General features: G+C 72.2%; 43 protein-coding genes. 16 read left to right on the forward strand and 27 right to left on the reverse strand.

Annotated elements, in window-relative coordinates; genetic code table 11:
- Positions 1 to 251: 251 nt before the first annotated feature.
- The 5 genes from sucD to ABCR83_RS24420 form a co-directional block, all read right to left on the reverse strand.
- Positions 252 to 1,169, reverse strand: a complete 918-nt coding sequence (sucD, locus tag ABCR83_RS24400) for a succinate--CoA ligase subunit alpha (protein WP_462697310.1) — start codon at positions 1,167 to 1,169, stop codon at positions 252 to 254.
- A gap of 20 nt (positions 1,170 to 1,189) precedes the next feature.
- Positions 1,190 to 2,365: an ADP-forming succinate--CoA ligase subunit beta gene (gene sucC, locus ABCR83_RS24405; protein WP_462697311.1), complete on the reverse strand. Its 1,176-nt coding sequence runs from the start codon at positions 2,363 to 2,365 to the stop codon at positions 1,190 to 1,192.
- Positions 2,366 to 2,601: 236 nt separating this feature from the next.
- Positions 2,602 to 3,783, reverse strand: a complete 1,182-nt coding sequence (locus tag ABCR83_RS24410; RefSeq protein ID WP_462697312.1) for a VWA domain-containing protein — start codon at positions 3,781 to 3,783, stop codon at positions 2,602 to 2,604.
- Positions 3,780 to 6,251: a DUF5682 family protein gene (locus ABCR83_RS24415; RefSeq protein ID WP_462697313.1), complete on the reverse strand. Its 2,472-nt coding sequence runs from the start codon at positions 6,249 to 6,251 to the stop codon at positions 3,780 to 3,782. The genes ABCR83_RS24410 and ABCR83_RS24415 overlap by 4 nt, the downstream gene beginning before the upstream one ends.
- Before the next feature lie 79 nt (positions 6,252 to 6,330).
- Entirely contained in the window at positions 6,331 to 7,434 is a 1,104-nt protein-coding gene (locus ABCR83_RS24420; protein WP_462697314.1) for an ATP-binding protein, read from the reverse strand.
- A gap of 126 nt (positions 7,435 to 7,560) precedes the next feature.
- Between ABCR83_RS24420 and ABCR83_RS24425 the strand changes: the two genes are divergently transcribed.
- Together ABCR83_RS24425 and ABCR83_RS24430 are read left to right on the forward strand one after the other, a co-directional pair.
- On the forward strand, positions 7,561 to 8,907 hold the full coding sequence (locus ABCR83_RS24425; RefSeq protein WP_462697315.1) for an SWIM zinc finger family protein: 1,347 nt from the start codon (positions 7,561 to 7,563) through the stop codon (positions 8,905 to 8,907).
- Between the two features lie 65 nt (positions 8,908 to 8,972).
- Complete coding sequence (locus ABCR83_RS24430; RefSeq protein WP_462697316.1) at positions 8,973 to 10,577, forward strand: DUF5691 domain-containing protein; 1,605 nt, start codon at positions 8,973 to 8,975, stop codon at positions 10,575 to 10,577.
- A gap of 35 nt (positions 10,578 to 10,612) precedes the next feature.
- Here ABCR83_RS24430 and ABCR83_RS24435 read toward each other — a convergent pair whose 3' ends face one another.
- Positions 10,613 to 11,026, reverse strand: coding sequence for a cobalamin B12-binding domain-containing protein (locus tag ABCR83_RS24435; RefSeq protein WP_462697352.1), 414 nt, complete (start codon positions 11,024 to 11,026; stop codon positions 10,613 to 10,615).
- Positions 11,027 to 11,425: 399 nt separating this feature from the next.
- On the opposite strand from ABCR83_RS24435, the gene ABCR83_RS24440 reads away from it, so the two are divergent.
- Positions 11,426 to 12,226, forward strand: coding sequence for an esterase/lipase family protein (locus ABCR83_RS24440; RefSeq protein ID WP_462697317.1), 801 nt, complete (start codon positions 11,426 to 11,428; stop codon positions 12,224 to 12,226).
- 232 nt (positions 12,227 to 12,458) lie between these two features.
- Positions 12,459 to 13,877, forward strand: a complete 1,419-nt coding sequence (locus ABCR83_RS24445) for a M23 family metallopeptidase (RefSeq protein ID WP_462697318.1) — start codon at positions 12,459 to 12,461, stop codon at positions 13,875 to 13,877.
- Positions 13,878 to 13,913: 36 nt separating this feature from the next.
- Here ABCR83_RS24445 and pcrA read toward each other — a convergent pair whose 3' ends face one another.
- Together pcrA and ABCR83_RS24455 are read right to left on the reverse strand one after the other, a co-directional pair.
- Positions 13,914 to 16,355, reverse strand: a complete 2,442-nt coding sequence (gene pcrA / locus ABCR83_RS24450; protein ID WP_462697319.1) for a DNA helicase PcrA — start codon at positions 16,353 to 16,355, stop codon at positions 13,914 to 13,916.
- A 58-nt stretch (positions 16,356 to 16,413) separates the two neighbouring features.
- Positions 16,414 to 16,767: a hypothetical protein gene (locus tag ABCR83_RS24455; RefSeq protein WP_462697320.1), complete on the reverse strand. Its 354-nt coding sequence runs from the start codon at positions 16,765 to 16,767 to the stop codon at positions 16,414 to 16,416.
- 280 nt (positions 16,768 to 17,047) lie between these two features.
- Here ABCR83_RS24455 and ABCR83_RS24460 point away from each other — a divergent pair, with 280 nt between their 5' ends.
- Positions 17,048 to 18,115, forward strand: coding sequence for a C40 family peptidase (locus ABCR83_RS24460; RefSeq protein WP_462697321.1), 1,068 nt, complete (start codon positions 17,048 to 17,050; stop codon positions 18,113 to 18,115).
- A gap of 25 nt (positions 18,116 to 18,140) precedes the next feature.
- Here the strand turns inward: ABCR83_RS24460 and ABCR83_RS24465 are convergent, their stop codons facing one another.
- The 4 genes from ABCR83_RS24465 to ABCR83_RS24480 all read right to left on the reverse strand — a co-directional run bounded on the left by ABCR83_RS24465 (position 18,141) and on the right by ABCR83_RS24480 (position 23,002).
- Positions 18,141 to 19,145, reverse strand: coding sequence for an alpha/beta hydrolase (locus tag ABCR83_RS24465; protein ID WP_462697322.1), 1,005 nt, complete (start codon positions 19,143 to 19,145; stop codon positions 18,141 to 18,143).
- A gap of 230 nt (positions 19,146 to 19,375) precedes the next feature.
- Positions 19,376 to 20,068, reverse strand: a complete 693-nt coding sequence (locus tag ABCR83_RS24470) for a LuxR C-terminal-related transcriptional regulator (RefSeq protein ID WP_462697323.1) — start codon at positions 20,066 to 20,068, stop codon at positions 19,376 to 19,378.
- The gene (locus ABCR83_RS24475; protein ID WP_462697324.1) at positions 20,065 to 21,375 is read right to left on the reverse strand and encodes a PspC domain-containing protein; all 1,311 of its coding nucleotides are present in this window, start codon (positions 21,373 to 21,375) and stop codon (positions 20,065 to 20,067) included. Before ABCR83_RS24475 ends, ABCR83_RS24470 begins: the two co-directional genes overlap by 4 nt.
- Before the next feature lie 79 nt (positions 21,376 to 21,454).
- On the reverse strand, positions 21,455 to 23,002 hold the full coding sequence (locus ABCR83_RS24480) for a serine/threonine-protein kinase (RefSeq protein ID WP_462697325.1): 1,548 nt from the start codon (positions 23,000 to 23,002) through the stop codon (positions 21,455 to 21,457).
- A 130-nt stretch (positions 23,003 to 23,132) separates the two neighbouring features.
- Here ABCR83_RS24480 and ABCR83_RS24485 point away from each other — a divergent pair, with 130 nt between their 5' ends.
- Both ABCR83_RS24485 and ABCR83_RS24490 read left to right on the forward strand, forming a co-directional pair.
- A complete protein-coding gene (locus ABCR83_RS24485; RefSeq protein WP_462697326.1) occupies positions 23,133 to 24,500 on the forward strand; it encodes a PspC domain-containing protein in 1,368 nt (455 codons plus the stop codon).
- Positions 24,487 to 24,780 carry a hypothetical protein gene (locus ABCR83_RS24490; RefSeq protein WP_462697327.1) on the forward strand — a complete coding sequence of 98 codons (294 nt, stop codon included), beginning with the start codon at positions 24,487 to 24,489 and terminating at the stop codon, positions 24,778 to 24,780. The genes ABCR83_RS24485 and ABCR83_RS24490 overlap by 14 nt, the downstream gene beginning before the upstream one ends.
- Before the next feature lie 30 nt (positions 24,781 to 24,810).
- Here the strand turns inward: ABCR83_RS24490 and ABCR83_RS24495 are convergent, their stop codons facing one another.
- The 5 genes from ABCR83_RS24495 to guaA all read right to left on the reverse strand — a co-directional run bounded on the left by ABCR83_RS24495 (position 24,811) and on the right by guaA (position 29,698).
- Positions 24,811 to 25,335, reverse strand: coding sequence for a DoxX family membrane protein (locus ABCR83_RS24495; RefSeq protein ID WP_462697328.1), 525 nt, complete (start codon positions 25,333 to 25,335; stop codon positions 24,811 to 24,813).
- Positions 25,336 to 25,535: 200 nt separating this feature from the next.
- Positions 25,536 to 26,345, reverse strand: a complete 810-nt coding sequence (locus ABCR83_RS24500; RefSeq protein ID WP_462697329.1) for a class II aldolase/adducin family protein — start codon at positions 26,343 to 26,345, stop codon at positions 25,536 to 25,538.
- An 80-nt stretch (positions 26,346 to 26,425) separates the two neighbouring features.
- Positions 26,426 to 27,037, reverse strand: coding sequence for a Uma2 family endonuclease (locus ABCR83_RS24505; RefSeq protein ID WP_462697330.1), 612 nt, complete (start codon positions 27,035 to 27,037; stop codon positions 26,426 to 26,428).
- A gap of 93 nt (positions 27,038 to 27,130) precedes the next feature.
- A complete protein-coding gene (locus ABCR83_RS24510) occupies positions 27,131 to 27,985 on the reverse strand; it encodes an alpha/beta fold hydrolase (RefSeq protein WP_462697331.1) in 855 nt (284 codons plus the stop codon).
- A 114-nt stretch (positions 27,986 to 28,099) separates the two neighbouring features.
- Entirely contained in the window at positions 28,100 to 29,698 is a 1,599-nt protein-coding gene (gene guaA, locus ABCR83_RS24515; RefSeq protein WP_462697332.1) for a glutamine-hydrolyzing GMP synthase, read from the reverse strand.
- Between the two features lie 283 nt (positions 29,699 to 29,981).
- On the opposite strand from guaA, the gene ABCR83_RS24520 reads away from it, so the two are divergent.
- Positions 29,982 to 30,269 carry a chorismate mutase gene (locus tag ABCR83_RS24520; RefSeq protein ID WP_462697333.1) on the forward strand — a complete coding sequence of 96 codons (288 nt, stop codon included), beginning with the start codon at positions 29,982 to 29,984 and terminating at the stop codon, positions 30,267 to 30,269.
- Positions 30,270 to 31,209: 940 nt separating this feature from the next.
- Positions 31,210 to 32,217, forward strand: coding sequence for an LAETG motif-containing sortase-dependent surface protein (locus ABCR83_RS24525; protein WP_462697334.1), 1,008 nt, complete (start codon positions 31,210 to 31,212; stop codon positions 32,215 to 32,217).
- A gap of 52 nt (positions 32,218 to 32,269) precedes the next feature.
- On the opposite strand, the gene ABCR83_RS24530 is transcribed toward ABCR83_RS24525, so the two are convergent.
- The 4 genes from ABCR83_RS24530 to ABCR83_RS24545 form a co-directional block, all read right to left on the reverse strand.
- The gene (locus ABCR83_RS24530) at positions 32,270 to 34,054 is read right to left on the reverse strand and encodes a GMC oxidoreductase (protein WP_462697335.1); all 1,785 of its coding nucleotides are present in this window, start codon (positions 34,052 to 34,054) and stop codon (positions 32,270 to 32,272) included.
- A 26-nt stretch (positions 34,055 to 34,080) separates the two neighbouring features.
- Positions 34,081 to 35,715 (reverse strand): succinic semialdehyde dehydrogenase, encoded by a 1,635-nt coding sequence (locus ABCR83_RS24535; protein ID WP_462697336.1) that lies wholly within the window; start codon positions 35,713 to 35,715, stop codon positions 34,081 to 34,083.
- Positions 35,716 to 35,844: 129 nt separating this feature from the next.
- Positions 35,845 to 37,470 (reverse strand): serine/threonine-protein kinase, encoded by a 1,626-nt coding sequence (locus ABCR83_RS24540; protein WP_462697337.1) that lies wholly within the window; start codon positions 37,468 to 37,470, stop codon positions 35,845 to 35,847.
- 57 nt (positions 37,471 to 37,527) lie between these two features.
- A complete protein-coding gene (locus ABCR83_RS24545; protein ID WP_462697338.1) occupies positions 37,528 to 37,851 on the reverse strand; it encodes a hypothetical protein in 324 nt (107 codons plus the stop codon).
- A gap of 71 nt (positions 37,852 to 37,922) precedes the next feature.
- Between ABCR83_RS24545 and ABCR83_RS24550 the strand changes: the two genes are divergently transcribed.
- Positions 37,923 to 38,816 carry a LysR family transcriptional regulator gene (locus tag ABCR83_RS24550; RefSeq protein ID WP_462697339.1) on the forward strand — a complete coding sequence of 298 codons (894 nt, stop codon included), beginning with the start codon at positions 37,923 to 37,925 and terminating at the stop codon, positions 38,814 to 38,816.
- Between the two features lie 36 nt (positions 38,817 to 38,852).
- Here ABCR83_RS24550 and ABCR83_RS24555 read toward each other — a convergent pair whose 3' ends face one another.
- Entirely contained in the window at positions 38,853 to 39,662 is an 810-nt protein-coding gene (locus ABCR83_RS24555) for a serine hydrolase domain-containing protein (RefSeq protein WP_462697340.1), read from the reverse strand.
- A gap of 186 nt (positions 39,663 to 39,848) precedes the next feature.
- On the opposite strand from ABCR83_RS24555, the gene ABCR83_RS24560 reads away from it, so the two are divergent.
- Positions 39,849 to 41,039, forward strand: coding sequence for a winged helix DNA-binding domain-containing protein (locus ABCR83_RS24560; RefSeq protein WP_462697341.1), 1,191 nt, complete (start codon positions 39,849 to 39,851; stop codon positions 41,037 to 41,039).
- A gap of 102 nt (positions 41,040 to 41,141) precedes the next feature.
- Positions 41,142 to 42,335, forward strand: a complete 1,194-nt coding sequence (locus ABCR83_RS24565) for a tetratricopeptide repeat protein (protein ID WP_462697342.1) — start codon at positions 41,142 to 41,144, stop codon at positions 42,333 to 42,335.
- Positions 42,336 to 42,349: 14 nt separating this feature from the next.
- Here the strand turns inward: ABCR83_RS24565 and ABCR83_RS24570 are convergent, their stop codons facing one another.
- Positions 42,350 to 43,180, reverse strand: coding sequence for a DUF4344 domain-containing metallopeptidase (locus ABCR83_RS24570; protein WP_462697343.1), 831 nt, complete (start codon positions 43,178 to 43,180; stop codon positions 42,350 to 42,352).
- 205 nt (positions 43,181 to 43,385) lie between these two features.
- Here ABCR83_RS24570 and ABCR83_RS24575 point away from each other — a divergent pair, with 205 nt between their 5' ends.
- The gene (locus tag ABCR83_RS24575; protein WP_462697344.1) at positions 43,386 to 44,072 is read left to right on the forward strand and encodes a response regulator; all 687 of its coding nucleotides are present in this window, start codon (positions 43,386 to 43,388) and stop codon (positions 44,070 to 44,072) included.
- Positions 44,069 to 45,199 carry a sensor histidine kinase gene (locus tag ABCR83_RS24580; RefSeq protein ID WP_462697345.1) on the forward strand — a complete coding sequence of 377 codons (1,131 nt, stop codon included), beginning with the start codon at positions 44,069 to 44,071 and terminating at the stop codon, positions 45,197 to 45,199. The genes ABCR83_RS24575 and ABCR83_RS24580 overlap by 4 nt, the downstream gene beginning before the upstream one ends.
- Positions 45,200 to 45,253: 54 nt before the next feature.
- Here the strand turns inward: ABCR83_RS24580 and ABCR83_RS24585 are convergent, their stop codons facing one another.
- Positions 45,254 to 45,628, reverse strand: a complete 375-nt coding sequence (locus tag ABCR83_RS24585) for an STAS domain-containing protein (RefSeq protein ID WP_462697346.1) — start codon at positions 45,626 to 45,628, stop codon at positions 45,254 to 45,256.
- Positions 45,629 to 46,078: 450 nt separating this feature from the next.
- Here ABCR83_RS24585 and ABCR83_RS24590 point away from each other — a divergent pair, with 450 nt between their 5' ends.
- Both ABCR83_RS24590 and ABCR83_RS24595 read left to right on the forward strand, forming a co-directional pair.
- Positions 46,079 to 46,651: a sigma-70 family RNA polymerase sigma factor gene (locus ABCR83_RS24590; RefSeq protein ID WP_462697347.1), complete on the forward strand. Its 573-nt coding sequence runs from the start codon at positions 46,079 to 46,081 to the stop codon at positions 46,649 to 46,651.
- Positions 46,648 to 47,778, forward strand: a complete 1,131-nt coding sequence (locus tag ABCR83_RS24595) for a maleylpyruvate isomerase N-terminal domain-containing protein (RefSeq protein WP_462697348.1) — start codon at positions 46,648 to 46,650, stop codon at positions 47,776 to 47,778. The genes ABCR83_RS24590 and ABCR83_RS24595 overlap by 4 nt, the downstream gene beginning before the upstream one ends.
- A gap of 34 nt (positions 47,779 to 47,812) precedes the next feature.
- Here the strand turns inward: ABCR83_RS24595 and purU are convergent, their stop codons facing one another.
- The 3 genes from purU to ABCR83_RS24610 form a co-directional block, all read right to left on the reverse strand.
- Positions 47,813 to 48,694 carry a formyltetrahydrofolate deformylase gene (gene purU / locus ABCR83_RS24600; RefSeq protein ID WP_462697349.1) on the reverse strand — a complete coding sequence of 294 codons (882 nt, stop codon included), beginning with the start codon at positions 48,692 to 48,694 and terminating at the stop codon, positions 47,813 to 47,815.
- An 82-nt stretch (positions 48,695 to 48,776) separates the two neighbouring features.
- Entirely contained in the window at positions 48,777 to 49,220 is a 444-nt protein-coding gene (locus ABCR83_RS24605) for an SCO4402 family protein (protein ID WP_462697353.1), read from the reverse strand.
- 72 nt (positions 49,221 to 49,292) lie between these two features.
- On the reverse strand, positions 49,293 to 50,537 hold the full coding sequence (locus ABCR83_RS24610) for a hypothetical protein (protein WP_462697350.1): 1,245 nt from the start codon (positions 50,535 to 50,537) through the stop codon (positions 49,293 to 49,295).
- Positions 50,538 to 50,705: the final 168 nt, after the last annotated feature.

The raw sequence follows: 50,705 nt of genomic DNA on the forward strand, positions 1-50,705 counted from the left end.
TTTTTTTTTTTTTTTTGTGTTGTTTTTTGTGTTTTTGACGGCGTGGTTTGGGGTGGTGGTTTTGGGGGTTTCTTTTTTGGGGGTGGGTGCGTTGTTGGTGGGTGTGTTGTTTGCGTGGGGGGGGGGGCCTTGGGGGGGTGTGGCCGAAATGGTGGGTGTTTTGTGTTTATGTGGCTCGGGCCCAACCCCCGTCCGGGGGTGGGCCCCCACCGCCGGGAGGGCGCCGCCCCCACGTCCTGCGGTGCCGAGACTCAGGCGTTCAGCGCGGCGCGCGCGAGGCGGGCCGTCTCGGACGGGGTCTTGCCGACCTTGACGCCCGCGGCCTCGAGGGCCTCCTTCTTGGCCTGCGCGGTGCCGGACGAACCGGACACGATCGCACCGGCGTGGCCCATCGTCTTGCCCTCGGGCGCGGTGAAACCGGCCACATAGCCGACGACCGGCTTGGTGACATTGGCCTTGATGAAGTCCGCGGCCCGCTCCTCGGCGTCGCCGCCGATCTCGCCGATCATGACGATCAGGTCGGTGTCGGGGTCGGCCTCGAACGCGGCGAGGGCGTCGATGTGGGTGGTGCCGATGACCGGGTCGCCACCGATGCCGACGGCCGAGGAGAAGCCGATGTCACGGAGCTCGTACATCATCTGGTAGGTCAGGGTGCCGGACTTGGACACCAGGCCGATGCGGCCGGGCTTGGTGATATCGCCCGGGATGATGCCGGCGTTGGACTGGCCCGGGGTGATCAGGCCGGGGCAGTTGGGGCCGATGATGCGGGTCTTGTTGCCCTTCGAGCCCGCGTACGCCCAGAAGGCGGCCGAGTCGTGGACGGCGATGCCCTCGGTGATCACAACGGCCAGGCCGATGCCCGCGTCGATCGCCTCGACCACGGCGGCCTTGGCGAAGGCCGGCGGCACAAAGACCACGGTGACGTCGGCGCCGGTCTTCTGCATCGCCTCGGCGACGGAGCCGAAGACGGGCACCGAAGTGGGGGTACCTCCCAGGCCGTTCAGGCTCTGGGGGACCTCGAAGTCGACCTCGGTGCCGGCCTTGCGCGGGTTCACGCCGCCGACGATGTTGGTGCCGTCGGCCAGCATGAGCTTGGTGTGCTTCATGCCCGTGGCACCGGTCATCCCCTGGACGATGACCTTGCTGTCCTTGGTGAGGAAGATAGCCATGGTTGTGGAGTCCTCGTCCCTTACTTAGCCGCAGCCAGCTCGGCGGCCTTGTCGGCCGCGCCGTCCATGGTGTCCACGCGCTGCACCAGCGGGTGGTTGGCGTCGGACAGGATCTTGCGACCCAGCTCCGCGTTGTTGCCGTCGAGGCGCACGACCAGCGGCTTGGTGACCGCTTCGCCCTTGGCCTTGAGCAGCTCCAGGGCCTGGACGATGCCCTTGGCGACCTCGTCACACGCGGTGATGCCACCGAAGACATTGACGAAGACGGACTTGACGTCCGGGTCGCCGAGGATGATCTCAAGGCCGTTGGCCATGACCTCGGCGGAGGCGCCGCCGCCGATGTCGAGGAAGTTGGCGGGCTTGACGCCCGAGTGCTTCTCGCCGGCGTAGGCGACGACGTCGAGGGTGCTCATCACCAGGCCCGCGCCATTGCCGATGATGCCGACCTGGCCGTCGAGCTTGACGTAGTTGAGGCCCTTGGCCTTGGCGGCGGCCTCCAGCGGGTTGGCCGCGGCCTTGTCCTCCAGCTCCTCGTGCCCGGGCTGGCGGAAGTCGGCGTTGGCGTCCAGCGAGACCTTGCCGTCGATGGCGATGAGCTTGCCGTCACCGCTCTTGATCAGCGGGTTGACCTCGACGAGGAGGGCGTCCTCCTTGACGAAGACGGTCCACAGGCTCTGCAGGACCTGGACCATGCCGTCCGCGATCTCGGCCGGGAACTTGGCGGCCGCGATGATCTCGCGGGCCTTGGCCTCGGTCACGCCCTCGTTGGCGTCCACCGGGATCTTGGCGAGGGCCTCGGGCTTGGTGGCCGCGACCTCTTCGATGTCCATGCCACCCTCGACGGAGGCCATGGCCAGGAAGGTGCGGTTGGTGCGGTCCAGCAGGTAGGAGACGTAGTACTCCTCCTTGATGTCCGCCGTCTGGGCGAGCATCACCTTGTGGACCGTGTGGCCCTTGATGTCCATGCCCAGGATCTGACCGGCCTTGGCAACCGCGTCGTCCGCGTCGGAGGCCAGCTTCACGCCACCGGCCTTGCCCCGGCCGCCGACCTTGACCTGCGCCTTGATGACGGCCTTGCCGCCCAGCCGCTCGGTCGCCTCGCGCGCCGCCTCAGGCGTGTCGATGACTTCACCGGCCAGCACCGGTACACCGTGCTTGGCGAAGAGGTCCCTCGCCTGGTACTCGAACAGGTCCACGCGCGTCCGTCCCTTTTCCATGGATATCGCGGTTCGTTGTCTGCGCGGGCGTGCCGCGTTGGCAGCGTGAGGACGCGATCTATGACGAGGGCGGCACACGTGCGCCGAATACGCGGCATGTCCGTCTCGCAGGTTATCCCCGAGGGCGGGAGCTCCCTAAATCACAGATCACACTCTGGCCGTGATAACGCTCACAGATCGCGACAGAGCGCGTCCATTCGGGAGCGACCGGCCGGTCAAATGGCGGTATCGGGTATCGGCAGCGGCCGCTTCTCCAGGGCCGCCGCCATCACCTCCGGAAACAGATCGGGGGTACAGGCGAAGGCGGGCGCGCCGAGTGCAGCCAGCGCCGCGGCGTGCTCGCGGTCATAGGCGGGCGCACCCTCGTCGGAGAGCGCGAGCAAGGTCACGAACCGCACCCCGGACGTCTGCATCGCGGCGACCCGCCCCAGCATCCCGTCGCGGATACCGCCCTCGTAGAGGTCGCTGATGAGGACGACGACCGTCTCGGCGGGCCGGGTGATGCGGGACTGGCAGTAGGCGAGGGCCCTGTTGATGTCGGTGCCGCCGCCGAGCCGGGTGCCGAACAGCACATCCACCGGGTCGGCCAGCTGGTCGGTGAGGTCCACGACCGCGGTGTCGAAGGCCACCAGCCGGGTGTCCAGGGCCCGTATCGAGGCCAGGACCGCGCCGAAGACGGCGGCATGGACGACGGAGGCGGCCATCGACCCGGACTGGTCGATGCACAGGATCACCTCCTTCTTCACCGACCGTGCGGACCGGCCGTAGCCGATGAGGCGCTCGAGCACCACGGTGCGGTACTCGGGCAGGTAGTTCTTGAGGTTGGCGCGGATGGTGCGGTTCCAGTCGATGTCGCGGTGCCGGGGGCGGCCGATGCGGGCGGAGCGGTCGAGGGCGCCCAGGAGGGTGGTGCGGGTGCGGGAGGTCAGGCGCCCCTCCAGATCCCGGACCACCTTGCGGACGACCGCCCGCGCGGTGGTCCTGGTGGCCTCGGGCATGGCCTTGCCCAGCGACAGCAGGGTGCCGACGAGGTGCACATCCGCTTCGACGGCCTCGAGCAGCTCGGGCTCCATCAGCAGGGCCGACAGACCGAGCCGGTCGATCGCGTCGCGCTGCATCACCTGAACGACGGACGTCGGAAAGTACGCCCGGATGTCGCCCAGCCAGCGGGCGACCTGTGGCGCGGAACCGCCGAGCCCCGCCCCGCGCCGGCCGCTTCCCGGGGCGGAGTCATGGGCGGGACCGGGCCGGGATCCATAGAGCGACTCCAGGGTCCGGTCCATGGCGGCGTCGGTGCCGCCGAGCGGGCACCCGGTGCCATCGCCCGCGCCGCCGAGCACCAGCCGCCAGCGGCGCAGCCGTTCGGCTGCGGGATCGATGGGGGGTGTGGCCGTCACCGTGCTGCTCCTTCTGTCGGTCCCGCTGCCGATGCCAAGCCGTCTTCGGGGCTCTCGCTGTTATTTGGGTTCTCGGGGCTCTCGAGGTTCTCGGGGTTCTCGGGGCTCTCCGGGTCGAGGCCCAGCAGCAGGCACATCGTCGGCAGGATCGCCGCCGCCCGTCCGGCATCCAACTCTGCTGTGCCGGCCGGGCCGTTGGCCCCGGCTGCCGACCCGCCGCCGCGGATCAGCTCGCCGACGGAACGGCGCACTCCGGGGTCGAAGGCCGCGAAGGTGCGGCGCAGCAGTGGCAGCACATCCGTGAAGGCGGCGGGGGGCACCCCGGTGAGCCAGGCGTCGACGAGACCGAGCAGCCGGTCGTCATGGACGAGCAGCATCCCGCCGGAGCCACCGCTGCCGATGAACCCCTCGATCCAGGCGGCCGCCTCGGCCGGTGCCCGGCCGGGCGAGAGCGCGAGCCCCATCAGCCGGGCGGCGCGGCCCTCGGCCAGCCGGCCCTCGTCGAGCAGCAGCCGGGCGGCCCGGCCCCGTATCTCCCCGGGCAGGCCCTCGCGATCGGCGAGGACGGTCAGCACGGCGGCCCAGCGATCGCGTATGCCGGGCGAGGCCAGCAGCGCCGTCGCCTGGTGCACGGCGTTGAGCCGGGCCCTCATCTCCGCCGCCGCCTCGCGGTCGAGGCCCGCGCAGGCGGCGGGCAGGCCGACGAAGACACGCTCGGCGATGCCCGCCGCCACCTCGGCCAGGGCCCCGGTGTCGGTGCCGCGGACGTCGCCGTAGCGGACGGACCGGACGAGGGCGGGCAGCGCCTGGGCCAGCTGTGCCACATCCGTGTCGAGGGCGGCTCGGTCGGCGAGGGCGCGCATGACGATGGGGAGGGCGGCGGGCAGCGCGGCGAGCAGGCAGCCTTCGGCCAGGGTGGTGATCTCGGCGAGCGTGGTGGCCGCGCCGGCCAAGGATGCGGCCCGTGCGGTCGCCGCGCCTTCGACGGTGGTGCCCCAGACTCCGGCCTCGGCCACTCGCACGGACAGCTCGGGTTCCCAGCACAGCCGCCAGGTCTCGCGGAAGGTGCCGAGCCCTTCGCGTGAGCGCACCGGTACGCCCCAGTCGACACCGAGCAGCACGAGCCGGTGCAGCAGCCTGCTGCGGGCCGCGTCCAGCTCCTTGCGGAGGTCGAACTCGGCTTCCCGGGCGGCAGGTTCGGGCTTGAGGCGCAGGCTGCGCTGCAGCCGGGTCAGGTCGCGCCGCAGGGGCGCGGCCGGTGCGGAGGCGGGGACCTCGCCGAGCGCCTCGCCGATGACCAGCCGGTCGTGGACGAGGGCGAGCGGCGCATCGGAGCCCTCGCACATCACCGCCCGCACCGCATCGGTGGCTTCGGTGAGCCCGGCGAACGGGCGGGCGCGCAGCGCGGCGAGGGTGTCGGCGAGCCGTACGGCCTCGATGACATGGGCGGAGGAGACGGGGTGGTCCTCGGCACGCAACAGCCGGGCGACGGTGGTCATCCACCGCTCCAGGGGCCGGTCCGGGGCGCGGAAGAGGTGCCCGTACCAGCCCGGTGAGGTGATGCCGGCGCCGTATCCGCTGTGTCCGGTCAGACGGCGGTGGGTCCAAGGCACCCAGCCGATGGTCGATTTGACCTTGGGCAGCCCCTTGAGCACCTGCCGGTCGGCGGTGACCGGCCGCTGCGCGGCGAGGGCCGGTACGTGCCAGGCTCCGCAGACCACGGCGACCGCGTCCCCGAACTCGCGGCGGGCTTCGCGCAGTTTCAGGCGCATATGGGCTTCCCGCACGGCATCGCGGTCCCGGCAGCGGACGCAGCCGGGGTGGCCGTCGGCGCCGTCGGACCCACCGCCCTCACCGGCGAGGGCGGCCCGCAGCTCGGCCATGGCCTCGGCGACGGCCCGGAAGGGCGCGAGCGGGGTGCCCTCCCGGTGGCCGCCCCGCCGGTGCTCGACCACGTCTTCCCACCAGCGCTCGGGGTCGTCGTAACCGGCGGCCTCCGCCAGCGCGGCAAGAGGGTCGAGCCGTGCGGCGGGGCCGGACGGGCGGCACATGTGGGAAGGACTGCCGCCCGGATCCCCGCCCGGGGCGGCGGCTTCCGCGTCGGGTGACGGGAACTCGGGCCGCTCCGCGGCGCGTTCGCCCAGCGCGAGCGACACCGCGGCGGGCAGGTCGATGAAGCGGACCGGCACGTCGTGCACCAGCGCCCATCGGATGGCCACCCACTCGGGGGAGAACTCCGCGAGCGGCCAGCAGGCGGCGTGGCCCGGGTCGTCCACGGCGTGGGCCAGCAGCGCGACGGGCGGACGCATCCCCGCGTCGGCGGCGAGGTGGACGATCGCATCCGCCTCGGGCGGGCCCTCGATCAGCACGGCGCCCGGCTCGCACCGGTCGAGAGCGGCCCGCACGGCCCGTGCGGACCCCGGCCCGTGATGTCGCACGCCGAGCAGGGCGGGCGGGGCGGTGGTCACTGGTCCACCATCCTTTCTGCGGGCATCAGTTGGGTGCTCGTGGTTAGATGCCGGTGAGAGCCGGGGTGACGGCCCGTGGTCATGCAGACACCTCGCGGCATGCGCGGTAGAAGTCCTGCCAGCCGTGCCGCTCGCGGACCACGGTCTCCAGATACTCCTGCCAGACCGTCCGGTCGGCCGCCGGGTCACGGACGACCGCGCCGAGGATCCCGGCGGCCACGTCCCCCGCGCGCAGCACTCCGTCGCCGAAGTGGGCGGCAAGGGCCAGCCCGCCCGTGACGACCGAGATCGCCTCGGCCGTCGAGAGCGTGCCCGAAGGGGACTTGAGCTTGGTGCGCCCGTCCGCGGTGATGCCCCCGCGCAGTTCACGGAAGACCGTGACGACCCGCCGGATCTCGTCGATGCCGTCGGGCGGCGCGGGCAGGTCGAGGGAGCGGCCGATCTGCTCGACCCGCCGGGTGACGATGTCGACCTCCTCCTGGGGGGTGGCAGGCAGTGGCAGGACGACCGTGTTGAACCGGCGGCGCAGCGCGCTGGAGAGCTCGTTGACGCCGCGGTCCCGGTCGTTGGCGGTGGCGATGAGGCTGAAGCCGGGCACGGCCGGTACTTCCTCGCCGAGTTCGGGGATGGGCAGGGTCTTCTCGGACAGGACGGTGATGAGGGTGTCCTGGACGTCGGCGGGGATGCGGGTGAGCTCCTCGATCCGCGCGATCCTGCCCTCGGCCATGGCGCGCATGACGGGGCTGGGCACCAGCGCCTCCCGGCTGGGGCCGTGGGCCAGCAGCCGGGCGTAGTTCCAGCCGTAGCGGATGGCCTCTTCGGCGGTGCCCGCCGTGCCCTGGACCAGCAGGGTCGAGTCGCCGCTGACGGCGGCGGCCAGGTGCTCGGACACCCAGGTCTTGGCCGTGCCGGGGACGCCGAGCAGCAGCAGCGCCCGGTCGGTGGCGAGCGTGGCGACGGCGACCTCGACGATGCGGCGCGGGCCGACGTACTTCGGGGTGATGACGGTGCCGCCGGGCAGGGTGCCGCCCAGCAGATAGGTGGCGACCGCCCAGGGCGACAGCCGCCAACGCCCGGGGCGTGGGCGGTCGTCGGCGGCCGCGAGGGCCTTCAGCTCCTCGGCGAAGGCGTCTTCGGCATGCGGTCGCAAGGTCTCGGTGCGCGGGATTCCAGACACGGTCACAAGTCCCCCTCGTGGTGCGTTCCGGGATGTGTCCCCACCTTGCACCAGCCCACTGACAATCGGTCTCCAGAGCGGGAGATCCGCTGGTCAGAGCGATTGTCAGTGGGGTGCCCTAGCTTTGCCGACATGAATCCGCAGGGGGAACGCTGGACATCGGACCAGGTGCTCGCACTGGCTCCTGACGAAGCGTCACGCAAGGCCGGCGGCAAACTCGCCGGACCCGGGCCGTGGTCGGGCACGGGTGCCGGTGCGGGCGCGGTGTGGGGCCGGTGCGCGGGCGGCGGCGGCACGCCGTATCGGGCGGTCGTCGATCTGTCCGGCCCCGATGAGCCCGGCTTTCACTGCAGTTGCCCGAGCCGCAAGTTCCCGTGCAAGCACACCCTGGGCCTGTTGCTGCTGTGGGCGGCGGGCCAGGAGGCCGTGCCGGCGACCGAGGCACCGCCGCCGGACTGGGCCGGTGAGTGGCTGCTCCGGCGGCGTGCGGCCCGGCCGCCCGGCGCGCCTGCGGCCGGGCCGGCGCCGGGCGGCGCGGCGGCGCGCCGCCGTGCGGACCGCCGGGCCGCACGCATCGCCGCGGGGGTCGCGGAGTTGGAGCAGCGGCTCGCGGATCTCCTGAGGGGCGGGCTCGCGGCGGGCGAAGACTCCGCGTCCGGGCAGTGGGAGGCGGCGGCGGCCCGTATGACCGATGCCCAGGCACCCGGACTCGCCGCCCGCATCCGGGAGTTGACCTCGGTGGTGGGCTCCGGCCCGGACCGGGCAGCGCGCCTGCTTGCGGAGTGCGCCCTGCTGCACACCCTCAACCAGGGCTATCTGCACGCCGACCGGCTGCCGGAGGCGCTGGCCGCGACGGTGCGAACCCGGGTCGGCACCGCCTCGGACGGCTCCGCGCTGCTGGCCTCCGCGCCCCGGGTCCGCGACCACTGGCTCGTCCTGGCCCAACGGGACGCCGACGACGGCAGGCTGACCACTCGCCGCTGCTGGCTGTACGGCCGGGGCACGGGCCGGATGGCCCTGCTCCTCTCCTACGGCGCGGGCGGCCGGGCGCCCGAACTCTCGCTGCCGGTCGGCCTGGTCCTGGAGGCGGAGCTCGCCTTCCATCCGTCGGCGCGGCCGCTGCGCGCGGTGCTCGGCCCGCGCCACGGGGCGCCCGCCCCCTGCTCCGAGCCGCCGCCGGGCGGCAATGCCGAGGCGGCTCTGTGCGCATACGGCGGGTCGCTGTGCGACGACCCCTGGCTGGAGTCCTGGCCGGTGGTCCTCGAGGCGGTGACCCCGGTGCCGGATGTGGAGCACGGCTGGCAACTGGCCGACGGCGAGGGCACATCGGCGCTCCCGGTGGATCCACGGTGCGGCGATCCGGGCCTGTGGCGGCTCGCCGCGATATCCGGCGGCCGGCCGGTGACCGTCTTCGGGGAGTACGGCCACCGCGGCTTCATCCCCCTGGCGACCTGGGGCCCCGGACCGGTCGCCCTCTGACGCCGCTGCACGGCACCACCCGGGGAAACCACCGATACGCCGGAGAACGGAAGAGGACCCGACGGATGAACACCACCTGGGAAGACCTCGTCACCACCGCCCTGCTGGGCACCGAGCGGCGCGCCTCGACCGCCCCGCCCCGCCCCGGGCAGGACCCGGCCCTGGCGCTGCTGGACGCGGCCGCCCTGCACACCGTGCGGCGGCGGGCAGCCGCCCTGCCGGTCACCGCGCGGGCCCGGCCCGCACCCGCGCCACCGGACCCACGTCCCGTGCTGCCGGCCGCCGCACAGCAGCGGCTGACCCTGCTGCTCGCCGACCGGACGGGCCCCGGCGGCGGGCGGCGCGGTGCCACCCCGGATCTCATCGAGCTGCTGCCACAGTGGCTGACCGCCGCCAACCGGCACGGCTACCGGGCGCCGGAGGCCTTGCTGCCCGCCCTGCTCGACGCCGCCCGGGCCCGCAGCGATCTGCGCCAGGAGGCCCTCACCCTCGGCGGGCCCCGGGCGCTGTGGCTCGCCCGGCTCAACCCCCGGTGGAAGTTCGCACTGCGCGCCCATCCGGCGGACCCGGCCGGCGTCCGGGACACCGATCCCGAAGCCGAACGGCGCGTCTGGCGGGAGGGGTTGTTCGCCGAGCGCGCCGCGGTACTGCTGGCCGTCCGGCGCCGTGATCCGGCCGTGGCCCATGAGCTGCTGGCCACCACGTGGGCGAGCGAGCGGGCGGAGGACCGGCTGATGTTCCTGGATTCCCTGCGTGAGGGCCTCTCCCCCGCCGACGAGCCCTTCCTGGAACAGGCTCTCTCCGACCGCAGCCGCAATGTGCGGGCCGCGGCGGCCGAACTCCTCGCCGCCCTCCCACTCTCCGCGCTCACGGCCCGGATGGCCGAGCGGGCCCGGGCCTGTGTCGCCCTGGACCGCACGACGAGCGGCGCGGCGCCGCTCGTCGTGGTCGAGGCGCCCCACCGATGCGACAGCGGGATGCAGCGGGACGGCATCGTCGCCAGACCCCCGTCCGGCCGGGGCACGCGATCATGGTGGCTGACCCAGGTGGTGCAGGCGGCACCGCTGGCCGTCTGGCCCGCGCACCTGAGGGTGGCCGACGCGGCCGAGGCCATCGCCCTGCCGGTGGCCGACGGCTGGCAGCCGGATCTGCACGCAGCCTGGTGCCGGGCCGCCGTCCTCCGGCAGGACGCGCAGTGGTCGCGGGCGCTGCTGGGCCCGGCGAGCTCGCTCCCCGACCCGGCGGGCTCCTCCTGGCGGGATCCCGCGAAACTGCTGACCGCGCTGCCACCGGGTGAACGGGCCGCCTGGGCGGCCGAGTTCATCGCCGCCCACGGGCTCTCGGACGCCTTCCGGCTGATCGGCGTGTGCGAAGTGCCCTGGGCGGAACCGCTGGGCCGGGCGGTCGTGGACGCCCTCGACATCGCACGGGAGGCCGGCGGCTACCCCTGGAGCTTCAGCGGGGTGATGGGCCTGGCCGAGCGATGCCTGGACCCCGAGCAGGCCGACCGGCTGGAGTCCCTCGTCGGCACCCCCGGCGCGGCACCGGAGGCCGCCGCCTCATCCGGGGCCTTCGGCTACTGGACGGAGGCCTTCCAGCGGCTCGTCGGCACCCTGCGGCTGCGCGCCGTCATGCATGCGGAGCTGAGCGGTCTCGGGGAAGTGCGGTGACCCGCGCCCGGACCCCGGCGGCAGCCGCCGGGCGATCACGCACCGGCCGGCTGGCGGACGTTCGCGTTGACCCACTCCACGATCGATGCCGTCGTCGCCCCCGGGGTGAAGATCTCCGCGACCCCCTGCTCCTTGAGCGGCACGATGTCCGCCTCGGGGATGATGCCGCCGCCAAAGACCTTGATGTCCTCCGCGTCCCGCTCCCGCAACAGCTCTATCACCTTGGTGAAAAGGGTGTTGTGCGCACCCGAGAGAATCGACAGGCCGATCGCGTCGGCGTCCTCCTGGATCGCGGTGTCCACGATCTGCTCGGGTGTCTGATGGAGCCCCGTGTAGATGACCTCCATGCCGGCGTCACGCAGCGCACGCGCGATGACCTTGGCCCCGCGATCGTGTCCGTCGAGCCCCGGCTTGGCCACCACCACGCGGATCGGACCGGTCACTCCCATCACTGCCTCCAGGTACGCCTGCCGTCGACCGGCCGCGAGCTGCCCCGCGCCCAGCGGGCCAGGGACGTGAACGAACGTTATCTCCAGCATCCCGCAACCGGCCGTTTCGCGGTGGAGAGCGAGGGGGAAATCACACGTGGGACACCACGTTCGCTACGCGCCGTTCCCGTCACCCCGCGCCTCACCCCGGCCGCCAACGGAGCAATGCCGTCAGGCACTCAGCCGTCCGGTCCCGGAGCCGCCGGATCACGGGTCGGTCGCAAGGGGAGCCGCGACAAAGCCGCCGCACCACTGTGCCGTCAGCCGCCCGGCACAGCGGTGCGGCAGGCAGCGTACGGCTGCCCACGAGGGCACCCGGGGGACAGAGGCCCGCTGTGTGTGCCGTTCGGGAGGTCGGCCATGGGGGCCTTGCCCACCCTTTCCACCACGCTCCCCTCCCCCGCGTTGGTCCGGTCCACCATGCTTGAGCTGGCGATCCTCACGGGTCATGTGCTGCTCTATCCCACCGGTGTGACCCAGGAGCGCCCCCCGCCTCCCTCCGGTCCGGAGGCGGAGAGCGGCACCGACCGGCCGCCCGTCCTCCTGCTGCACGGCTTCATCGACAACCGCTCGGTCTTCGCCCTGCTGCGCCGCTCGCTGCGCCGGCACGGCTGGCACCGGGTGACCTCCCTCAACTACTCGCCGCTCACCTGCGACATCCGTACCGCCGCCGGGCTGCTCGCCCGCCATGTCGACGAACTCTGCGCGCTTACGGGCAGCCGGCACATCGATGTCATCGGGCACAGCCTGGGCGGACTGATCGCCCGCTACTACGCGCAGCGCCTCGGCGGGGACGCCCGGATCCGCACCCTGGTCACGCTCGGCACACCGCACGGCGGCACCCTGGTCGCGCCCCTGATGTCCGCGCACCCGCTGGTGCGGCAAATGCGCCCGGACTCCGATGTCATAGCGGAGCTGGCCGAGCCGGCCCCCCACTGCGGTACGCGGTTCATCAGCTTCTGGAGTGAACTCGATCAGATCATGGTCCCGGTGGAGACCGCCCGCATCGATCACCCGGATCTGAGAGCGCGCAACATACGGGTCAGCGGGGTGGGCCATCTCGCGCTGCCCGTGCACTGCGCGGTGGCCGCGGGCATCCGTCAGGCCCTGACCACGGAAGAAGAGGCTCCCGACACCTCGGGAGCGGTATCGGTCGCCTGATGCGGGCCGGTGCTCCGCACCACAGCTCGAACCCTCGATCCCATCCCCCGCATCCGGCGAAGATCGAACGATTCTCGAACGCCAAAGCGACTGAACCGGATTGGGTCCACCGAAAGGCTGCCAATTGCCCAGGCATCAACGATTCAAAACGTGAGGAAGATTGTGGGCGTCGCATACCGCCGGGTACAGTCGCCGCTACTTCTCCTGCTCCCAAGGCGAAATGGAAGTGGTGGTGAACGACCGTCACCCCTCGGCGGGCCCGGGCCCGACCGTTCCCGCTCCCGATGCCATGTACGGGCACTACACCCCGTACGAACAGCAGGCCGCCGCATATGCCCACGCCGGATACGACAACCACGGTTATGGCACCGGGCAATGGGACACCACCGGACAGACCCAGTTCTGGGACACCAGCGGCTATGCCACTCATCAGCAGACCGGACAATGGGACTCGGGCCAGTGGCAATGGGAATCCGGGCACTCGGGCTCCTGGGACGGCACCACCGGCTGGGCAAACCCCTCGGCCGCGAGCGGAGAAGGAACCTGGGGGACGGACGCCACCGGCGCCCACGCCCACGTACCGCCCCAGACCTGGGACACCGCCGGCTGGGGCGGTGACTTCGGCGGGCAGACCCAGAGCGGACAGACCCAGACCTGGGACGCCGGCGCCTACGCGACCGTGGACGAGCCGGCCCCCACACCGCTCCAGCACGACCCCACCCTGATGACCGCCCTCCCCGATCCCGACCCGGGTTCAGCCCAGTGGGCCACGGCCGGGCAGGGGACGGCGTCCGTCGCCGACTGCGACACCAGGACCATGCAGGCGGTGATCGTCCCGCCGCGGGACGGTCGGCAGGACCTCCCCCAGGACGCGCGGCCCGAGCCCCCGCAGAGCCGCAATCGCCGCAAGGGCGCCCCCGCCCGGGCCGGTTACCGCCCGCGTCGCAAGGCGCTGCTCACCGTCGCCGTGCCTTCCGTCGCCGTCATGGGAGTGGCCGGCATCGCCGCCGCATCCGTCGCTTCCAACAACCGGCAGGACACCACATCCACCCAGGCCACCTCCGCCCCCGACCCGTCCACCGTCAAACTCTCGTCGGCCAACAACCAGCTGGACACCCAGCTCGCCGGGCTCAGCCGAGGCGCCGACGACTTCGCCAGCCGGGCCAGCCGCACCCAGGAACGGCTCGATCTGAAGGCACGCCAGGAGGAGGAGCGCAAACGCAAGGCGGAGGAGGCTGCCCGCAAGGAGGCGGAGCGGCCCAAGTTCGCGCTCCCCGTCAACCAGCACGGTCTGAGCGCCTACTTCGGCCAGGCGGGAGTCAACTGGATGTCGGTGCACACCGGCATCGACTTCCCCGTCAGCTATGGCACCCCCGTGATGGCCGCCACCGACGGCACCGTCCGTACCCAGTACAACGTGGCCTACGGAAACATGGCCATAGTGACCGCGCCCGACGGGACCGAGACCTGGTACTGCCACCTCAGCAGCACCCGAATGCGCTCCGGCCAGGTCAAGGCCGGCGATGTCATCGCCTACTCCGGCAACTCCGGCAACTCGACCGGGCCGCACCTGCACTTCGAGGTGCGGCCCGGCGGCTCGGCCGTCGACCCGCTGCCCTGGCTGCGCGGCCATGACCTCGACCCGACCTGACCCCCGGCCCCTGACTCCGACCGCCCCCGGCGCGGACTACAGCTTCTCGACCGGCGCGTAGCGCAACAGCAGCCGCTTGGGCTTGTCCTGGCCGAAGTCGATGGTGGCCTCGGCATTGTCACCGCTGCCCTTGACCGCGACCACCGTGCCGAGCCCGAACGAATCGTGGGTGACCCGGTCGCCGATGGCCAGCGACACCACGGGCCGGTCCTTGGCACGCCGGGTCGCGAAACCGCTCGGCCCCGCCTTGCCACCACCGGCGCGCGAGGACGAGAGCCCGGTGGAGGTGATGCCGGACACCGACGCGGAGGGGGTGGCGGGCCCGGTGCGGCGCCAGTCCACATACCGCTCGGGGATCTCCTCCAGGAACCGCGACGGCGGGTTGTACGCGGGCTGGCCCCAGGCGCTGCGCATGCTCGACCGGGTGAGATACAGGCGCTCGCGGGCCCGGGTGATGCCCACATAGGCGAGCCGCCGCTCCTCCTCCAGCTCCTTCGTCTGCCCCAGGGCCCGCATGTGCGGGAAGACGCCGTCCTCCAGGCCGGTGAGGAAGACGACCGGGAATTCCAGGCCCTTGGCGGTGTGCAACGTCATCAGTGTGATGACGCCGGTGCCTTCGGTGGCCTCATCGGGGATCTGGTCGGAGTCGGCGACCAGGGCGACCTTCTCCAGGAAGTCGGCCAGTGTGCCGGGGCTCTCGGCACCCTCGGTGTCCCGCTCCTGCTCGAACTCCAAGGCCACTGCCGCGAGTTCCTGGAGGTTCTCGATGCGGGTCTCGTCCTGCGGGTCGGTGGACGCCTGGAGCTCGGCCAGGTAGCCCGTGCGCTCCAGCACCGCCTCCAGCACCGTCGCCGGGCCGGCGCCCGACTCCACGATCGTGCGCAGCTCCTCCATCAGGACGTTGAAGCGCTTGACCGCGTTGGCCGAGCGGGCGGCCATGCCATAGGCGTCGTCCACTCGCCGCAGCGCCTGCGGGAAGCTGATCTTCTCCCGCAGGGCCAGGGCGTCGATCATGGCCTCGGCGCGCTCGCCGATGCCGCGCTTGGGCACATTGAGGATCCGGCGCAGCGGGACGGTGTCCTCGGGGTTGGCCAGCACCCGCAGGTAGGCCAGCACATCGCGGACCTCCTTGCGCTCGTAGAAGCGCACTCCGCCGACGACCTTGTAGGGCAGTCCGACCCGGATGAAGATCTCTTCGAAGACGCGGGACTGGGCGTTGGTGCGGTAGAAGACGGCGACGTCACCGGCTTTGGCGTCACCGGCGTCCGCGAGCCGGTCGATCTCGTCGGCGACGAACTGGGCCTCGTCGTGCTCGGTGTCGGCCACATATCCGGTGATGGCGGCGCCGGCGCCGGCCTCCGTCCACAGATTCTTCGGGCGGCGGTTCTGGTTGCGCTCGATGACCGCGTTGGCGGCGCTGAGGATCGTCTGGGTGGAGCGGTAGTTCTGCTCCAGCAGGACGGTGGTGGTGTCGGGGTAGTCCTCCTCGAACTGGAGGATGTTGCGGATGGTGGCGCCCCGGAAGGCGTAGATGCTCTGGTCCGCATCACCGACGACGCACAGCTCGGCGGTCTCCGCGCCGGTGCCCACCAGCTCGCGCACCAGGGTGTACTGGGCGTGGTTGGTGTCCTGGTACTCGTCGACCAGGACGTGCCGGAAGCGGCGGCGGTAGTGCTCGGCCACGTCCGGGAAGGCCTGGAGCAGGTGGACCGTGGTCATGATGATGTCGTCAAAGTCGAGGGCGTTGGCCTCGCGCAGCCGCGACTGGTACATCCCATACGCCTCGGCCAGCGTCTTCTCGAAGCCGTCGGACGCCCCGACGGCGAAGGCCTCCTCGTCGATGAGCTCGTTCTTGAGGTTGGAGATCTTCGCGCTGAAGGACTTCGGCGGGAACTTCTTGGGGTCGAGGTCCAGATCCCGGCAGACGAGTGCCATCAGTCGCTTGGAGTCGGCCGCGTCATAGATCGAGAAGGAGGAGGTGAAGCCCAGCTTCTTGCTCTCCCGGCGCAGGATCCGCACGCAGGCGCTGTGGAATGTCATCACCCACATCGCGTTGGCGCGCGGGCCGACGAGTTGCTCGACGCGCTCCTTCATCTCGCCGGCGGCCTTGTTGGTGAAGGTGATCGCGAGGATCTGGCCGGGGTGGACGCCGCGGGCGCCCAGCAGGTGGGCGATCCGGTGGGTGAGCACCCGCGTCTTGCCGGATCCGGCGCCCGCGACGATGAGCAGCGGCGACCCGGAGTGCACCACTGCGGCCCGCTGCTGGTCGTTCATCCCCTCCAGCAGCGCGGCCGGGTCCACGACGGGGCGGGCGGCGCCATCGCGGTAGTACGCCTCCCTGGGCACGGGCGCGTCGAACGCGCCTCCGAAGAGGTCGTGCGGCACCGGCTCCGGAGCCGCTTCCTCCGGGGGCGGCGGGGCTTCCCCGTCCGAGGGGGCGAGGTCCGCCAGAAAGCTGTCGTCAAAGAGGCTGCTCATCGTTGTCCGAGTCTAGGCGGCACCACCGACAGCCGGTCCAGGTTCGGCCAGAGCGTGACTACGTCCACAGCACCGCGATGAAGATGTTGGCGGCCGTCAGCCCGCCGACGGTGCCGAACACGGCGGTCTCGGCCTTCTCCTCGTCCCGCTTGATGTACACCAGGCCCAGGATCACCACCAGCAGCGCGAGCTTCACGCCGATCTTGACGGTGTTGACCCGGTGGTCGGCGGCCTGGTCGAGGCCGACCAGTGCGACCCCGGTGACCAGCATGGTCAGCGCGCCGTGCAACATGGCCGGGACCATGCGCGCCTCGCCGTTGCCCATGGCCTTCAGCTGGGTCAGGAAGCCGCCGAGGAGGGCGGCGATGCCCACGATGTGCAAGCCGAGGACGGCGTGAATCAGTACATCCATGGGGCCCGACCCTAGCCGGGTGCGTACCACTCACTCGCCGCCAGGTGGGAGGGGTTCACCAGCTCGGTCAAGTGCGGACCCGATCCTTCCGTACGGGCCGGAACCAGCTGACCATCACCAGTCGATTCACCACCGATTTCGGAGATTTGCGGTCATGCGCGTTACCGCGGCAGCGCGCGGTTTAGCGTCCTGCCCCAGACGGCGGTGGCCCGCTCTCTCCCCCCTCGTACGGGCCACCGCCGGTCAGGACTTGCCGGACCGGAAGGGAGTGACGGCCACCGTGGCGTCGCACCGAAAGCCCAAGCAGCACCCGCTCGTCGGCGGCACCGCCCGGACGGCGGCCACCCTGGCGCTGGCCGGTGCCGCCACCGCCTCCGCCCTCGAAGGCACCGGCCATGCCGCGCCCCGGCAGACCCCGGAGCAGCTGAAGACGGAGATCTCCCGCTACTACCGGCAGGCCGAAGTGGCGACCGAGCAGTACAACGGAGTGAAGGAGCGGGCCGACCGGGCCCGTTCCGTCCTGGACCGGCTGCAGGACGAGGCGGCCCGCAAGACCGAGCGGCTCAACTCGGCCCGCAACGCCCTGGGGTCGTACGCCGCCGCCCAGTACCGCGACGGAGGCATTCCGTCCACGGTGCGGCTGCTGCTCTCCTCCACGCCGCAGCGCTTCCTGGACCAGGCGTCGCTGGCCGACCGCGAGGGCGAGCAGCAGGCGGCCGCCGTCGACCAGGTCCGCCAGGACCTGCGGGAGGTGCGGCAGGTCCGTACCGTCGCCGAGGCCAAGCTCGGCGAGATCCAGCGGGAACAGTCCGCGCTCGCCGACCACAAGCGCACCATCGAGGCGAAGCTGGAGGCAGCCAAGCGGCTGCTGCCCCAGCTGCCCTCGGCGGACCGGACCGCGGTGGAGAGCGGCGACCCGGCCGCGGCCCCCGCCACGCCCGACAACGCGGCGGCCCGGGCCGCCCGCACGGCGCCGCGCAGCGCCTTGCGGGCGCCTTCGGCGCGCGCCGCACAGGCCGTCGCCTTCGCCTATGCGGCGCTGGGCAAGCCCTATGTGTGGGGGGCGACCGGGCCCTCCGCGTACGACTGCTCAGGGCTGGCGCAGGCCGCCTGGCAGGCGGCGGGCGTATCGCTGCCGCGCACCACCTACACCCAGATCAATGCCGGACAGCGGATCGGCCGGGACCAGCTGGCGCCCGGCGACCTGGTGTTCTTCTACTCCGGCATCAGCCATGTGGGGATCTACATCGGCGGCGGACAGATGATCCATGCCCCGCATCCGGGCGCCCCGGTGCGCATCGCGCCGGTCGACTCGATGCCCTTCGCCGGGGCGGCCCGGCCCGTCTGAGCCGACTCCCGCGCCCTGGTACGCGCTAGTAGGTGACCTGCCGCGTCAGCCACCGGAAGACCTCCGGGACCTGGGTCTTCCACACCGAGGTGCGGTGCCCGCCCGCGCCCGGCGGGATCTTCTCCACCTGCACGGTCGTGGGGGGCTTGGCCGCCTTCTTGAGCGCCATGCCGCCCAGGTAGCCGTCACGCTCCTGGCCGGAGATGAACAGTGCCACCTTGGGCGGGGTCTTGGCTCGCTGGAGCATCTTCAGCGGGTTGTTCTCGTCGCGCAACTGGCGGGACTTGGCGGTGAGCGAGACGCGCTCGCTGATGGGGTCGTTGTAACCGGACAGGCTCACCCCGGCCCGGTAACGGTCCGGGTGGGCGATGGCCAGCTTGGCCGCGCAGTGGGCGCCGGCCGAGTAGCCGGCCACGGCCCAGCCGTCGGGCTTCTCGGCCACCCGGAAGTTGTCGACCACCATCTTGCGGACGTCGAAGCTGAGCCAGGTGTCGGCGTTGACCGTGCCCGGGATGTTGGCGCAGCCGGTGTCGACCCCACTGGTGAGGAGCGTGGTGCGCGGCGCGACGATGATGAACGGAGCGACCTCGCCCTGTTCCATCATCGGCTTGAGCTGGGAGTTGACGTTCAGGCTGCCGAACCACGCCTTGGCCGAACCGGGGAAGCCGGGCAGCACCTCCACCACCGGGAACTTCTTGTGCCTGAACTTGGGGTCGTGGTACTGCGGCGGCAGCCAGACGTAGACCTCGCCCTCGACTCCGGATATCTGGCCCTTGAGCTTCGTCTGCTGAACGCCGTCGCCCATGCGGTCGTCCGAGACGGGCTTGAACTTCTGCCTGACCTTCGGCAAGTCCTTCATCTTCTTGCCGCCGGTGCCGTCCGGCCCGAGGTCCGCGGCGGCCTGGACGTGGTTGCCGGTGCCGAGGAGGTCCTCCCAGTTGTCGTAGAGGCCGTTGGCGTTGTTGACGGCCACAAAGACCATGGCTATCGCGGTCGTCTGGGCGAACAGAAGCATGATGAAGCGGGCCACATGCCGTAGCGGCCGTGGTCCGCCGATTCTGGACCAAAGGACCAGAGGCAGCACAAGGGCGATCACGGTCAAAATGATCGTGGTCAGGAAAAAGGGCGTCCCCGTCAGGCTCATCGGGCTCTCGATCTCCGGATTGTCGGGCCCGGACGGGCCGCGGCCCTGCGTTGTCGAGAGCCTTTCGTTCGATTAGGTAGACGGTACAGCGAACGTGACGGTTCCCCTCAAAGTCCTCAGATCAGGCGGCGGGCCGTCGCCCAGCGGGTCAGCTCATGGCGATTGGACAGCTGCAGCTTGCGCAGTACCGCCGAGACATGGGACTCCACCGTCTTCACGGAGATGAAGAGCTGCTTGGCGATCTCCTTGTAGGCATAGCCGCGGGCGATCAGGCGCAGGACCTCGCGCTCGCGCTGGGTGAGGCGGTCGAGGTCCTCGTCGACCGGCGGGGCGTCAGTGGAGGCGAAGGCATCGAGGACGAAGCCCGCCAGGCGCGGGGAGAAGACGGCGTCGCCCTCCTTGACCCGGAAGATCGCATTGATCAGGTCCGTGCCCGTGATGGTCTTGGTCACATAGCCCCGGGCGCCACCGCGGATGACGCCGATGACGTCCTCGGCGGCATCGGACACCGACAGCGCGAGGAAGCGGACCGGCGCCTCGGCGGCGGTCGTCATCGCGGCGCAGCGGCGCAGCACCTCCACTCCGCCGCCGCCGGGCAGATGGACGTCCAGCAGCACGACCTCCGGACGGGTCGCGGTGATGACGGTGACCGCCTGGTCGACGTCGGCGGCCTCCCCGACGACCTCGACGCCCGTGCGGTCGGTGGCTCCGATCTCGGCCTGCACACCGGTGCGGAACATCCGGTGGTCGTCCACCAGCACGACCCGCGCCCGGCGCTCCACTGGCTCTGCCGCCGTCCCGTTCGTCATGACGTCTGCTCCGCCCTCTCCATCTCCAGCTCCACTTCGGTCCCCCCGTCGGGCACGGACCGCAGCCGCGCCGTGCCGCCGTTGCGCTGCATCCTGCCAATGATCGACTCGCGGACGCCCATCCGGTCGTCGGGCACCGCGTCCACATCGAAGCCGGGCCCCCGGTCGCGCACCGAGATGAAGACCGTACGCCCCTCGACCTCGGCATAGACCTGGACGGCCCCGCCGTCGCCACCGTACTTGGCCGCGTTGACCATGGCCTCGCGGGCGGCTTGCTGCTGTGCCCGCAGCCGCTCGTCGAGCGGGCAGTCGCCGACCACGACGACTTCGACCGGCACCCCGTGGTAGTCCTCGACCTCGGCGGCGGCGGCCCTGACGGCCTCCGCCAGGGTCTCGGGCTCCTCCGCCTCGTCCTTGCCCCGGCCCTCCGGGTTGTAGAGCCAGGCGCGCAGCTCCCGCTCCTGGGCCCGGGCCAGGCGGGCCACTTCGCGGGAGTCCTCGGCATTGCGCTGGATGAGCGTGAGGGTGTGCAGGACGGAGTCGTGGACATGCGCAGCGACCTCGGCCCGCTCCTGGGCGCGGATGCGCATCGTCCGCTCGGCCGAGAGGTCCTGGGTCATCCGCACCACCGAGGGGCCCGCCAGCAGCGCTATGCCGACCAGCACGGCCAGGGACGCCTGCAGCACGGTGCCCAGGTGCTGCGCCGAGCCCTGGAGGACGACGATGCCGGTCACCCCGGCGCCGACCAGCAGGACTCCGGCGGCGCCCCGCGCCAGTGGCAGGACGCGCTTGCGGCGGCTGACCTCCATCCAGTGGGCGCGGCGGGCGTTGTCGGCCTGCCGCCAGACGAGCGCGACGCCCGCTCCTATCAGCAGCAGCGGCCAGACATAGACATTGGCGCGGCCGAGGTGGAGACGCTCGAGAAGGATCGCGGCGCCGACGATCAGCGCGAGGAGGGCGAAGACCTGCCCCCGGTCCGGCTTACGGGCGAACAAGTGTCTGCGCCCGTCGGCGGCGACCTCGCTGTCCACCGCGCGGGGCGCTTCCACCCCGCCGACGCCCAGCGGCACGACGAACCAGAACACCGCATATAGCAAGGCGCCCATGCCCTGCGCCATGAGCAGCGCCAGGAAGAACAGCCGCACCCATGACACGGGCACCCCGAGGTGCCCGGCGAGCCCGCGCGCCACGCCGCCGAGCATGCGCCCCTCGGCGCTGCGGTAGAGCTTGCGCAGGGGGGCGGTGTCGGTGGCGGGCGGCGCGTATGCGGCGCCGGGGCGGGGCTGCGTCGTCGATGCGCCGGTCATGCCTCGATCGTCACATGCCCGGGCCCGCCGCGGTATCGGGGTCGTCCCTGATCAGACCCGGGCTTCCGGCCCCGATGTGTCAGTGCCGATCCCGCATCCGGAACCCGTCGCGCACCGCGTCGAAGACGGGCCGGTGGCGGTCCCAGTCGACGCTGGGGGCGGACAGATAGATGGCGTACTCGTCGCCGCCCGCACGCCCGAAGCCCAGGTCGATGGCCCGGTATTCACGGGCGCGGCCGGTGAAGCTGAACTCCCAGACGGCCGCGGGCCCGCCGCGATAGGTGGTCTCCTGCAACCGGTCCCGCCGATAGCCGCGCACCTTGGTCTTGAGCTGCTCCTCGACGTCCTTCCAGTGCCGGACGTGGTCGGGGCCCGCGAAGTCCAGCACATTGACCCTGAGGCCGACGAGCCCGGTGGGGTCGATATAGCGGACCTCGACCGCCGACTTCTCCCTGCGGGTCCAGCCGTCCGGCACGGGAAAGGAGACGCCGAGCCGCTCCTCGTCGACCAGGTGGTAGCCGCGCGGCGGCGACGGTGCGGCCCGGGACGGGGCCGGGGTACCCGGCCGGGCCGCACCCGAGCCGGTGGGCCGGGGCGCGGGCGTCGCGTCGTCGCCGTCCGGACCGCCGTCCGGGGTCAGGACGTACGCACCCACCGCGAGCCCCGCCGCGGCGACGGCCGCCGCGGCGGCCCACAGCGCGGTGCGGGCCCGGGCGCCGGCCCGCGCGGGCTCCGTCCCGGTCCCGGAGGCGGGCGTCGGCTCGGGGCGGGGCACCGGCCCGGGCCGCTTCATCCGGGCCGTGGTGGGCGTGGCGGCCGGCTCGCGCAGGATCTGTTCAATCAGCTCGGCGGGGGGCCGCAGGTCCGGGTCCTTGGTCAGCAGGGTCACGATCAACCGGGTCAGCGGCCCGGCCTTCAGCGGCGGCTCCAGCGGGTCCGCGGCGATCGCATAGGCCGTCTCGACCGGGGTGTCCCGGTGGAACGGAGTCTGCCCCTCCACCGCCTGGTAGAGGGTGGCGCCGAGAGCCCACAGGTCGGCGGCCGGGCTGGGCTTCGCCCCCTTGACCCGCTCCGGTGCGATGTAGTCGATCGAGCCGACCATCTCGCCGGTCTTGGTCAGGGTGGAGCTCCCGGCCGAGTAGGCGATGCCGAAGTCGGTGAGCACCACCCGGCCGTCCTCGCCGAGCAGCACATTGCCGGGCTTGACGTCGCGGTGCAGCACTCCGGCCGCATGGGCCGCGCGCAGCGCCGCGATCATGCCGCGCCCGATCCGGGCGGTCTCGTCCGGGGAGAGGGTGCCCGCCCTGAGGACATCGCCGAGCGTGGTCGACGGCACATGTTCCATCACGATGCACGGCTGTCCGTCGTCCTCCACCACATCGTGGACGACGACCACATTGGGGTGGCTGATCCGGGCCGCGCTGCGCGCCTCGCGACGGGTCCGCTCGTGGAGGGTCGCGAGCTCGTCGTCCGTCAGGCCGGGCGGGACGTGCAGCTGCTTGACCGCCACCTGACGGGCCAGCAGCTCGTCCTCGGCCCGCCAGACGGTGCCCATGCCGCCGCGGCCTATGCGCTCGAGGAGCCGGTACCGTCCGGCGAGCAGCCGACCGCTGGCTGACTCAGACACCGCACCCCCCGGTTTCCGCCCATGCGTTCGACCAGCAACCCTAACCGGGCCCGCTCTCAGGGGTGATCTCAGGGAACGGCCAGGGTCACCACGGATGCCGCACTCGTGTTCCGGTTGACACCATGTCCCCATGACCGACGCACCTCCCACCGAGAACGCGCAGCCCGCGGACGGCCCCCCGGGTGCCCCGCAGGGCACCTGGGCGCCGCTGCGGCGCAGCCGCGACCACAAGGTGATCTCCGGAGTCTGTGGCGGGCTGGGCCGTTGCTTCGACCTCGACCCGGTGATCTTCCGGGTGATCCTGGGGGTGCTGGCGGCCACCGGCGGCCTCGGGCTGATCGTGTATGGCTTCGCCTGGCTGCTGATCCCGCTGGAGGGCGAGGAGGAGAACGAGGGCCGTCGGCTGCTGTCGGGGCGGATCGAGGGTCCGGCGCTGACGGCGGTGCTGTGCGCGCTGGTGGGGTGCGGGCTGTTCCTGTCGATGCTCAACAACAGCGGCGCCATGGCCTTTTCGCTGATGCTGTCGTTCGCCCTCATAGGCTCGTCCTACTGGTCGCGGCACCGCCGGGTGACCGAGGCCGACGAGGCCGCCCCGGCCGCCGTGTACGGGGCGCCCAAGGCGCAGAAGACCCAGAAACCGGATGCCCCGCCGGAGACGCTGGCACCACCGCCGCCCGGCGCCCCGTCCTGGTGGCGCGACCCGGTCGCCAAGGACGGCGCGCACTCGTCTGCGGGCGCCGACGCGGGATATCTGTGGGGCCCGGACGACGGCCCCTATGATGCGCAGGCCGCCGTCCCGGAGCGGGTGCGCCGGGTCCGCGAGGGGCGGCCGCTCGGCGGCCTGACCACGCTGCTGGCCGCCGTCGCCTGCTGGATCGGCATCGAACTGTCCTGGGGCGGCCGGCCGCTGGGCACCACGCTGGAGATCGGTCTGGCCTGCGCGGTCGGTGTCTACGGCATCGGCCTGGCGGTCAGCTCGTGGTACGGGCGGGTGGGCGGCGGCACGGTCGTCCTCGCGGTGCTGACCGCGGTGCTGCTGACGGGCGCGGCCGCCCTGCCCAAGTCGGTCACCGCCGAGTGGACCCGGTCGACCTGGCGCCCGACCAGCGCGGCCGCCGTACAGCCGGAGTACCGGATCGGCAGCGGCGTCGGCCTGCTCGACCTGACCGGACTGCCCTGGAACAAGCGCGGCGAGCCCAAGAATGTCGGCCCCAAGGACGGCGGGCCGACGGCGCCGACGGTCAGCACGCGCGCCGAGGCGGGTGCGGGGCAGCTGAAAGTCGTCATCCCCGAGGACATCACGGCGGAGCTCACCGTCGAGGTCGGCCTCGGCTACATCCAGCTGCCGGGCACCGGGCGCGGCGATGTGGACATCAAGCCCGCGCAGCGCAAGCACCTGACCCTGAGCCCGCCCGCCGGCCATGCCTCGCGCGGCACGCTGGAGCTGCGGCTCAAGACCGGTATCGGCCAGGTGGAGGTCACCCGTGCGACGCCATGAATCCAACCGCCCTGTTCTCGGTCACCCTGGTCCCGGTCGCCCTGGTCCCGGTCGCCATGGCTTCGAGCCAGGCAGGCTGCTCATCGGCCTGCTGCTGCTGGGCGGCTGCCTGGCCTATCTCGGTGCGGCGGGCGGCTGGTGGCGCTTCCCCACCTATCTGCTGCTGCCCGTGCTGGCCGCCGGTCTGTGCCTCGCCGGCCTCCTCTCCTCGCTCACCTATGCGATACGACGCCGCCGCCGGGCGCGAGGGGCGGACTCCCCCGTCGGAACACCCGACTGAACGGCACCCCAACCATCAGCAACACAGCCTTCAGCCGAACAGTGCGCCCTGCCGGGCGCGCCCCCCGCGGCGCAACCTCACCGCGTCCACCGACAGCAGGGGCGCGCCCCCGATTATCAGCGGCAGCCACGCCATCAGATAGGCGAGGTCATTGCCGTAGTAGTAGGGGGTGGCCACCCAGCTGACCGTCAGCCACAGGCTCAGTGAGATCAGCGCCCCACCGGCCGCCGCGAGGCGGGCGAACACTCCGAACAGGGTGCCGATCCCCACGGCCAGCTCGCCGATGGCAATCGCGTAGCCGAAGCCGACCGGGCTCTTCAGCGCCAGGTCCACCAGGCCCGGGATTGCCGCCGTGCCATGCACCGAGTGCATCAGCTCACCGATCGAGCCCGGCCCGCCGCTCGCCAGGAAGGCGGAATCGGTGAGCTTGTCGAGCCCCGCGTAGAGGAAGGTGACTCCAAGGAAGATCCGCAGTGGAAGCAGTGCATACCGGGATACAGCGGACCGCCGGTCCGCGCCGCCGCCCACCGTCTTCCCGCGTCCCAGGAGTGTCATACCGCCCACCGACCCCTTCGTCCTCGAGCTCCGGCTCCGTCCTGGTGTTCGCCGTCACTCGACCATACGGAAAAGAAGCGTGCCGCGCTCAGCCCTGTGGACGGCCCCGCGCTTGTGGAAAACCGCGTCACCCTCGGCCGGGCCGTTCCTCGGCCTCGGCGCCGCCCCCGCTGATGGGCGGAGGCGGCGTCCGGCGCGGATCAGCCGAGCAGCTCCGGCTCACTGCGGGTGATCTGCTGATACAGCGGCTGGTAGTTGATCCATGCCACCAGGTCGTTGCCCAGCTGGTCACGGGTGTGCTTCGCATTCGCCGAGTCGATGTGCACCGGCTTCCCGGCGGCCTTCGCGGCCAGCTGCACCTGGCACGAGCGCTCCATGGTGATGAACCACCAGGCGGCCGCGTCCACCGAGTCCCCGACGGTCAGCAGCCCATGGTTGCGCAGGATCACGGCCTTGTGGGAGCCGAGGGCGACCGCGATGCGGCGGCCCTCCTCCTCGTCCACCACAACGCCCGTGTAGTCGTCGAAGAGCGCATGGTCCTCGTAGAACGCACAGACGTCCTGAGTGATCGGCTCCAGCAACTCCCCCAGCGCGGACAGCGCCCGGCCATAGGTGGAGTGGCTGTGCGCGGCGGCCACCACATCCGGGCGCGCCCGGTGGATCTGCGAATGGATGGCGAACGCCGCCTGGTTGACATGGTGGCGGCCCTCGACGACCTGCCCCTGGTGGTTCACCATGATCAAGTCGCTGACGGTGATGTGCTTGAAGGACATCCCAAAGGGGTTGACCCAGAAGTGATCCGTGAACTCCGGGTCCCGTGCGGTGATATGGCCCGCAACGCCCTCTTCGAACCCGAACCGCCCGAAGAGCCGCAGCGCCGCCGCGAGGCGCTCCTTGCGGTAACGGCGCTCATCCACAACGGGCTTGTGCTCCGGCGGCATGGCGAACCGGAGCTGATCGGTGGGTATGGGCGCGGGCGGGGTGGGTGCGGTGTGCTGCGGCTCGGACATCGGTGGCGCTCCTCCGGCTGGTCCATGGCTATGGACCGGAAGCTACCGCCGGGTATGGCCGGGGGCCAGGGGCATGCGGGTCAGTTTCCCCTGCCGGGGCGCCTGTTGATGGCGGTGAGGTCGATCTCCATGTCAAACGGGACGGACAGCTTCAGCTGCTCGTGGTAGATGCCGGTCAGGGCGTACACATGGGTGGCCGGGTCCACCTCGTAGACATAGACGACCGGCAGGCCGTCGTTTTCCTCCACGCGCCAGAAATGCCGGATGCCTGCGGCCGCATATTTGAGCGGCTTGGCCTGGCGGTCACGCTCCTCGGAGTCCTCGGATACGACCTCCACGGCGAGGACTACGTCTTCAGGTGCATACCAGGTCTGCTTCGGGCCGATCACCGCATCGGCGCGCACCACCAGGACATCGGGCTCCGGCCGGTCCCGCTTGCTGATCTTGACGGTGATCTCCCGGATGACGTACAGGTCTTCCGGCGCTTGCGCCAACAGAGCGTTGTCCAGCAGACGCATGGCGTACGAGTGAAAGTTTGTCTGCGGACTCACGAAAACCAGACTCCCGTCAATCAGCTCCGTGTGCGGAGGAAGATTCGGAAGCCGATCGAGATCGTCCGCGGTCCAGCCACCCTTGGGCGGACGGGCCCACTCATAGTGCTCGTCCAGCCCGTACTCGTGTGCGGCGCTCATGGTTGCTCCCATGTGACTGAGTCTCGCCTATACGACCACCCTACCGACCGTAAACGGCCTCGCCGCCGCCCGGACGAATGAACGAGCCCCCCGTCATTGACCCACCACCCCCGCCAGCACCTCCACACACTCCCGCGCGAGCGCATGCCCCATCCCCCGCACCGTCACCACCCGCGCCCCTGCGATCACCTGCGCCAGATGGCGCGCATGAGTGGGCGGAAACACCGGGTCGGCGGTCGCCTCGACGACCGTCACCGGCACCGCATTGCGCGCCAGCTCCTCCGTACGCACCAGCCCCGACTGGTCGGCCAGCGCATGCGCGGTCGGTGCCTCATGGTGACCGGTGTGCTCGATGATCCGGCGTTCCAGCTCACGGAACTCCTCGGCATGGAAGGGAAGTTCATCACCGTTGAGCAGCCGCCAGTGCGCCACCCGCCGCTCCAGCTCGTCCTCGGGCCCGCGGTCTTCCACGGGTTGCGACCACAGCTCCAGCAGACGTGGATCCGGGCCCGGCAGCTCCGCCACCGGGGTCCGCGTCCCGTCCGCATCGACCAGCGGCGCCTCGCTGGCCGCGCAGGTACCGATCAGGGTGACGCCGGCCACCCGCTCGGGACGGTCCGCCAGCAGCAGCTGGGCCAGTACCCCGCCCATCGACATGCCGACCAGCTGCGCCCGCTCCACGCCATACGCGTCGAGCACCGCCAGTGCGTCATCGGCGAGATCGGTGATGCGGTACGGGCGTTGCTCGTACGCCCAGGTCGAGCGGCCGGTGTCGCGGTGGTCGTAGCGGATCACCAAGTACCGCTCGGCAAGGACGTCGACCAACTCCTCGGGCCAGGTCAAGCCGGATGCGTTGGCGCCCATGATCAGCAGCAACGGCGGAGCGCCCGCGTCCCCACGGGATTCGGTCCACAGCCGCACTCCGGAGCCCAGGTCGACGGTTCGCATGAAACTCCCCCCACCAGCACGAGACGTTTCGTCTCGCATTCGGAGTTCAGCATACCCAAAACCGCGCCGCCCCTCGCCGTTGTACGGCGAGGGGCGGCGCGGTCAGGCAAGTGGTCACTCCCACTCGATGGTCCCCGGCGGCTTGCTGGTGACATCCAGCACCACGCGGTTGACATCGCGGACCTCGTTGGTGATCCGGGTGGAGATCTTCGACAGCACGTCATAGGGCAGCCGCGACCAGTCGGCCGTCATCGCGTCCTCGGACGAGACCGGGCGCAGCACGATCGGGTGGCCATAGGTGCGGCCGTCGCCCTGGACGCCGACGGAGCGGACGTCCGCGAGCAGGACGACCGGGCACTGCCAGATCTCGCGGTCGAGGCCCGCGGCGGTGAGCTCCTCGCGGGCGATGGCGTCGGCCTCGCGAAGGAGGTCCAGGCGCTCGCGGGTGACCTCGCCGACGATGCGGATGCCGAGGCCGGGACCCGGGAAGGGCTGGCGCTGGACGATCTCGTCCGGCAGGCCGAGCTCCTGGCCGACCATGCGGACCTCGTCCTTGAACAGCTGGCGCAGCGGCTCGACGAGCTTGAACTCGAGGTCCTCGGGGAGGCCGCCCACATTGTGGTGGGACTTGATGTTGGCGGTGCCGGTGCCGCCGCCGGACTCGACGACATCGGGATAGAGCGTGCCCTGGACAAGGAACTCGACGCTCTCGCCGCTCTCGTCGCCCTCGGCGATGATCTCGGCCTGGGTCTGCTCGAAGACCCGGATGAACTCCCGGCCGATGATCTTCCGCTTCTCCTCCGGGTCGCTGACCCCGGCGAGGGCGACCAGGAAGCGCTGCTGCGCGTCCACGACCTTGAGCTGGACGCCGGTCGCGGCCACGAAGTCCTTCTCGACCTGCTCGGTCTCGCCCTTGCGCATCAGGCCGTGGTCGACATAGACACAGGTGAGCTGGGAGCCGATGGCCTTCTGCACGAGCGCCGCGGCGACCGCGGAGTCCACACCGCCGGACAGTGCGCAGATGGCGCGCTTGGTGCCGACCTGCTCGCGGATCGCGGCGACCTGCTCCTCGATCACATTGCCGGTGGTCCAGGTGGGCTCGATGCCCGCGCCGCGGTAGAGGAAGTGCTCCAGGACCAGCTGGCCGTGGGTGGAGTGCATGACCTCGGGGTGGTACTGCACGCCGTAGAGCTTCTTCTCGTCGTTCTCGAAGGCGGCGACCGGTACGACATCCGTGGACGCGCTGACGGTGAAGCCCTCGGGGGCGGCCGAGCAGGCATCGCCGTGCGACATCCACACCGACTGCTCCTCCGGCGTGCCCTCGAAGAGGGTCGAGCCGGGCTTGGAGACGTGCAGCGGGGTGCGGCCGTACTCCCGGGCGCCGGTGTTGTCGACCGTACCGCCGAGGGCGGTGGCCATCAGCTGGAAGCCGTAGCACATGCCGAAGACGGGGACCCCGGCCTCGAAGAGGGAGCGGTCGAGGCGCGGGGCGCCTTCCTCGTAGACCGACGAGGGACCGCCGGACAGAATGATCGCCTTCGGGTTCTTGGCGAGCATCTCGGCCACCGGCATGGTGGACGGGACGATCTCGCTGTAGACCCGGGCCTCGCGGACGCGGCGGGCGATGAGCTGGGCGTACTGCGCGCCGAAGTCGACGACGAGCACCGGCTCCGCGGTGTTGTCGTGGGCGGCGGCTGGGGACGCTGATGGCACTTCGGCGGCCTTCCGGCGGTGAAACGGGGGTTGGACTTTCTATTCTAACGGGCCCATACTGGCCCCCATGTTCAAGCGCTTCAGCACCCTCTTTACCTATGGCACCGGCCCGTCCGGCTGCCACGGTCGTGCTGCTTGAGCCACTGAGCAATACGACTTCACAGGCGCCCCGGGCCGGCCAAGGCCCGGGGCGCCTGTCGTATGTGCGGGGTTCCGGGGCCGGCCGAGGGGCGTGATCCACAAGATCCACAAGATCTCACGAGATCCCCGAGGAGACACGGACATGAGCAACCGGACGGTCACGGACACCGGCGCACGCACCGACAAGGCGGCAGACATGATCACCGGCGCCCGGGAGCGGATCGACGACCTCGACGGCCGGATCATCGGGCTGGTGCAGGAGCGGATGGCCGTCTCGGCGGCGATCCAGCGCGAGCGCATCGGCTCCGGTGGGCGCCGGGTCAACCTGTCCCGCGAGCTGGAGATCCTCAACCACTACCGCGGGCAGCTCGGCAGGAGCGGCACGGCGCTGGCGATGACGCTGCTGGAGCTGTGCCGGGGGCGGGCCTGACGGGCCCGGAGGCCGTGCCGCGCTGCCCCGGGGGACACCCCCGGGCTCCCGGCCGAAACCGCGGATCCCCGGAGGCATCCGGACCGGCATCGCCGGGGAAACAGCCGTAAACCGGGGCCCCGGCCGTCACCCGTACGGCGCGTGACCGCCTCGGGACACCCTTCGTTGGAGACGGTGTCCGCACCAGCCAGGAGCGGCCCTCCCCCAAGCTCTCGGCTCCTTCCCCAGGCTCTCGGCTTCTTCCCCAAGCTCTCGGCTTCGCTCGAGCAGGGGAGACCCCATTGAGCAGGGGAGACCCCATTGAGCAGGGGAGACCCCACTGAGCAGGGGGACCCCCAGAAATCCACGCGTGGTCTCCGCCCCTGTTCATCTGGGCGCCCGCAACGACAGGGCGGATCCACCGGAGTGCGAGACGCGCGATCACGCGCGTCGTGGGACCGCGCTCCGGTGGCGCGGTGGCCGGGCAGCAGGGGACAGCAGCCCGGTCGCCATCCAGGTGCGGTCGGTTCCAGGGACGCCTGGAACCGACCGTATCCGGCCTAAACGGTTGCGTCGGCCGGGCCCATACCCCACGATGCAAAGGGAACACCAAGTCCCTTGCTCCATACCGCCATTGGTCCGACCACTTCTCAGCCTGCGGCGCTCCCCCCGGCGTCGCTCCGCGGCACCGAACCGCCCTGACCTCGGTGCCGGCAGTCAAGGGCCCCGAGGCCGCCCGCACGCCCCCGCGTAGACGGCCCGGGGCCCTTCGCCTGCCGTCGATCACCGGGCGATCACCGGGCGACCTACGCGCGTATGAGATCAATCACATATCGCCCGCCTTGGGTTACATACAACCTTTCGATGGGTCGACTGGTCATCTACGTGCCCCTGCACGGGCCTCACCGCGTTCTCCCCCACGCCGCGGCGGCCTTTCACCCAGGACCCCGGAGAGGTCTCCATGAAGCTTCGCCGCGCTCTGGTGACCGTGGCCGCCACGGCTGCCATCGGTCCCGCCGCGCTCTGTACCGCTCCGTCCGCCTTTGCGGCGCCGGAGTCCCCGGGCGCGACGCCGACCACGACCGCGACTTCCACAACCACATCGACCGCGACGCCCCCATCGACCGCGACCCCGGCCGACGGCAAGACCCCCACGTCGGGGGCGTCGCCCACGGCGTCCCCCACGACGAGCTCCCCGGCACCGACCCGCACGGCGACCGCGTCGCCGTCCGCGACGGCCTCGGCATCCCCCTCCGCGACGGGCACACCGACCCGGACCCAGGACCCCTGCGAGATCGACTCCAGGCTGTTGCGCACCGAACTGCGCGGTCTGGCGGGCGAGATCGTCGCCGGTTCCGGCTGGCACGAGTTCGCCTACCGGGCAACCAACACCTCCGACCGGGAACTGCACTCAGTCGCCGCCTATGTGGAGGCCTACAGCTTCAAGGGCGGCTCCGAGCGGCAGACCAGCGAGCATCTGACGCTGCAGTGGTTCAACCCCGCCGCCGGGCAGTGGCAGACCATTCCCAGGGGGTCCGGCTACTTCGCCGAGGTCCACAGTCTCAAGCCCCGCGAGTACGCCGACGCCCGACTCCGGCTGCGCATCGACGCCAAGGCACCCGCCGGGTACGGGGCCGCGTTCCAGGTCGGTTACTACCAGAACGCCGACCGGAAGTGCGGCTACTCCGAGGGTGCCTACTACCCCTTCGAGGTGCTGGCGGCAGGCAGCAGGCCGGGGAGTGACGGTGATTCCAAGCCGACCGGCCGGCGGCCGGGCCCGTCCGGCGGCGACAACCGGCCCGCCCCGCAGGGCGGTCTGTCGAAGCTGCCGGTCACCGGTGAACTCGCCAGGACCGGCTCCTCGTCCTCGATGCCCACGGTCGCCGCTATCAGCGGGGTCGCCGTGCTGGCCGGTGCGGGGGCGATAGTGGTGGCGCGACGGCGCAAGTCGGCGGGGGACGGCGCATAGTTGAGGCCCGCGCCCCTCGGTCCCGCCCTCGGTACCGCCCTCAATCCCGCTCTCAATCCCTGGACGGGCCGGGGCGCTTCGGCACCTTGGGTACCTCCAGGAACGGCAGGCGCAGTGCGGCGAAGGCGTCGGCCGGCACCGCCGGGTGCCGGGGCTCCACCGCCGCCACCCGCTCATAGCCCCCGCCCTGCGCCGGGCGGGGGTCCACCTCGCCCTTGTTGGGCCAGAACGACATGGCGCGTTCCGCCTGGGCCGTGATGGTCAGGGACGGGTTGACGCCGAGGTTGGCGGAGACGGCCGAGCCGTCGACGACCGAGATGCCCGGGTGGCCGTACAGCCGGTGGTAGGGGTCGATGACCCCGCGCGACCGGTCGGACCCCATGGGGCAGCCGCCCAGGAAGTGGGCGGTGAGCGGGGTGCCGATCAGCTCGCCCACATTGCTGCCCGCGAACCCGTTGATCTCCCGCGCGAGTTGGGTGGCCGCCTCGGTGGCCTCGGGGATCTGCCGGGGGTTGGGGGCACCGTGGCCCTGCCGGGCGGTGAGCAGCCCCCGGCCCGGGCGGCCGGTCCGCCGGTAGGTGGTCAGGGAGTTGTCCAGTGACTGCATCACCAGGCCGATGATGGTGCGCTCGGACCAGCGCCGGTTGGAGAGCGAGCGCAGCAGCAGCAGCGGGTGGCGCACACAGTGGCCCGCGAAGGCCACCGCGCGCGGCGCCCGGCCGCCCACCGGCACCTGCAGGATGGACAGGGCGCCCATCGCATTGGACCCCTTGCCGTAACGGACCGGCTCGATATGGGTGTTGGCGTCGGGGTGCACCGAGGAGGTGATCGCCACGCCCCGGGTGAAGTCGACCGACCGGGCGCCGTGCGCCTTGCGGTAGCGGCGGTCGTCGGTCTGGGCACCGACCAGGGCCTCGGAGTTGGTACGGGTCAGGTGGCCCAGCCGGTCGGAGAGCGCGGGCAGCAGCCCCTTGTCCTTCATGGTGTGCAGCAGTGTCTGGGTGCCATAGGTGCCGGCCGCGAGCACCACCCGTTCCGCGCGCAGCACCCGGGGCTTCGCCCGCCGCCGGTCGGTCGGGACGGTGACCACCCGGTGGCCGCCGTCCGGGTGTTCGCCGACCGCGACCACGGTGGTCAGCGGGTGGATGACGGCCCCGGCCCGCTCGGCGAGGTGGAGGTAGTTCTCGTTGAGGGTGTTCTTCGCGCCGTGGCGGCAGCCGGTCATGCACTCGCCGCACTCGGTACAGGCCCGGCGGCCGGGGCCCGCGCCGCCGAAGTAGGGATCGGGGACCTCCTCGCCGGGCCGGGCGCGCACCGTGCCGTCGCCGTCCCGGCCGTCCCCGAAGAACACCCCTACCGGCGCCGGGTGGAAGGTGTGCCCGATGCCCATCCGTTCGGCCGCCGCCTTGAGGTGGACGTCCGAGGGGGTCATCGTCGGGTTGAGGCGCACCCCCAGCATGCGCCGCGCCTGCTCGTAGTAGGGCGCCAGTTCCCGCTGCCAGTCGGTGATGTCCGCCCACTGCGGGTCGTCGAAGAAGGCCTTGGGCGGTACGTACAGCGTGTTGGCGTAGTTGAGCGAGCCCCCGCCGACGCCGGCGCCCGCCAGGACCATCACCTTGCCGAGCAGGTGGACGCGCTGGATGCCGTAGAGGCCGAGGGCGGGCGCCCAGAGATAGTTGCGCAGGTCCCAGGAGTTCCTGGGGAGGGTGTCGGGGGTGAAGCGGCGGCCCGCCTCCAGCACCCCCACCCGGTAGCCCTTCTCGGTCAGCCGGAGGGCGGACACCGCGCCACCGAACCCCGAGCCGACGACGATGACGTCATAGTCGAACTCCGGCACCTGAAAACCTCCGTGGGTAGTCCCGGTCAGCGCAGGCGAAGGGCCTTCAGCGCCCGCAGCCCGCCCGTCATCAGCCGCGCGTACGCCTGGTCGTCCAGCCCGAAGGACGGGGCCAGCGGCACCAGTCGCTGGTGTGCGACGGTCTGGGCCTCGGTGTATTTGAGAATGCCCGCCGAGCCGTGCCGACGGCCCAGGCCGGACTCGCCCATGCCGCCCATCGGCGCCCGGGCGCTGCCATAGGCGGCCGCATAGGACTCGTTGACGTTGACCGTGCCGGTGCGCAGCCGGGCGGCGATGGCGCGGCCGCGCCGGCCGTCCCTGGTCCAGACGCTCGCATTGAGACCGTACGGGGTGGAGTTGGCCCGGTCGACCGCCTCGCTCTCGTCGTCGAAGCGATAGACGGACACCACCGGGCCGAAGGTCTCCTCGGCGCACACCGCCATGGACTCTTCGACGCCGTCGAGGATGGTCGGCTCGTAGAACAGCGGCCCGAGGTCCGGGCGTTGGCGGCCACCGGCCACCAGCACGGCACCCTTGCCCACGGCCTCGTCGACATGCCGGACGACGGCCGCCAGCTGCCGCTCGGAGGCCAGCGATCCCATGTCGGCGCCATAGGCGAGGGCCGGGCCCAGCCGCATCGCCTTGGTGCGGGCGGCGAAGCGCTCGAGGAAGTCGTCCGCGATCGAGGTGTGCACATACAGCCGCTCGATGGAGATGCACAGTTGGCCCGCGGAGGAGAAGCAGCCGCGTACCGCACCCGCCGCGGCCTTGTCCACATCGGCATCCTGGAGGACCAGCATGGCGTTCTTGCCGCCGAGTTCGAGCGAGCAGCCGACCAGCCGGGCGGCGGCGCCCCGGGCGACCTCGCGGCCGGTGCGGGTGGAGCCGGTGAAGGTGACGTAGTCGGCGTGGGCGACGACGGCGGGGCCCACTACCGGGCCCTCCCCCAGCACGATCTGCCAGGCGGCGGCCGGCAGGCCCGCCTCGATGAGCAGTTGGCGGGCCCACAGGGCGGTGAGCGCCGTCTCGGTGTCCGGCTTCATCACCACGGCGTTGCCGGTCACCAGGGCCGGCAGGGCATCGCCGACGGACAGTTCCAGCGGGTAGTTCCAGGGCGAGATCTGGCCCACCACCCCGCGCGGGCAGCGCAGTTCGGTGACCCTGGTGAGCACCGGCAGCACCCCGGTGTGCCGCTTCGGCCGTACATAGGCGGGGCCCTGGCGCCCGTAGTGACGGGCCGCGACGGCCACCGACTGCACCTCCTCGTGGGCGTGCAGGCGTGCCTTGCCGGTCTCGAGCTGGATCAGGTCCAGGATCTCCGACTGGCGGCTCAGCAGCAGGTCATGGAAGCGCAACAGGACGGCGGCGCGCTGTCGTACGGGCACGGCGGCCCAGTGGCGCTGCGCCTCGCGGGCCCGGACGAACGCCTCGGCGACGTCCTCGGGGGTGGCCTCGGGCAGCTCCGCGAGGACCTTGCCGGTGAACGGCGTGTGGCAGGCGGTGGTGCCGGAGCCGGTCACGCCGTGGGTGAGGCGGGCGACGAGCCCGGGGGTGACCACATCGGCGGCGGTGCGACCGCCGGCCGGTGCGGCCGGATTGCCGCCTGGAACCCTGTCCTCCGGTGGTTGCGCCGCCGTTGAGCCGTGCCGCGAGTCGGTCATGAGGGCGAGCGTAAACGGGCCCCGCACGCTTGGGTACCCGCCAGTAGCCATTTTTCACGGATGGAGGGGCTCATCGGTGGAGGGGCTCACCGATGGAAGGGGTTCGCCGGCGGACAGGTTCACCGGCGGTCAGGAGATCGGTTCGGTGCGGACGAAGGTCGACAGCGCGGTTTCGAACTCCCGGTGTCCCTGCGCCGACTTGGCCACCCGCGAGGAGACCCACAGGTCGTACATCTTGTCCGCCTCGTTCCAGCTGATGTCATAGGTGTGGCGGGGGCCCGGCATCTCGTCATTGCCGTTCCAGGTGAACTCCCAGGAGGCGGCGTCCTTTCCGTTGTGCCTGGTCGGCGCGGTCCGGCCGTCCCGGTAGCCGGGGTACTCGTCCGGGGCGCCGGCGGCCAGCCTGCGCATCACGGCGGCCGGGCCGCCGTCCACCGGGTCCTGGATGAGCACGCCGATGCGGAACTCCCCGTCGGGCGACTTGTAGAAGACCCGCGGCGGTTCCAGCGAGCGGACATACCCGTCGGGGACGGCGAACGAGAAGCCCGCCGGGTCCTGCACCAGGTGGTAGCCGTCCGGGGCGGCGGCCCCGGTGGTGGCCGGGGCTCCGGTCCGCGGCGCGGACGGAGCGCCCGCCGCGCCGGGGACGCCCGCCGAAACGCCCGCCGAGCGGGCCGGTTTGGCGTCCTGCCGGGCGTCGTCGTCCTTGTCCATCAGCAGAGTGGCCGCGCCGGCGCCCAGCCCGGCGAGGGTCACCAGTGCCAGGGCCGCCAGGAGCGCGGTACGCACCCGGGCGGCACGGGTCCGGGGCGGCGGGTCCGCGGCGGGCGGAGGTGCCGTGGACGGGGGTGCCGTGGGCCGGGGCACCGGAGTGGGCACGCTGCGCTGGGTCGGGCTGTAGTGGACGGAGCCGGTGGGCACCCGCCCCGTCTCCAGGTAGGCGAGCAGCAGCCGCTCCGCCTCGTCCGCGCCCAGCCGCCGCTCCGGGTCGCGCTCCAACAGGCCCCGGACGACCGGCAGCAGCGGCCCGGCGCACTCCGGCGGGCGGATCTCGTCATAGACCACCGCGTGCAGGATGCCGCCGAGGGAGTCGCGGTGAAACGGCGATGCGCCGCTGAGCGCCGTGCACAGCAGCACGCCCAGCGACCACAGGTCCGACTCCGGCCCCGCCCGGCCGCCCGACATCCGCTCCGGCGCGGTGTATTCCGGCGAGCCGACGAAGGCCCCGGCCTCCGTGATGGTGGTGGCTCCGGGCACCCGGGCGATGCCGAAGTCGGTGAGCACCACCCGGCCGGTGCCCGCCTCCAGGAGGACGTTCGGCGGCTTGATGTCCCGGTGCAGCACCCCGCGGGCGTGGGCCGCGCGCAGCGCGCCCAGCATGGCGACCCCGATCCGGGCCGCTTCCCGGGCGTCGAGGGGGCCGTCGGCCGCCAGCCGATCGGACAGCGAACAGCCGTCCACCAGCTCCATGACGATCCAGGGCCGCCCGTCCTGCTCGACGATGTCGTGCAGGACCATCACATTCGGATGTTTGATCAGCGCCACCGTGCGGGCCTCGCGCAGCGTCAGGTCGCGGTGGCCGGCCGAGGCACCGTCGTCGATGTGCAGCTCCTTGACCGCCACTTCACGGCCGAGCAGCTCATCGGTGGCACGCCATACGGTGCCCATGCCACCGCGTCCGATCTGCTGCCCGAGCCGGTAGCGGCCCGCGATCACATCGCCCTGTGCGCCGCCGTGTGCAGCGAAGCTCCCCATGGCCACATCTTGCCCCACGGGGTCGTCGCGCGGGGGTGCGGCGGCGGGCGGGCGCGGTCAGCCGGCGGACGCCGGCCGGTGGTTGACCCACACCGTCCGATAGGGGGCCAGGGCCTGCCGGCGGGCGATGAAGGACTGCAACTCCGCCAGGCCGGACAGCGCCTGCAGGGTCTCGAGGTCCTTGCAGGTGATCTGGGCGACCGCATCGGCGGCGAACACCGGTGCGTACTCGTCCATGGGCAGCGGCAGATGGAGCTGGTGGGTGAACTCCTCGGCGAGCCCGGACCGCATGACGATGTCGTGCAGTTCGGTGAAGAAGCCGCCGCGGTCCTGCTCGGTCATGGACGGGGAGAATGCGTAGATCAGCGTGTGGAGGATCATGCCCGGAAGTCCATCACCGGGCCCGGGACTTCGGCCAAGAACCGTTCGGTCTCGGTCGATACCCTTATGGAATGGACCAGCTGGAGACACGAGAGCTCGCCTGTTTCCTGGCGGTGGCCGAGGAACTGCATTTCGGCAGGGCCGCCGCCCGGCTGGGGATCGCCCAGCCCGGGCTGTCCAGGACCATCCGGCGGCTGGAGCGCCGCATGGGCGTCCAGCTGCTCGAACGCGACAGCCGCAGCACCGCTTTGACCCCGGCCGGTGAGGTACTGGCCCGCGAAGGCCGGCTGGCGCTGGACGCGGTCGCCGCCGCCGTGCACCGGACGCGGCGGGCGGCCGGGCAGCACGGTCCGGCTCTGCGGCTGGTGATGAAGGCGGGCGGGGACGGCGGGCTGCTGCCCGGGATCCTGGCCGCCCATGGCGGCGAACCCGACGCGCCGGCGGTCGAGGTGGTCCTCGCGGACTCCGGTGACCGGGCGCGCATGCTGCGGGCCGGGGAGGCGGACGCGGCACTGCTGCACAGCCCGCTGGACGATCTGCGGGGCCTCGACTTCGAGGAGTTGCTGGTCGAGCCGAGGGTCGCGGTGCTGCCCGGAGAACACCCGCTGGCCGGGCGGGCGTCCCTGCGGCTGGCCGAGCTGCGCGGTGAGCCCCTGCCGCGGTGGCACGGACTGCCCCTGGGCGGGGCGGCGGACGGAATGCCGGGCCGCGCGACCGGGCCGGAGGTGAGTGACCTGGTGCAGCTGGTCCAGCTGATCACTCTCGGCCGGACCGTGGCGGTGCTGCCGGAGTCCGTCCTCGCGCCCCTGCGCCACGGCCTGGTGTGCGTGCCGGTGACCGATGCCGCGCCGAGCACCCTGGTGCTGGCGTGGCCGGAACACAGCCGCTCCCTGGCCGTCGCGGCCTTCGCCCGGACGGCCGGTGCCGTCGCGGCCCGCCGGTGGGGTACGGGTGCCGTCGGCTGAGCCGGATGCCTTGCCCGGATGCCTTGCCCGGGTGCCTTACCGCCGCCCGAACGCCGCGGTCGCCATGCGGGAGAGATGCGGCGGCCCGGCTTCGCCGGCCGGCTCCGCGAGGTTGAGCGAGCAGACCAGGCGGCGGGAGAGATCGCGGGTGGCGAAGACCCCGTGCGCATGACCGGCTCCGGCGGCCGTCACCCCCCGGATCTCCGTGCCGCCCGGCAGCACCAAACGCTCGAACAGCGCGTCCTGCTGCTCCGGCGGGAGCAGTCGGCCCCCCAGCAGCCCGGTCACCAAGCGGTCCAGATCGGCCGCCGTGGAGACCATGCCGCCCCGCGCCCAGTCCTCCGGCGCGGCCGTCCCGCCCAGGCCCAGGGGCTTGATGACACGGGACCGTATTTCCTGTGCGCAGGAGCGGCCGGTCGTCTCCTCGATGAACGCCGCGGCCGCGGGGAAGTCGGTGGCCTGGTGGAGCAGTGCCCCGGCCGCCGCCGGATCGGCACGGTGCTCCACCGCCAGCCGCAGCAGCACCGTGCCGGTGAAGAGCCGGGTGAGACCGCCGATCCGGAACGGCGCACCGGAGCGCACCGGTTCCCCCGTGCCCCGGTCGGCCACCCCGGACGCGCCCCACCAGTGCCCGTCCGCCCCGGCGACGCGTATCAGCGCCCCCGTCACCTCGCCGCCGGGCAGCTCGTCCATCGCCCGCCGCAGCGCCTCCCGGTCGAGCGGCGGCACGGCACCGGCGGGATCGGCGCTCGCGCCGCCAACCGCGGCCAGCAGTGCGGCACTTGCTGCCCCGAGCCAGCTGCCACGGCGGCCGGTCGGGCTGGCGTTCGGCTTCGTGATCGTCATGCTGATCAGTCTGTCGAGCCGGGGCCGTCGTCCCATCCGGGGCAGCCCCCACTCACCCCTGACCTCCCCTCGGGGTTCCCCCGGAGGCACCACCCCGGCACAAGGCCGGGGGAACGCCGGGGAACGCCGGGGGAACGCCGAGGAACTAGGTCAGGATTTGACCTGGGTGGCCTCTACGCTCCCCCCATGAGCAGCTCCCGCCCCCGTATCACCGACGAACAGCGCCGGGCCCGTCTCGGCCGACGGCACCTTCTCGCACCCGAGCACCACGCCGCCTCCGTCGAGGAGGTGGCCGACGCCCTGGTGGGGCTGCACGCCACGGACGCGGCGACCGTATATCTGTCCGCCTGCGCCCGGTTGGCCGAGCCGTCGGCGGCGGAGGTGGAGCGGGGGCTGTACGAGGATGTGACGCTCGTCAAGCTGCTCTCCATGCGGCACACCCTGTTTGCCGTGACGACCGGGCTCGCCCCGTACGTCAGCTCCTCGACGGCCCGGGCGATCGCCGCCCGGGAACGCCGGAACCTGCTGAAGTTCCTGCGCGAGAACGCCGAGGACCCCTCGCGCTGGGACGAGGACGGGCTCGCCGGGACCGAGCGCGAGGTCCTCGCGGCGCTCGCCGAGCACGGCGAGGCCACCACGGCCGAGCTGGGCAAGGCCGTACCGGCCCTGCGGGAGACGATCGTCGTGGCACGGGGCAAGCCGTACGAGGCCCGGCAGAGCGTGGGCAGCCGGGTGCTGCGGCTGCTGGCCTCCGACGGGCACGTGCGGCGGGCCCGTCCGCGCGGGTCCTGGACCAGCAGCAGCTATCCCTGGGCGCCCGCGCCCCGGCTGCCGGAGCTGCCGGTGCGGGAGGCGAAGACGGAGCTGGCACGGCGCTGGCTCGCCTCCTACGGCCCGGCGACGGAGGCGGACCTGAAGTGGTGGACCGGCTGGACGCTGGGCGACACCCGCAAGGCGATCGCCGAGGCCGGCGCGGTGGAGGTGGAGCTGACGGCGGGCACCGGCTGGGCCCTGCCCGGCGACCTGGACCACCCCGGCCCCGCGGGGCGGCCCGCCCCGTGGGCGGCCCTGCTGCCCGGGCTCGACCCGACCGCCATGGGCTGGCGCGACCGCGACTGGTATCTGTCCCCGGCCGACATCCCGGCGCTCTTCGACCGCGCGGGCAACATCGGCCCCACCGTGTGGTGGAACGGCCGCATCGTGGGCGGCTGGGCGCAGCGCGCCGACGGCGAGGTGGTGTGGCGGGCGCTGACGGACCCGGGGCGGGAGGCGGCCGCGGCGATCGAAGCGGAGGCCGGGCGGCTGTCCGGCTGGCTCGGGGCGGTGCGGGTGACGCCACGGTTCCGGACGCCGCTGGAGCGGGAGTTGACGCGGTAGCCCACCCCGCGGGCACGGGGGGCGCGAGGCGTGGGCGGAATGCGCCCGTTCCGGGCAGGATGACCTCATGCGGGCGCAACCCGCCGCTTGACCCACCGCGTCATGTACCGAGGGGTGGACGTGGCCGAGAACCGTACCCATGGCATACCGGCGCCCGAGCCGGCCGACTTCGCGACGCGGCTGGCCGGGGCGCGGCACACGCTGGCCACCGGCGCCGCCGAGGACGCGGCCGCGCTGTTCCGCGCCGTACGGGAGGCGGCGGCCGCGCTCGCGCTGGTGTCCGAGCAGGCCGCCGCGCTCCAGGGGCTGGGGGACTGTGCCCTGGAATCCGGCGAACTGACCGATGCCCGCGACCACTTCGCGGAGGCCGAACTGCTGCTCGCCGACGAGCCGTTGCCGCGCCGGGTCCCGGCGCTGCGCGGCCGCGCCACCGCACATCTGCTGGCGGGCGAACTGCGCTACGCCTGCCACCTCCTGGAGACGGCCATCGAGGAACTGGCCGCCTCCGGACCGCATGCCCCGGACACCCTGCTGCCGCTCTACACCGCGGCCATCGCCCCGTATATGGACATGGGGGCGCATGCGCGCGCCGCGCACGCCGCGGCGCGGGCACTCGCCCTCGCGCCTCGGGTGGACAACCCTGCGCTGGTGGCGGGCACCCACCGGGGAGTGGCCCGCGCCCTGATCGCCGCGGGCCGGATCGCGGAGGCCCATGTCTCGCTGGCCAAGGCCCAGGGGCTCTGTGAACGGTTGCACAGCCGCACCGAACTGGCGCACTGTCACTGGATGCGCGGCTATGCGCACGCGCAGGACGGCAGTCTGCGCACGGCGGAACACGAACTGCGCACCGCCCGCGACATGCTGGCCGCCAAGCGCGCCGCGCTGTTCACCGGGCAGGTCGAGGTGGAGCTGGCGGACGTCCTGCGGCGGCGGGGCAAGGCGGCCGAGGCGGTGGAACTGCTGCGCCCGCTGCTGGCGGGGTCGGCCCTCGGGGCCGACCGGGGCGCGGTGCACGCGGGCGGCGCGCACCGGCTGCTGGGGCTGTTCGCGGAGGAGCGCGGCGATACCGAGGCGGCCGAGGAGCACTATTGCGCGGCGCTCTCCCTGCTGGAGCGGACCGGTGCGGCGGGCGACCTCACCGATCTGTGCCGGCTGCTGGGCGATCTGCTGCGGCGTGGCGGCCGTACGGACGCGGCGCTGGACGCCTACCGCACCGGGCTGGGCCACCGGCCGCCGCCCGGCACCACCACGCTGGGCCCGGCCGCGCCGTCGCCACCGTACCGGCCGTGGGGCTAGGGGGTGCCGAAGATCTAGGCGGTGTGCGGGGCCAGCAGCCGGTCCCAGCCGCGCCGCAGGTCGCGGTACTCGTCGCGGCACTGCTCGGCCCGCTCGTCGCTCAGCAGCGTGCCGTCGACAAGCTCCTTGCTGCGGCGGTCGGTGGGCGCGGCGCCATACAGGTAGCAGCGGTAGTTGGCGGCGCGGACGGCGTCCGGCGCATGCTCGTCGGAGGGGTCGTAGTCCTCGGGGTCGCCGTCCTCGGCCTCCTGCGCGTAGTTGTCGGCGGCGGCCAGCAGCGCGGCCCGGCCCCCGGCGCCCTGCGGGATCATCCGGTACGCCGCGAACTGGTCGGCGACGTCCTCCTCATGGCCGGTGAAGGCCAGCTCCAGCTGGTGGATGAGGCCGTGGGCGGCCTCGTGGTAGAGCGACTCGGTGACGACTCCGGCGGTCTGCCGGTCGGGGTCGGGGGCCTTGGCGTCCTCGAACGCCGAGCGAACGTCGGCTATGTAGTCGTAGCAGAGGACGATCCGGCCGGTGTCCGGGTCGTACTCGGGGTAGTTGTCCCCCCGGCAGCTACGGCCCACTATCTCGATCCGCTTCGACAGGCGCAGGGCGCCGTTGAGGTCCTCGGCCACCTTCTCCGGCAGCTTGCGGTCCCGCAGAAAGGCCCGCTCGTCGGCGCCGCCGCGCCCCGGTGCCTCGTAGGAGACGGACAGACCGCCGCTCGCGCCACGGGAGTCGGAGGACGCGGGCTTGCCGCTGCAGGCCGTGGCCAGCAGCGCGCAGACGGTGGCGGTGACGAGCGTACGGGCCTGCCGGACACGGGCCGGCCTGCGGGACACGGCCCCGGGGTGATGCAGCATGTACAGCACTCTGCCTGACGGCCGGCCAGGAGGGGAAATCCGCCGGCCCGGCTGCCGGTGGAGTATCAGGCTCCGCTTTTCTCGGGCCAGTGCGGCAGGCTGGAGGTGCGGCGGCACCGTGGCAGACGACGACTTCCGGTGCGAAGACCGCGAAGGCGCAGAAACGCAGAAAAGCACAGAAAAACGCAGAGAGACAGGAAACGCGGTGATCCGTGTTGCGGTGGTGGACGACGAACAGCTGGTCCGGTCCGGGCTGCGGATGATCCTGGGCACGGCCCCGGACATCGAGGTCATCGCGGACTGCGGTGGCGGCGAGGCTGTGGACACCATCCTGGCGGGCGAGCCCGATGTCGTCCTGCTGGACATCCGGATGCCGGATGTCTCCGGCCTGACCGTGCTCGGCGCGCTCCGCGCCGCCCCGCACCCGCCCGCCGTTGCCATGCTGACCACCTTCGACGCCGACGAGTACCTCGCCGCCGCACTGTCCTCCGGGGCCTCGGGCTTCCTGCTCAAGGACACCGATCCGGAGCAGCTGGTACGGGCGGTGCGGACGCTCGCGGCCGGTGGCAGCGTGCTGGATCCCGGGGTGACCCGGGCGGTGATCGGCGGCTATCTGGCCACCGAGGCCGAGGCCTCGGCGGCCCGGGCGGTGTGCGCGCTGACCCCGCGCGAGCGGGAGGTGCTGGCCCAGGTCGGCGCGGGCCTCGCCAATCCCCAGATCGCCGAGCGCCTGGGCCTGGCCCCCAGCACGGTCAAGGACCATGTGCGCGCGGTCCTCGACAAGCTGGGCGGGCTCAACCGGGTGCAGGCGGCGGTCGTCGCCGACCGGGCCGGGCTGCTCGGCGGCCACGGCCCGGACGGCGGTGGGCCCCGGCAGGGCGGCGCGCCATGAGCCGGACCGCCCGCCGCCCGGTGGCCGCCCGGGTGCCGGTCCTGGCACCGGTGCTGCTGGCCACCGCCGATGCGTTCCTGGTGCACGGGACCGACTTCGGGCTCCCGATGGCACTGTCGCTGTGCGCCGCGTTCGTCCTGCTGTGGCGGCGGCGCTTCCCCGTCGCCGTCTTCCTCGCCACGCTGCCCGGCATCTACATCGGCTATATCTGGTTCGCGCCGCTGATCGCGCTCTACACGGTGGCGGCCGTCCGCAGGCCGGACCGCAAGCTGCTGGTGGCGATGTGGCTGCTGTTCGCCGTCGTCCACTTCCTGCCGTACCCCGTCTCCGACCTCCCGCTGGACGACCGGCGGGTGCTGGCCCTGGACCTGGTCAACGCCGTCGTCATCGCGGCCGCCCCCATCGCGGGCGGCCTGCTGGCCCGCACCCGCCGCGAACTGGCCCGCCGGCTGGACGAACTGACCCGCAGCCGGGACCGCGAGGACCGGCTGCTCGCCGACCAGGTGCTGGCCACCGAGCGGGCCCGGCTCGCCCGGGAGATGCACGATGTCGTCGCCCACCAGGTCAGCCTGATCAGCCTGCAGGCCGGAGCCGTACAGGTCAGCACCGAGGACCCACGGGCGCGGGACAGCGCCCGGACGATCCGCGACCTGTCCGTACGGACCCTGGACGAGCTGCGCCACATGGTCGGCATCCTGCGGGCGGCGGGCGCCGACACCGAGGAGCTCACCCCGCAGCCCAAGCTGGGCGACCTGCCCCGGCTGATCGAGCTGAGCGCCCTCGATGTGACCTATGCGAACGAGACGGACCCGGCGGCGGAGCGCTCCGAGGCCGTGGAGCGCGCGGCCTTCCGCACGGTGCAGGAGGCACTCACCAATGTGCGCAAGCATGCGCCGGGGTCCAAGGTGCGGGTGCGGGTGAGCGAACCGGACGGCGGGCTGCGGGTCGAGATCCGCAACGGCCCGGCGGACGCGGCCGCACCGGCCCCCGGACTGCCCGGCGGCGGGCACGGGCTGGTGGGGCTGCGCGAGCGGGCCCAGAGCCTGGGCGGGACGCTGGACGCCCGGCCGACGGCGGACGGCGGCTTCACCGTGCGCGCCGACTTCCCGCCCCAGGAGCTGCGCTAGTGACCTGAGTCGTTGATGCGTCGTTTGATATGCATGGGGCGTCCGGCGGAGCGCTCAGGCGGAGAGCGGCCCGGCGTTCTCGGCGGTCGCGCTGGCCAGGTCCGGGTAGACCTCAAAGAGCCGGCGCACACCCAGGGCGGCCAGCACCCGGTTGACATGCGACCCCTCGACGGCGCCCTGAGCGGGCAGTATCAGCCGCAGTCGGCCCTGGCAGGAGCGCATCAGCCGACGGGCGGCGATCAGCACACCCACGCCGCTGGAGTCACAGAAGCGAACCCCGCCGAGGTCGAGCACCAGGCTCCGCCGCCCCTCGGCGACCGCCTCGTGCACCCGCTGCCGGACCGCGGGCGCGGTCACCAGATCCATCTCGCCACAGACCTCGAGCACGGCCCAGTTTCCCTGCTCGTGCTCCGACACCTTCAACGTCACGCGCTCGAGCCCTTCACTCGTCGTTCTCCGGAATGAGCCCTTCCGCGGCATGGCCGCCCGGCGTGCGCCTCCCTGATGCGGGGCGCAGATCCCTCACCCGCCCCGGTGAATCTGCCGCCTGGCATAAACCGACCGCCGTTGAGCCTATGCCCAGCTCGAGGCCTTCTCCCCCGGATATGCGGTCACACCCGCATAACACATCGGCACATTCGGGCAGGTCTGATCCACACCGATCGGCCAGATCAGCGCAAAGCGAACATAGCCCTACCATCTGCAACCACTTGGCGAGCCGGTCTTCCCGGAATTGCCCCCGAAGGAGCGATCTCCGTCAGACCCACCGCCTAGATTCGATGAGCATGTGACAGTGGGCACAAGCACTTCTGGGCACCAGTACGACGTACACCCATGCGAGCCACCTGGGTGAGCGCCAACACGGACGGAGGAGGCAGCATGGCGAACGACGCACCACCCCGCTGGGACCGCAAGATGCAGCAACGGCTCGCGCACGGCGAGGAAGCCGCCCTCGGCGAGCTGTACGACCGCTTCGCCTCCCTGGTGCACGGCCTTGCCCACCGGGTCCTGGGCGAAGAGAGCGGCGCCGACCGGGTCACCCGCGAGGTCTTCGGCTACCTCTGGGAGCACCCCGAGGCCTACAACCCCAAGGACGGCCCGCTGCGCTCCTGGATCGCCTCGCTCACCCACCGGCAGGCCGTGGGCCGGCTGCGCCGCTCGGAGAGCGACGGCGAGTCCACCCCGGGCGAGGTCGACGAGAAGGTCCATGCGGCCTCCGCCGCCGCCCGCGCCGACTACATCGTCTCCGCCATGCCCACGCCCCTGCGCGAAGCCCTCGACCTCGCCTACTTCCGCCGCCTCGACTACTGCCGGGCCGCCGCCAGCCTCGGCGTCACCGAGGAGGAGGCCCGCCGCCGGCTCCGCCTCGGGCTGCAACTGCTCTCCACCGCCCACCAGGGCCCCCGCAAACACCACGCCATCGCGCCACCGGGCGCCGGGAGCCGACGATGAGCGCCGCCGTCCCCGCACCCCGCACCACCACCGTGGACGGCACGTCCCGGCCCCCGACGCACCGGCTGCTCAAGTCGCTGCTCGGCGCCTGGGCACTGGCCGCCTGTTCCGGCGAGGAGACCGCGGCCGTCGAGGAGCACCTGACGGACTGCGCGGGCTGCGCCGAGGAGGCCGTCCGGCTGCGCGACGCGGTCGCGCTGCTGCACCCCGAGGACAGCCTCGACCTCGATCCGGCGCTGCGCTCCCGGGTGCTCTCGCACTGTCTCGGCCGCCGCCCGGCCCGGATCCCGGTGCCCGGCTGGGCCGCGCCCTACGCGGCGGAGACCGCCCGGCTGGACGCCCTGCTCCATGACATCGACGAGGCGGACTGGCGGGCACCGGTGCGGCTCACCTGGTTCGACGGCCGGCGCACCGCGGCCCGCGACGCCACGGTGGCCACCGTGATCGCCCACCTCACCGCGGTGGACGGCCTGGTCGCCGACGCGCTCGGCCTCCCGGCCCCGGCCGGCTCCCCCGCCGAGCGCGCCGAGGCCTGCTGGGCCACCGACCAGCCGCCCGCCACCGTGCGCGGCCGCTGGCGCGACCAGGGGCACGCCCTGACCCGGGCCGTCTCCTTCGCCGAGGGCACGGTCGCCGAACGGACCGTGGCATACGGCGCGTTCAGCCTGCCGCTGTGCGATGCCTTCCTGGACCGCGCCTTCGAGTGCTGGGTGCACGCCGAGGACATCGCCGAGGCCGTCGACTACCCCTACGGCCCGCCCGCCGCGTCGCACCTCAACCACATGATCGACCTCGCCGCCCGGCTGCTGCCCGATGCGATCGACCGGCGTCGCCGGGCCGGGCTCGCTCCGCCGCCGCACCTGCTGCGCACGGCGGACGCACCGGGCCGCACCCTGCACCTGGAGATCGAGGGCCGCGGCGGCGGCCACTGGTACATCGCGCTCGACTCCCCCACGGCCACCGCCACCCGGGAATCGGAGGTGGCCCATGTGGCGCTGGAGGGCGTCGAGTTCTGCCAGCTGGCAGCGGGCCACATAGCGCCACAGGAGGCGGCCGCCGGGCAGGACGGCGACCCCGAGGCGATCCGCGATGTGCTCTTCGCGACGGCCTCACTGTCCAGGCTCTGACCGCCCCCGGGCGAACCCTAGGCGAAGGCGAACCCTAGGCGAAGACGACCGTACGCCGGCCGTTGAGGAGCACCCGGTGCTCGCTGTGCCACTTCACGGCGCGGGCGAGCGCCTGGCACTCCACATCGCGCCCCACCGCGACCAGCTGCTCGGGGGTCACTTCGTGACCCACCCGCTCGACCTCCTGCTCGATGATCGGCCCCTCGTCCAGATCGGCGGTCACATAGTGCGCGGTGGCCCCGATCAGCTTGACCCCGCGCGCGTGCGCCTGGTGGTAGGGCTTGGCGCCCTTGAAGCTCGGCAGGAAGGAGTGGTGGATGTTGATGATCCGCCCCGACAGCTCCTTGCAGAGGTCGTCGGAAAGCACCTGCATATAGCGGGCGAGCACCACCAGCTCGACCTTCTCGGCGCGGACCAGCTCCAGCAGCTTCGCCTCCGCCTCCGGCTTGTTCTCCCTGGCCACCGGAATGTGGTGGAAGGGGATGCCATACGAGCCGACCAGCTCGGCGAAGTCGGTGTGGTTGGAGACCACCGCGGCGATCTCCACCGGAAGGGCCCCGATGCGGGAGCGGAAGAGCAGGTCGTTGAGGCAGTGCCCGAACTTCGACACCATCAGCACGATCCGCATCTTCTGGTCGGCGCGGTGGATCTGCCAGTCCATCTGGAAGGAGTCCCCGACCGCCGCGAAGCTGGCCCGCAGCTTCTCCAGCGTCACCGGCGCCTCCGCGCCGAAGTGCACCCGCATGAAGAAGAGCCCGGTGTCGTGGTCACCGAACTGTTGGCTGTCCTCGATGTTGCAGCCGGTCATGAAGAGGTAGCTGGACACCGCGTGCACAATGCCCCGCTTGTCCGGGCAGGAGAGGGTGAGGACGTACTGTTCCGACGGTTCGGGCCGGGCCGGCTGCGAGGCGTTCATAGCCCAATAGCGTCGCACACCCGCCGGCCCGCCCGGACCGTTCGATTCCGCTCGGACCGCCCGGCGGCCGCCGACCAGGCCGTCAGGCTCGGGTCAGCATGGCCAGCACGGGCAGCGAGCGCGGCGGCACGTCCGAGTCGTCCCCGTCGCTCGCCGCCAGCCGGACATGCGCCTCACGGGCGGCCCGTACCGCCTCGGGCCAGCCGTGGTGCTCCAGGTAGGCCGAGACCGGGGCATCGGCGCCGACCTGGTGCATGATCCGCAGCACCCGCAGCACCGCGACATCCACCAGCGCGGCCTCGCCCGAGTCCCGGAAGACCGTTCCGACGTACTTCTCGGCCGACCAGTTGTCCAGCCAGGTGTCCTCGACCAGCCGGTAGACGGCGTCCGTCACATCTCCGTACCCCTCGTGCCCGGCCAGCCAGCACTCGCGCTGGAAGCCCGGGTCCGAGAGCATGTGCAGCGCGGAGCGCACGTTCGCCCGCCAGCGCCACCATGGCATGTCATTGAGCGGCATGCCGTCCATGGTGGTCGAGCGACGGCCGCGACGGGAAGACTTCTCCGAACCTTGCACAAGAATCGATCGTACGTTCTTGGTTCATAGCTGCGTCCACTGGCGCTGGGGCAGCCCGTACTTCTTGGCGATCGGGTTCCAGAGGTCCGCGGCCTTCTTCTTGGCGGCCGTCGCATCGCCGCTGGCCTTGTCGCCGGCCGAGCTGTCCCGGGTGGGCCGGGCGCGGTCCTTGGCGCAGCCGTGCTTGCGGCCCGCCTGGTCGGCCCAGGAGGCGTAGTGGCCGTCCGCGGCGGCGGACGACTGCCAGGCCTTGGTCAGCTGGGCCGACAGCTCGTCATGGCCGGGAAGCTTGTCCACGGCCGTCTTTCCCAGCCGGGTCACCAGGGCGTTGCGGTCGTTCGCGGCGGTGCGCAGATCGCCGGCGGACCGGCCGAGGTCCTTGCAACTCCTGGTGGAATCCACCGCCTTGATCACGGTGTCCCGGCTGTTGCCGCTGTCCTTCAGCAGCGCGTCCAGCGCCTTGGCCTGGCCTTCCGCCGGGTCGGCCGGCTTCTTGGCGGACGCGGAGGCGGAGGGCGTGCTGCCGGGCTCGGCGTTCACGGCCGCCTGCGGGCTGCCCGGCTGCCCGCCCTTGTCACCTCCCCCGCCGCTGAGCAGCGCCCCGACCGCGAGCCCGGCGACGGCGCAGCCGGCCACTCCGGCGCCGATCAGCACCTTGGTCCGGCTCCGCTTCGGCTTGGGGCCGGGCCCGGCGGCCGGGCCCGGGACGGGCGGCAGGGGCGGCCCGGCGGGCGGCGCCGACCGCGCCGGGACGGGCGGGAGTTGCCGGGTGGGCTCCGAGGCGCGGAACAGCCCGTCGAACTCCGCGGGCGGCGGCCGGTCCCCCGCCGCCGGGGGCGCGCCGGCCGGGCTCCCCACCGGGGGCAGGTACTGGGTGGCCTCGCCGCCCTGCGGCGGCAGCAGTTGGGTGGCGTCCTCGGCGAACGCCCCCGCCGGTGCACCGGGCATGGGCCCGGGCATCCCGGATATATGCGATATCTCCCCACCCACCGGCGGCAGATACCGGGTCGCCTCACCGTCCCCCGGCGCCGAGGCGGGCGGCAGGGGCGCACCCGTGCCACCCACCGGCGGCAGGTACTGCGTCGCCTCGGCGTCGCCCGGCGCGGCCGCGGGCGGATGTGCGGGCGGCACCGGCGGCTGCGGCGGAACCTCCGGGGGCAGGGGCGAGCGCTGCGCGCCCGGCCCCCAGGGCTCGCCCCATGGCCGGCCGGGTGGCGGGGCCGCAGGGGGCTGCGGCTCGTTTCCCTGTCCGCGTCCGCTCTGCGTCACCGGGACTCCTCAGGCTGTTCGGGATTATGACCGGCAGCTCACGCTACCCGCTGGTCCCGACAACCGGCCATGTGCGCCCGGTACGCACGCCGCCCCGCCCCCTCGGACACCCCCTAGATGACTGATGCCAAGGGCTTGCTGGCGCGCATGAGATGAAGCGAGGGAGCC

It is taken from the genome of Streptomyces xingningensis (assembly GCF_054957865.1).

Excerpts from the sequence above, each read along its gene's own strand:
- ABCR83_RS24545 (WP_462697338.1), bottom strand. The coding sequence starts at position 37,851 with ATGATCCTCCACACGCTGATCTACGCATTCTCCCCGTCCATGACCGAG.
- ABCR83_RS24425 (WP_462697315.1), top strand. The coding sequence starts at position 7,561 with ATGAATCCGCAGGGGGAACGCTGGACATCGGACCAGGTGCTCGCACTG.
- ABCR83_RS24560 (WP_462697341.1), top strand. The coding sequence starts at position 39,849 with ATGAGCAGCTCCCGCCCCCGTATCACCGACGAACAGCGCCGGGCCCGT.
- ABCR83_RS24470 (WP_462697323.1), bottom strand. The coding sequence starts at position 20,068 with ATGACGAACGGGACGGCGGCAGAGCCAGTGGAGCGCCGGGCGCGGGTC.
- ABCR83_RS24505 (WP_462697330.1), bottom strand. The coding sequence starts at position 27,037 with ATGAGCGCCGCACACGAGTACGGGCTGGACGAGCACTATGAGTGGGCC.
- ABCR83_RS24565 (WP_462697342.1), top strand. The coding sequence starts at position 41,142 with ATGTACCGAGGGGTGGACGTGGCCGAGAACCGTACCCATGGCATACCG.
- ABCR83_RS24475 (WP_462697324.1), bottom strand. The coding sequence starts at position 21,375 with ATGACCGGCGCATCGACGACGCAGCCCCGCCCCGGCGCCGCATACGCG.
- ABCR83_RS24500 (WP_462697329.1), bottom strand. The coding sequence starts at position 26,345 with ATGTCCGAGCCGCAGCACACCGCACCCACCCCGCCCGCGCCCATACCC.
- ABCR83_RS24430 (WP_462697316.1), top strand. The coding sequence starts at position 8,973 with ATGAACACCACCTGGGAAGACCTCGTCACCACCGCCCTGCTGGGCACC.
- ABCR83_RS24510 (WP_462697331.1), bottom strand. The coding sequence starts at position 27,985 with ATGCGAACCGTCGACCTGGGCTCCGGAGTGCGGCTGTGGACCGAATCC.
- purU (WP_462697349.1), bottom strand. The coding sequence starts at position 48,694 with ATGAACGCCTCGCAGCCGGCCCGGCCCGAACCGTCGGAACAGTACGTC.
- ABCR83_RS24440 (WP_462697317.1), top strand. The coding sequence starts at position 11,426 with ATGGGGGCCTTGCCCACCCTTTCCACCACGCTCCCCTCCCCCGCGTTG.
- ABCR83_RS24455 (WP_462697320.1), bottom strand. The coding sequence starts at position 16,767 with ATGGATGTACTGATTCACGCCGTCCTCGGCTTGCACATCGTGGGCATC.
- ABCR83_RS24525 (WP_462697334.1), top strand. The coding sequence starts at position 31,210 with ATGAAGCTTCGCCGCGCTCTGGTGACCGTGGCCGCCACGGCTGCCATC.
- ABCR83_RS24550 (WP_462697339.1), top strand. The coding sequence starts at position 37,923 with ATGGACCAGCTGGAGACACGAGAGCTCGCCTGTTTCCTGGCGGTGGCC.
- ABCR83_RS24580 (WP_462697345.1), top strand. The coding sequence starts at position 44,069 with ATGAGCCGGACCGCCCGCCGCCCGGTGGCCGCCCGGGTGCCGGTCCTG.
- ABCR83_RS24570 (WP_462697343.1), bottom strand. The coding sequence starts at position 43,180 with ATGCTGCATCACCCCGGGGCCGTGTCCCGCAGGCCGGCCCGTGTCCGG.
- ABCR83_RS24605 (WP_462697353.1), bottom strand. The coding sequence starts at position 49,220 with ATGGACGGCATGCCGCTCAATGACATGCCATGGTGGCGCTGGCGGGCG.
- ABCR83_RS24495 (WP_462697328.1), bottom strand. The coding sequence starts at position 25,335 with ATGACACTCCTGGGACGCGGGAAGACGGTGGGCGGCGGCGCGGACCGG.
- ABCR83_RS24540 (WP_462697337.1), bottom strand. The coding sequence starts at position 37,470 with ATGGGGAGCTTCGCTGCACACGGCGGCGCACAGGGCGATGTGATCGCG.
- ABCR83_RS24435 (WP_462697352.1), bottom strand. The coding sequence starts at position 11,026 with ATGGGAGTGACCGGTCCGATCCGCGTGGTGGTGGCCAAGCCGGGGCTC.
- ABCR83_RS24520 (WP_462697333.1), top strand. The coding sequence starts at position 29,982 with ATGAGCAACCGGACGGTCACGGACACCGGCGCACGCACCGACAAGGCG.
- ABCR83_RS24535 (WP_462697336.1), bottom strand. The coding sequence starts at position 35,715 with ATGACCGACTCGCGGCACGGCTCAACGGCGGCGCAACCACCGGAGGAC.
- sucD (WP_462697310.1), bottom strand. The coding sequence starts at position 1,169 with ATGGCTATCTTCCTCACCAAGGACAGCAAGGTCATCGTCCAGGGGATG.
- ABCR83_RS24595 (WP_462697348.1), top strand. The coding sequence starts at position 46,648 with ATGAGCGCCGCCGTCCCCGCACCCCGCACCACCACCGTGGACGGCACG.
- ABCR83_RS24485 (WP_462697326.1), top strand. The coding sequence starts at position 23,133 with ATGACCGACGCACCTCCCACCGAGAACGCGCAGCCCGCGGACGGCCCC.
- ABCR83_RS24555 (WP_462697340.1), bottom strand. The coding sequence starts at position 39,662 with ATGACGATCACGAAGCCGAACGCCAGCCCGACCGGCCGCCGTGGCAGC.
- ABCR83_RS24590 (WP_462697347.1), top strand. The coding sequence starts at position 46,079 with ATGGCGAACGACGCACCACCCCGCTGGGACCGCAAGATGCAGCAACGG.
- pcrA (WP_462697319.1), bottom strand. The coding sequence starts at position 16,355 with ATGAGCAGCCTCTTTGACGACAGCTTTCTGGCGGACCTCGCCCCCTCG.